This window comes from uncultured Actinomyces sp., assembly GCF_963542285.1.
Taxonomy (GTDB): Bacteria; Actinomycetota; Actinomycetes; order Actinomycetales; family Actinomycetaceae; genus Pauljensenia.
Genome location: NZ_CAUTWQ010000013.1, coordinates 1 through 52,096, shown reverse-complemented (window position 1 = coordinate 52,096; position 52,096 = coordinate 1). Strand labels below are relative to the sequence as shown.

Genomic DNA, 52,096 nt, shown 5'->3' with positions numbered 1-52,096 from the left:
TAGCGCGCTTCCTTCACACGGAAGAGGTCACTGGTTCGATCCCAGTATCGCCCACGGAAAATTTGAAACACTTACGCGAATGTCGATTTGTGACTGACGCTCGTGCGTGTTAAAGTTTCCAAGCCGCAAAGCTTTCGCTTTGTGAGTCACCTGCGCGGGTGGCGGAATAGGCAGACGCGCTAGCTTGAGGTGCTAGTCCTCGTATTAGAGGGTGGGGGTTCAAGTCCCCCTCCGCGCACACTCCCCGGGGATCTTCGGATCCCCGGGATTTTTCTTTGCACTGGTAACTCCTCAATGCGCAACGTAACCTGTGCATAGGCGAACGTGCTTTTATCCCCGAGGAGAAACTTCATGCATGTTGACGTATGGGCAGACTTTGCATGCCCGTGGTGTTACCTCGGTATCCATCATCTGCGCGATGCTCTCACGCGTTTTGAACATCGCGACCAGGTCGAGGTTCGTTTCCACTCCTATTTGCTTGATCCTGAGCAGTCCAGTGTCCTTGAAATGTCCCAGGCGGATTTCCTTCTCCACACGCATCCAGGTATGAGCGCAGAGGAAGCTGCTGACGCCCTCGTTCATGTCGGCGAGCTCGCTCGAGCCGATGGGATTTCTCTCGATTTCGATTCCTTGGTCATTGCACCGACGTCGTTTGCACATAAAGCAATGTCGGCTGCGCGGGAAATGGACGAAAAATCCGGGGTGACAAGCGGGGCAGGAACCTATCAATTTGCATATGCTGAAGCCTTGTTCCGTGCTCGTTTTGAGGTCGGTTTGAACCTAGCGGACCCAGATGTCCTGATTGGCTGTGCACAGGATGTCCGGATCCCCGAAATGCTGGTTGTTGACGCTCTGAGCGACCCCGTCGCCTCGTCCGAAGTTTTCTCGGACTATCAGATCGCGGTACAGATGGGAATTGATACTATCCCGACGTATCTCTTTGACCGGAGTTTTGTTGTTCAGGGAATGCACGATACCGAAGCGATGGGGCGAATTCTGGAGACTGCGTGGGGACAGGTCCACTCGAATGTATCAATACAGGAGGAAACACACTGATGGAACCCTTTGACGTTCGCGGTGAAAATATTGTTTTAGTCCCGCTGTCTGCCAGCGATGCGGTGGATCTTACTGATGCATTGCAGGATCCAATTTTTCACGAAACAACTTCGATTCCCTATCCCTACACTCTGTCAATGGCTGAAGAGAATCTTGCAAAGGTACCTTCGAAGTGGGAGCAGGGGAGTGCGGATTGGGCGATCCGCAGTGCCCATGATGGACGTTTCCTTGGGCGTTTCGAGCTCATCCGTAATACTCATTTTTCTGACCGTTATGAAGTCTCGTACTTTGTCTGCCATGACGAGTGGGGCGAAGGTATAGCAACAGAGGCTGTGTCCCTTGCTCTTGATACAGCATTCGAGAGATTAGGTGCTTCTCGCGTTGAGTGGGCGGCGCACGTAGGAAATTGGGGCTCGTGGAAGGCTGTGTGGAAGAACGGTTTCCGCAAGGAAGGCGTTGCGCGCCTTCCCGGATACGAGGCCTGGGTAGGAGGCATCCTTGCCTCTGACCCGCGCACACCCGCAAGTCCGTGGGACGGCCCTAGCTCTGGCGCCCCCGAAGTTCTTGACTCATCGCGTCCGCAAGCTCTTGTCCAGCAGTTCCATCGTACGTACTTCATGCCTGATCGCGTGCGAGATGGGCAGGAACCAACCCTTGATTATGAGCGCCTCCATATGCGCGTGAGCTTGATTCGAGAAGAGTTCGCTGAGCTGCTCGGCGCCTTGTACGGAAAGGAAGCACGTGCAATCGTCGAAGAAGCGACACAACGTGCAACGGAAGCAGATGATGGAACGCGAGACATCATCGAAACAGCTGATGCTTTAGGCGATCTGGTCTACGTCATCTACGGTATGGCCCTGGAATCTGGAATCGATTTGAATCGTGTCCTTGCAGAAATTCAGGCGTCTAATCTGTCGAAGCTCATGCCCGATGGCAGTGTGAAACTCCGTGAGGACGGCAAGGTATTGAAGGGGCCAAACTTCTTCACACCGAATATTGCTCGAGCCCTTGGTCAGGAATAACACACTTTTTGCACTCGTTGCTCTCTAGGTTTTCAGGGACAATGGGTGGTAGTCAACGAGAGAAGGAGAGCACTGTGGCCCGAGTCGTCGTTGTTGGTGGCGGGTACGGTGGTGTCACCGTCGCCAAGGGACTTGATCCTCTTGCCGAAGTCATTCTGGTTGAGCAAAAAGATCAGTTTGTTCACCATGCTGCGGCTCTGCGTGCCGCAGTCGATGAGGCTTGGCAGCATTCAATTTTCATGCCCTATTCGAATCTTCTGAGCAATGGGCGGGTCGTTCATGGAACGGTTTCTCAGGTTGAAGGGACTCGAGTTCATATTTTCGGTCAGGACCCGATCGATGCTGACTACGTTGTTCTGGCAACCGGTTCAACCTACCCATTCCCTGCAAAGTACTCGGCTTCGCGTTCTGATGTTGCAAAAGCGCGCCTCAAACAGTTGCATTCCTACCTTCATGGTGCCCGCTCCGTTCTTTTGGTAGGTGCCGGAACTGTTGGTATTGAGTTCGCAGGGGAACTGCGCAATGCCTTCCCTGACTTGGAAATTACCTTGGTTGAAAAGGAATCTGAGCTCCTTCCGACTCAGGGCTTTGCTGATGAGTTGCGCGATCAGGTTCGCGAGCAACTGAAGGAGCTGAATATCCGCCTCATTGAGGGCTCGGAGCTTGCCTACCTTCCGCCATTCAATGTCGGTGAGCTTGGCCGTTTTGTTGTTGAAACAAAGGATGGTCATCGTATCGAAGCCGATATGTGGTTCCAGTGCTACGGCGCTCGTCCGAATACCGGTTATGTTGCTGGTACCGAGCTTCAGTCTGCAGTTCGTCCAGACGGTGCTCTCAAGGTGGAACCGACGCTTCAAGTCGTTGGCCAAACCAATATCTACGCGATCGGTGACGTTACGGATGTGCGCGAATCAAAGCGTGCTGATGCCGCTCGAGCACAGGCACGCATCGTGATCTCGAATATTTCTTCACAGCTGTCTGGCAAAGAGCCGCAGGCGACTTACAACCCCAGTGACGAATGGGTGATCTTGCCGTTGGGACCTGAGCACGGCGCTTCTCAACTTCTTGATTCTCAGGGTAATTCGCGCATTTTAGGTCCCGACCAAACGGCGGAGATTAAGGGCGCTGATCTGATGGTTTCTGTCATTAGGTCCCAGCTGAACTTGCCGTAGACATCGTGTAGGATGTGTGACTATGACCACGAAACCTCGTCTTGTCCTAGATCAGCTGATTGCCGCTTTCGAGAATCACTACGAGGTGGCTTCCTCCGATCAAGTCGATGAACAGGCACTCATTGATGCCGAAGAAGCCCTGCGTGATGCCTTCTTCACCTACGATGATGTGCTTTTCACGCAGTTCGAAGTCGAGCTTCCTTTCGACCTCATCGTTTCTGATGAGGAAGACGAGGACGAAGATTTTGACGACGACGATGAAGATGATCAAGAAGTCGATGAAGATGACGATGAATTCATCGATCTTGATGAGGACGAAGACGAAGACTAGTCGGTTCAGTTGTCTTTAAGGTGTGCGGGCAGTATCAACTGCCCGCACACCTTTATTTCGCTCCCGCTTCTATTCAGCGCTCACTTCGCTTAATACCTGGCGAATCGGGAGTGGAAGCTCAATGTGCCCATTGAGTATCTGCTCGAGTTGTACAAGGTTTCGCGGCCCGATGATTGCGCTTGTCACTCCCGGCGTGCCTTCCACCCATGCTAAAGCAACGTCGGTGATAGAACATTCCAGCCCATGTGCTGCCTGTGATAAAGCTTCGGCAATCGGAAGACTGCTCTCCAGGTATGGCGCAACGCTTGAACGCAGATGTGCAGATGCGGCTCGTGAATCAGGTGGAGTCGTGTGACGATATTTTCCAGTAAGCACACCCCCAGCAAGCGGTGAATGAGCGAGGAACCCAAATCCGTTGTACCGAGCGCGGTCGAGTAGGGGAGAAGAGCATAGAAGTGAGTATTCTTCTTCGACGGCGGCCAGAGGAACTTGATCTGACTGTGCCCACATGAGTGCGCAATCCCAGGTATCGCGGTGACTGAGTCCAAGGTAGTGAGCGCGTCCGCTGGAATAGGCCCATTCGAGGGCCGACAAAGTTTCCTCGAGCGGAATACCTGTAGGGGATGGAGTTGCTAACCAGAGGTCAACGAAATCTGTTTCGAGAATCGCAAGTGTTGTATCTAGGCAGCGCAGCATATCTCCGCGAGAAGCAGAAAGCTCATTGGCTCCTTGAGAGAAACGCATTGCACCACGCAAAGCAATCGTGACTCGGTGTCTACCAACGGCGCGTAAGGCCTCGGCAAGCACGCTAAGAGCGCGCCCGGAACCGTGGAGAGGGCTCACTTCTACAAGAGTCCCTCCAGCATCGACGAAGGATTTGAGCATTGCACAGGCCTGATCCTCATCCGTGTCGCGTCCCCAAGTCAGTGTTCCCAAACCCAGACTGGACACAGAAAGTCCGTGTGTTCCACATTGGCGAATCTCCATATGCTAAGCCTAGAACGCGTGAGCTATGACGGCATACACATGCCCATCTTTGGCTAGCGTGAGGCCAAGCGCCGTAGAGTTGGTGATATGAGCTGGCTTGATGCAATCATCCTTGGACTTGTTCAGGGGCTGACGGAGTTCCTTCCCGTTTCCTCCTCCGCACATATTCGTATCGTCGGTGAGCTTACGGGCTCAACCGATCCGGGTGCTGCTTTCACCGCAATCACGCAAATCGGTACGGAGCTTGCGGTTGTCATCGTCTTCTGGAAGGACATTGTCCGCATCCTGAGTGCATGGTTCCGATCTTTACCGCTGGGCGCAAAGGAAAATCGAGTACCCTCAAGTGATCCTGATGCGCGAATGGGATGGATGATCATCGTCGGTTCGCTTCCGATTTGTATTCTGGGTCTTCTTTTCCAAGATGCGATCGACACGGGCCTGCGTAACTTGTGGATTACTTCAGCAATGCTGATTGTTTTTGGCCTGCTTTTGGGTTTTGTTGATCGCTATGCACCCCAAGAGCGTGACCTGAAATCGATGACGTGGAAGGACGCTCTCCTGTACGGCCTCGCGCAGGCAATGGCGCTCATCCCAGGTGTCTCTCGTTCGGGTGGAACAATTACTATGGGTCGTTTCTTGGGCTACACCCGTGAAGCTGCCGCCCGCTATTCCTTCCTTCTGGCAATGCCGGCCGTGTGGGCTTCAGGGCTTTACAAGGTGGCAAAGGTTTTAACCGGCAGTGAGTCCATTGCTGTTGGCCCGACTATAGCGGCAACAATCATTGCCTTCGTGGTCGGCATCGTTGTGATCTTGTGGTTCCTGAAGATTATTTCCACTCAGTCTTATGCACCCTTCGTTTGGTACCGAATCGCAATTGGTATTCTTGTAGCTCTTGGTCTGTTAAGCGGTCTGCTTTCCCCCTTGGGAACAACGCCCGCTGCGTGAATCTTGTGTGAAGGACGTACGAAAGTATGACTCTGCCTGAGGCAATTCTCTTCGATATGGATGGCACCATCGTCGATACCGAGCCCTTGTGGGAAGGGGCGGAAGGACAGGTGCTCGCCGAGATGGGGACACAAATGACCCCTCAGATGCGCCAAAAAATGTTGGGGTCTACCTTGCCTCGGATGGTGGCAATTTTGCGTTCATTTGCACGTAATCCTCTTGACGAGGCTGTGGTTGCCGATCGTGTCGAACAGGGAGTGATCGATCGCCTCGACGCTGGATTACCCTGGAAAGACGGGCTTGTTGAACTCCTAGGTTGGTGTCATGAGCACTCAATTCCAACAGCGGTCGTCACAGCGACGCGACGGCGAGTGGCATCTAGGGTCCTCGAGCATGTACCTGTCACACCCGGTTTTACGAATGCAATTTACGGAGATGATGTCTCGGAAGGAAAACCCTCACCAGAGGGGTACCTTAAGGCAGCTGAGCTTCTTGGAGTTGATATCCGTCGCTGCATGATTGTCGAGGATTCTCCGGTCGGTCTTGAAGCCGCTTCTGCCAGCGGCGGAGTAGCCGTCGCGATCAAGGGGGCGGCACCTGAAGAGTTCGCTGCTGATTTCCCCTATATTCGCGAGCTTAGTGACCTCAGTGAAAGTGTTATTCAGTCGATTATGGAAGGGCAGCGACCGAACTTCGTTCGCGCTCACTGATCAGATCACTGCGGGCCCATTGCCAGCAAACGTTCTAGGCCACTGGTTGGAATGTCTGGTGTCTTCCCGTCAAACAGCGGACACATCGTGCGCACTCCGCACCAATTGCATAGCGGGTTACGACGAGGAGCGAAATAGCCCTGCAGTGCGTCCCTTCTCATCGATTCCCAGGTCCGGCTCAGTTCTTCACTGAAGCGGCAAATATCAGCTGCATCGGGATCAAAGGTCAGCACCTTCTGAGAAGCAAGATAAACCAGCTGTGTACGCTTTGGCAGACGCTTTGTGAGGGAAAGCAAGAGCGCGTAAAAACGCATTTGAAACAGTGCTTCCTCTTGGAAACGCGGGGAAGGAGCCTTCCCGGTCTTGTAGTCGATGACCCTCAGATCACCGTTGGGCGCTTGGTCGACCCGGTCAATGTACCCAAGGAGGTTGACTCCTTGCGAAGTCGTTGCCTCGACAAGAGCTTCGGTAGAAAGTGGCTCTAGTGCTTGGGGATCTTCGATCGCAAAATAATTACTCACCATCGAGTACATTCGCTCCTGCCAGCGTTCGAAGTCTGCATGGTCTGTAAATAAATTTATGACACTCGGGTCAGCTGCAAGAGTCTTTTCCCATTCGGTACGTAAAAGCTCGAGAGCGAGCGTCTCATTGCGTTCTTCCCTTGGGAGGGCATAGAGGTTTTCCAAAGTACTGTGAACTGTTGTCCCAAGAAGTGTTGCTTGCGTTGGTGGTTCTTTCACGCGGTCAACGACATGCAGGCGAAACTGCAGTGGGCAGCGTTGGTATTCTTTGGTGCGGCTTGCCGAAAGTGCAGGCTGGCTTGGGAGTGAATTCCTCATGCATCTACCGTAACCAGTTCCACCTTTTCGCGCGGGGTTTAAACAGGCAGTTCATCCATGCACCGCGGTAGTGTAGAGGCGATGAGCACACATGAACATGAAGCGCAGGGCCTTGGTCAAGAACGTCACCGTGGTCCTCTCCGAGAAGGAGAGCGCGTCCAAATTCGCGACCCGAAGGGCCGCTTGCACACCGTTATTTTGGTTTCTGGTGGTCGTTTTCAATCCAATCGTGGTTTTATCGATCACGATGATCTAATCGGTCGCCCTGATGGCCAGGTGATCACTACTGAAGAGGGACGTCAGTTCCAAATTCTGCGCCCGCTTCAAGTTGACTATGTCATGTCAATGCCTAGGGGCGCTGCAGTCGTTTACCCGAAAGATGCAGGCACGATCGTTCACTACGCGGACATTTTCCCCGGTGCAGTAGTTGTCGAGGCCGGTGCTGGGTCGGGTGCTCTATCGATGGCTCTTTTGGACGCAGTGGGGGAGCGCGGCACGCTGATTTCTGTCGAAAGACGCGAAGAATTCGCACAGATTGCGCGCGATAACGTGGAGCTGTGGTTTGGCGCTCCACATCCGGCGTGGGATCTTCGGGTTAATGATCTGGCAGATGAACTCAATGCCATGCCTGAGTCGAGTGTTGATCGCGTAGTCCTCGATATGCTCGCTCCCTGGGAGAACTTGGATGCGGTTGCACATGCGCTCGTTCCCGGTGGTGTTCTGTGCTGCTACATTGCGACCGTGACTCAGATGTCCCGATTGATCGAAGACCTTCGTTCCTCCGAGAACTTTACCGATCCCGTCGCCTGGGAGACACTTTCGCGTGAATGGCACGTTGATGGTTTGGCTGTTCGACCCGAGCATCGAATGGTCGCCCATACGGGATTCTTGATAATTGCTCGACGTCTTGCTCCGCAGACTATTCCTCAGGAACGCTCAACTCGTCCAGCCAAAGCGGCTGAAGGCCTCAAAGGAGCGTGGAATGGTGAAGATGATTGGAGCGAGCAGAAAGTCGGTCTTCGCGTCAGCTCGGAGAAGAAAATCCGTAAGGTCAAAAGGGACCTCGACGCTAAAGCGCGGGCGTGGGTAGAAGGGCGTAGTGATGACCAACGGTGACGCTGCACTCTCAATTCTTGAGCAGAAGAATGCCCATCTGAGTGTGGCTCTCACTCAGGCGCGCCAAGAACTTCTCCGCCTGAGGGAACAACTCAAGCATGTGAATCAGCCGCCGCTGACCCTAGGGATTTTGCATCGCTCGCAGCCGTCTACGCGTGTTCTTGAAGTCTATGTTTCAGGTCGTCTCATGCGTCTTGCGGCAGATACTTCCCTTGACATCACATCAATCTCACCGGGGCAACAGGTACTTATTGACGACAAGATGATTGTTGTCGGGATCGGCGAGTATTCGCGAACCGGTGAGCTCGCACAGGTTGCGGAACTTATTGGGGTCGATCGTGCCGTTGTCTCTGCCGAGGCCGGAAGCCATCGCATTGTTGAACTTGCCGGTCCGCTACGCCACGGTACTCTTCGCCCCGGGGAGAGCGTCTTGGTCGACCCTCGTACGTCCTTTGCCTATGAACGTATTATTCGCCAGGACGTCGAGCAGCTTCTCACTCCTGAAATTCCAGATGTGACTTTCGATGACATCGGTGGACTAGACACTCAGATTGAGACAATTCGACAGGCGATTGAACTTCCCCTACGTCACCCCGAGCTATATCGGCAATACGGTTTGCGGCCGACAAAGGGAATTTTGCTATATGGGCCCCCGGGTTCAGGCAAGACGCTGATCGCCCAAGCGCTAGCACGATCATTGCGCGAGTTTAGCTCTTCAGGTGAAGGCTATTTCCTCTCAATTAAGGGCCCCGAACTTCTCACGAAGTTCGTTGGTGAGACAGAACGACAGATTCGTGCAATTTTCGCTCGGGCTCGCGCATTGGCTTCATCGAAGGTCCCAGTCGTGATCTTTTTCGATGAGATGGAAGCTCTTTTCAGAACACGCGGTACAGGAATTTCTTCCGATGTTGAAACGATGGTGGTTCCTCAGCTGCTCGCTGAAATGGACGGTGTCGAAAGTCTTGACAACGTAGTGATTGTTGGTGCCTCAAACCGTGCTGACATGATCGATCCAGCTGTCCTTCGCCCCGGAAGGCTTGATGTCCGTATCCGTATTGAACGCCCAGATGAACGTGCAGCGAAGGATATTTTTAGAAAGCATCTCGACCGCTCTGTACCTCTTGCGCAAAGCGGTCAGCAGTTGAGCCATGAAGAGATGATCGATCGGGCAGTTGCCAGCCTTTATCGACGTGATGACAATTCGGCTTTACTGTCTGCGCGCAGTCATTCCGGTCAGGAACGCATCATCTACCTTGCCGATATTGTTTCGGGCGCGATGATTGCAGGAATTGTGGAGCGAGCAAAGAAATACGCGATCCTTGATGCAATCGAGAACGGTACGCAGGGGATGGCGCTCGACCACGTCATGCGCGGCCTCGGTGATGAAATTCGCGAATCAATGGAACTGGCAACCCGACAGGCTCCAGCGGATTGGGCGCGCACGATCGGTCTGGATCAAGATATCGCTGATATCCATCCCCTGAAGGAGAACCAGCAATGAGCTCTCATATGGTGATGAGTACCGAGACTGAGTTCGGTATTTATACTCCCGAGAATCCTAGAGCTGATCCTGTTGACCTATCCTGCCGGATAGTTGATGCTTACTCGGCTCTCTCGCGCAGCGGTACACCCACGGAGGGTAGTCAGCCCGTTCGCTGGGACTATACAGCTGAAGATCCTTTGAATGACCTGCGCGGTATGAGACTTTCTCGTGCAGCTGCAGACCCTTCGATGCTTACCGATGACCCATACCACCTTGCTCCTTCGGGCGGAAGTGAAAGGCTTCCTTTGCCTCGACAGTCAAGTGGATATTTGCCCGCGGCGGTCTCATCTGTGCTCACAAACGGAGCTCGCCTCTACGTTGATCATGCTCACCCTGAATATTCTGCGCCTGAAACGCTCAGCGCACGCGATGCTGTGCTGTGGGATCGTGCCGGCGAAGTCATTGCTCGACGAATGATGTCAGCAGCTCGTGAGCGCGGAGACGAGATCGTGTTGGTGAAGAACAACACGGATGGTAAGGGCGCGGCTTACGGTACGCACGAAAACTATCAGATCAGCCGTCGCATTGATCTTGACGATCTCATCCGAGGGCTCACGCCCTTCTTCGTCACCCGCCCGGTTATTTGTGGCGCAGGACGCGTCGGAATCGGTCAGCGCAGTGAGTTTGCTGGTTTTCAGATCTCGCAGCGAGCTGACTTTGTCGAAAATGAAGTTGGCTTAGAGACAACCTTCAACCGCCCGATTATTAATACTCGCGACGAAGCTCATGCGAACCCAGCCTACTTCCGTCGCCTTCACGTGATCGGCGGAGATGCCAATCAATTCGATTCTTCGCTCTATCTTCGCCTGGGAACAACCGGCTTAGTGCTCAAAGCAATTGAGGCTGGCCTCGGGATGGAGTGGGATGCTCTTGCGATGGATGATCCGGTTCAAGAAACCTGGAATATCAGCCATGATCCGACGCTGACTTACAAGGCTGGGCTTGCCGGAGGTGCGCGAAGCGCCCTTGACGTTCAAAAGATTTATGTCGATTTGGTCTGCGAGACATTCACGCGCGCGGGTATCGAACTGAGTGCGGACGAAGAGCTAGTCCTGAAGTACTGGGATGATGTCCTCACGCGGATGTCTGAGGAGCTTTTTAGCGTTGCCACCGAGGTTGAATGGGTGGGGAAGTATCAGCTTCTTGAACGTCAACGTCAGCGTCTTTCAACAACCTGGGATGACCCTAAACTTGCTGCGATGGATCTGCAGTGGGCGGATTTGCGTGTGGATCGTTCGCTGGTCGCTGCACTTGATCGAGCGGGGCGTGTGAAGCGGATGTTCACTCCTGAGGAAGTTGAGAATGCTGCAGACTGGGCTCCTGGAAATACTCGTGCTTACCTGCGCGGATTTGCAGTACGGAACCTTCCAGGGCTGATCGCCGCATCGTGGACTTCTCTGTGTGAAGCGCAGGGTGATCAGATGATTCGCCGTCCTATTGTTGAGGCTGCCGGTGTTGATCCGTCGGTCCTTTCCGATCTTGAACATGGAACTTTAATCCGTGTAGAAGAGGAGTAGATATGAGTCTTTCACAATTGTTCGCAGGTGGCGCTGGCCATGAGGACGACGACGCAGCGGGTCAGGTTCAAGCCCAGGCTTCCTCCCAAAGTGATTCTCTAGACGAACTTCTTGATCAGATTGATACCGTCCTTGAAACGAATGCTGAGTCTTTCGTCCAGGGCTTTGTTCAAAAGGGAGGCCAGTGAGGTGAAGCGACGGGTCATCGGAATCGAAACAGAGTACGGGCTAACCTGCGCAACACGCTCTGGGGCTCGTGCGACTCACGATGCCGATGCTGCTGCGCACCTGCTTTTTGAGCCCTTCGCACAAGGCGGTCGTGCTCCCAACCTGTATCTGCGCAACGGTGGGCGGCTCTATCTTGATGTTGGAGCGCACCCCGAATATGCAACTGCAGAGTGCGACACTCTTCTTGACCTTCTCGCGCAGCATCGCTGCGGTGACGAGCTGCTGAATCGGCTTAATGATGCAGCGCGTAGCTCGCTGAGCCAGCTGCCGGATCCAGAAGAAATTTACCTTTTTCGAAATAACGTTGATTCGGAGGGCAATAGTTTTGGCTGCCACGAAAACTATCTTCTGCATCGTCGTCGAGATTTCCGACAAGTTGCGGACGGACTTGTCGCTTTCTTTGTCACGCGCCTGATCCTTGTCGGCGCAGGACATCTACGTAGGCAGGGGACTCAACTCAACTACTGCTTCTCCCAACGTGCGGAACAGATGTGGGAAGCCGTCTCCTCTGCGACAACGCGTACGCGGCCCATTATTAACACCCGCGATGAGCCACTGGCTGATGCGGGTCAGTACCGGCGTCTTCACGTAATTAGCGGAGACACGAATGTTTGTGAGGCAACCACTTTTCTCAAGGTCGGCATGACCGCTTTGGTTCTCGATGCCGTTGAGGAGGGCATGGACCTTAAAGATCTGGAACTTACTGACCCCATGATGGCAATTCGTCAGATCAATCATGATCTTTCCGGACAGACCAAGATCGCAATGGTGAGTGGACCAGATTTAAGTGCTGTGGAGATCCAAGAGCGCATTTTGCAGCGTGTCATCCACGTGTTGAAGATCGATGACTCGTCGAACTCGCTAGAACCTACAACTCGCGCGATTATCGATCTGTGGCAACGGGGGATTCGTGCACTCCGCAGCCAAGACTGGTCGGAGATTGATCACGAACTCGATTTCGCGATTAAGTACCGTTTGATCCGCGAGTACCTCAAACGGAAGCAAACTACGCTTGATGATCCCCGTGTTGCACGGCTTTTGCTCTCGTACCATGACATCGGTCCTCATGGTTTGCGACAAGGCTTGGAACGCACCGGAGCAATGCGTCGCTTGACCACTGATGAACAGGTTAACAATGCATGCGTGAGCGCTCCTCAGACAACGCGTGCCCACCTTCGCTCGAAGGTGATCAATGCTGCTGAGGAAGCTGGCGTTGAACTTGCTCTCGATTGGGTTCGTGCCTCACGGATTGACGATCCGAATCGCTATGTTCTGATGAATGATCCTTTTGCGACCTCGTCTTCGGCGGTCGATGAGTTTATCTCTGGCCTTGGTTCAACACACGAGGTTTTTCCTGCATGAGTGGAAAACATCTTTCTTCGCGACTCCGCCCAGTCGCTCAGGAACATGGAGAAGAAACCGGGCAGGCGAGAAAACCTTTGCGCCGCAGAGGTCGTCGAATTCTTGTTGCGTTTGCTGTAGTGATCCTGATCTGCGCACTTATTCTTGGATGTATCTGGTTTCTTCGCCCTTCTTCAGAGGAAGCCGTGGAAGGGCAATCGCCTCGTTCTGTGTTGAGTGCAGTCGAGGTGTCTGGACGTGTTGGTGCAACGCCCACACTTAAACTGAGCCAGCCCCTTCAAATTGTCAGTACAAAACACCAGATCTTGTCGCAGGGCGATGGTCGCGCCATTACAGCAGGGTCACCGGTCTTACTCTCAGTAACAGTATTTGACTCAATCACGGGTGAGATTCTGTCTCCTAACGGGCGCCCGCGTCTCATCGTCGGACGTGCCGATGACGACTCCCTCGGTGCTGAAATGGCACACGAAGTCAATGGGCGAGCCGAAGGAAGCCGTCTGCTCGTTGCACGCCCACTTCCCTCAGCCTCCGATAGCGCAGCATCTCCCACACCGACTGCCCGCTCAACCAAAGGTGAAATCGTCGTCATTGATATTCTCCCGACTTTGGCCTCGGGGCAGGCATCTGCCCAAGCCAGCGACTCAGGACCACTTGAAGTGACAATGCGAGATGAGGGCCCCGTCATTAAACATGGGGACCAACTTCCCACCGGCCCGACAACGCAGCCGCTTCTCACGGGGGCCGGTGCTCAGGTACGTTCTGATGACGACATTGTCGTTCAATACTTTGTCAGTGGGTGGAGTGATGGAATCGAGCGGCAATCAACATGGCGTACTGGCGTGCCAGAGCGGGTTCGACTGAGTGAGCTTATGCCTGGTCTTCGTCCACTTCTTATTGATCAGAAAGTCGGCTCTCGGCTAGCGATTACTTTGCCTCCTGATCAGGCGACCGGTGACGACACCTTGTGCATCGTGATTGATATTTTGGCAACCACCCCATCCTCATAATGTGGTTGCTCTCGAAGCGCTCGTGCTGGTTATGAGAGACTACAAACATGCTCAGATGGCTTACTGCTGGTGAATCACACGGTCCTGCGTTGGTTGCTACCCTTGAGGGCCTTCCTTCGGGTATCGAGCTTACGACCCAGACTATTCGCGATGCCCTCGCGCGTCGGCGCTTAGGAGCCGGTCGTGGTGCTCGCCAAAAGTTTGAGGCCGATGAGGTCCGTATCCTCGGCGGAGTACGTCATGGTAGGACCACCGGTGCTCCTATCGTCATTGAGATTGCGAATAGCGAGTGGCCTAAGTGGGAGAAGGTCATGTCCGCCGACCCTGTGAGGCGTGAAGATCTATTGATCGACGCCGGCAAGGGAGACGAACGTGAGGTTGCGCGTAATAAGCCCCTGACGAAGCCTCGCCCGGGTCATGCCGATCTGCCCGGGGTACTTTCCTATGACCTCGCGGAAATTCGTCCTGTACTTGAGCGGGCAAGCGCGCGAGAAACTGCAGCTCGGGTTGCCCTTGGTGCCTGCGCCGAGGCCTATCTTCGTCAACTCGCAGGAATTCAGTTAGTTTCCCACGTGGTAGCCGTTGGCCCTGTTCAGGGACAGTCACGTGCCCTCCCATTACCTGAAGACGAGGCTGCGCTCAACGCTTCGCCTATGCGCTGCCTAGATGCTCAGGATGAGGCGCGATTCCTCGAATGCGTTGAGGAAACCCATTCCTTGGGAGATACCGTTGGTGGTGTTGTTGAGGTTGTTGCATGGGGCGTTCCGATCGGTGTTGGTACGCATGTTCAGGCGGATCGCCGGCTTGACAGTCAATTAGCCGCAGCATTGATGTCGATCCAGTCTGTGAAGGGCGTCGAAATTGGTGATGGCTTTGCGCAGTCGCGTCTTCGCGGTTCACAGGCTCATGACGAGATTGAGCGTGTCGACGGACGCGTTCAACGTAGCTCGAACCATGCCGGCGGTATCGAAGGCGGGACATCCAATGGTGAGCCGATTGTTGTCCGTGCTGCTTTCAAGCCAATCTCAACGGTTCCTCACGCCTTGAAAACAATTGATCTGGCCAATGGAGAGGAGGCTCGAGCGCTCCACCAACGCTCTGATACCTGCCAGGTAGTTCCCGGCGCTGTTATTGCCGAGGCCGAGGTTGCCTTGGTTCTCGCGCGCGCGATAGCTGACCATGCCGGAGGGTACTCACTCTCAGAGTGTGCGCGCAATCTCTCCGCTTATATCTCTCGTATTGATGAACGTCTGGGGAATGTACAGTGACCAGACAGCAGATCGTTCTTGTCGGCATGCCTGCTAGTGGAAAGAGCAGAGTAGGACGGGAACTTGCCTTGGCTCTGGGGCTTGAACATCGTGATTCAGATGCCTTGATCGAAGAATCTACCGGCCGTAAAATTCCGGAGATTTTCTCAACCGATGGTGAGGATTACTTCCGACAGCTCGAAGAAGAGGTTATTAAGCAAGCTCTGGCGTATCCGGGGGTCCTCTCCTTAGGCGGTGGAGCCCTTACTCGAAAAGCGACCCGTGAACGCCTGCGCGGCTGCTTCGTGGTCTATATCAAGGCGGAGCTCCCTGAATTACTTCGCCGATCGCAGGGGTCGGATCGCCCTCTGCTCGCGGGGGATGCGCAAGCGCGTCTTGAGGAGCTATGGGAAGCGCGTAAGGAATATTTTCCGGAGGTTGCCTCGATAGAGGTTCAAACCAGTTCTGAACCTGTTATTCGTGTTGTTGAGCAAATTCTTCGAGAAGTTGGTGAAGACGATGAGCGTGACGATTCCAGTCAACGTTGATACTCCCTACGACGTCGTTATTGGAAGGAATCTGTCGAAGGAAGTCCTTGAGCAGGTCTTACGCGAGAATACGACGAAGATTCTCATCGTTTGCGCACCACACGTGAGTAACTACGCTCTTGAATGTGCATCTCAGCTTGAAGGCTTAGGTTACGAGGTTTCTACACAGATTCTTCCAGATGGGGAAGAAGCGAAAACTATTGAGGCGATGGCCTCCCTGTGGGATTGTGCCGGGAGATTGAGACTCGGTCGCGCGGATGCTGTGATTGCCATTGGCGGGGGAGCTACAACAGATGTTGGGGGATTCCTTGCTGCTTCGTGGCTGCGTGGCATCGATTTCATTGCAGTGCCCACCACCTTGCTCGGGATGGTTGATGCCTCGGTTGGAGGGAAGACCGGTATCAATACCCCCGTAGGTAAGAACCTAGTTGGCGCCTTCCATTCTCCGAGACGCGTTGTTGTTGATCTCGATCGCCTTGAAACGTTGAACCACGATGACTATCGCGCGGGGCTTGGGGAAGTGGTTAAATGCGGTTTTATTTCAGATCCCGCGATCCTCTCGATCGTCGAAAGTAATCCCGAGGCGGTTTTTGATCCGCGTTCTGAGGAGATCACTGAACTCATAGAACGATCCATTGCCGTCAAAGCTCGAGTAGTGAGTGCTGATCTTCATGAGAGCGGTCCCCGTGAATTCTTGAACTATGGACATACGCTGGCCCATGCGATCGAAAAAATTGAGAACTTCCACTATCGCCACGGTGAGGCAGTAGCTATCGGTTGTGTGTTTGCAGCTCATCTTGCTCAGCGTCGAGGGATGCTGAGTGAAGCCGAGGTTCAGCGTCATATTGAGGATTTCTCGGCCCTTGGACTTCCAACATTCTATAAAGGGGCGCCGATCGGTGCATTGCTTGAGGTGATGCTTTCGGACAAGAAGGTACGTGCCGGAGTTTTACGCTTCGTCCTTCTTGACGGAGTAAATCATCCTGTTACGGTAAAGGTTAATCCACAGGAAGTTATTGATTGCGCTCTCTCGATGGGAATGCAACAGTGAATGCGCGTGAGCATCCGACTTTGGTTCTTGTCGGGACCTCTGGAAGTGGAAAGTCGTGCGTTGCACAGGAAATTGCAAAGAGCTGTGGCCTAAGAGTGCAAGAAGATCACGAACTTCTTGCTTCCTCATATTCGCGATCATTTGATGAATTAGTTTTGGATGAGCGTTTTCCTTTGCAAGAGGCATTAGAGAACGTTGGATTCCAGCTTTTGTCCAGTGGCTGCGATATTGCTGTGCTGTCACCCTCGCAGGCTAATAGTTCTCGGATTCTTTCCAAGCTTTCAGAGCTGATCGATGAAGGCACTTCAGTTGTCCTTCTGAAGACTTCTATCGATGAAGCTGCGCGTCGCGTGGGACTCAATGCTCCGCGTTCTGTTGGATTGGGGACGCCAAGAGCGTTATTTGCTGCGATGAGTCGGCAATTGGATCGCACTTATCAAGATCTGGCCACTTTCTCATGTGATACTGGCGAAAATACGGCGCGTGAGGTAGCGGATACCATCATTGCGGCGTGTAAGATAGCCACGGTTTAAGCTCACCCGATTTGGGAGGATTTTATAGTGGCAACGACAAATGATCTGAAGAACGGCACCGTCATGGTGATCGACGGCCAGCTCTGGCAGGTTGTCGAGTTCCAGCATGTCAAGCCGGGTAAGGGCCCCGCTTTCGTTCGCACTAAGATCAAGAATGTCCTGTCTGGCAAGATCGTTGACCGCACTTTCAATGCGGGCATGAAGATCGAGACCGCAACGGTTGACCGTCGTGATATGACGTACCTCTACCAAGATGGTACTGACTACGTTTTCATGGATTCCTCTACCTACGAGCAGATCAATGTTCCCGCAGAAGTTGTTGGCGACTCTGCTCATTTCATGGTTGAGAATCAGGATGTGATTGTTTCTCAGCACGATGGTCAGGTTCTCTTCATTGAACTTCCCGCCACGGTGATTTTGACGATTGCGCACACCGAACCCGGTTTGCAGGGTGACCGTTCTTCGGCTGGTACTAAGCCCGCTACGCTCGAAACCGGTTATGAAATCCAGGTTCCGCTGTTCATGGAAGAGGGGACCCGCGTGAAGGTTGACACTCGCGATGGTTCCTACTCCGGACGTGTGACTGACTGATAATGTCTCACAAACATCATCAGTTCACTTCTCGTACCAAGGCACGTAAGCGTGCCGCTGATGTCGTCTACGAGGCAGACCAGCGCGGCATGGGACGTAATGCTACTGTCTTGCGTGATCTCCTTCGTGAACGCAAGGTCATTACAGCAGCACTGACACCGCTGCCCGATTATTCGATTCGTATGATCGAGGGCGTCGCTGACGAGCTGTATCGGATTGATCGTTTGATTGATACTCATGCTCGTACCGGCCTTGATCGTATTCCCGCAGTTGATCGTGCGGTCCTGCGGGTCGCGGTCTGGGAAATGCTGTCTAACTCCGAAGAGGTTCCTCCGGTTATTGCGATCGATGAAGCGATCTCAATTGTTAAGTCGATTTCAACGGAAGAATCCGCAGGCTTTGTGAATGCGATTCTTGACGCAATACGTCAAGATATTGAGTCTCCTTCATGGTCTCGGCGCTCAAGTGAGGTCGGCAGCGGCCATGAGTCTGATGAAGAACTCAGTGCTGACGAGCTGACAGAGCTGGATGATCTTCTCAACGAATACTGAAAATGTGTGAGTCATAAACGGGGATGCCGACAGGCACCCCCGTTTATGACACTCCGACCGCATCAGTCGACGTGTGATGTTTGACACAAATGATTATGGGAAAGTTGTTTCAACTTTTCACACTCGCGCTTCTCTTAAATACCTGCTATAGCCGCCTACTCGGATTCCAGTTTGTTTTCATGATGCTCTGATAGTTTCCCGCCCTGCAGGTCACAGGCAGTTTCTACTTCAAAATTGATGGCAACAGTTTTACTGCAGTGAAAGGGCAGCTGAAACAAAGCAGTCTTAAACGCACATCTGTATTGAGGTTTTTTGAACGACTTTTCACTCACTTTTTGCCTGTGTTGCGCGCATCGTCGGTTGCAGTTGCACCAAAAACTATCAAAATAGTGCGATGCTTATTCCTGTCAGGGGAATCTAGAAAAAGGAGCGTAGTGAGATGGCACTGCCAGATCTGACTCCGCAACAGCGAGCCCAGGCTCTTGAGAAGGCGACGCGCGCTCGTCGTCGGCGCGCTGAGGTGAAGGATGCGCTCAAATCGCGAAAGATTACTCTGTCTGAAGTCATCGACATGGCTGCAACAGATGATGCAATCGCGAAGATGAAAGTGCGTTCTTTACTGGAAGCCCTGCCTCGAGTCGGTGTAAGTACTGCGGGAGCCTTGATGAACGAGATTAAGATTGCGCCTTCAAGGCGTGTTCGAGGTCTAGGTCAGGTGCAGCGAGAAGAATTAATTCGTCGCTTCGGCTGAACTTTTAAGCCACCTGTGGCAGCATACAGGCATGTCTTCATCTACGGTTACTGTCGTTGCAGGTCCCACGGCTGTTGGTAAGGGGACTGTGATCGCGCGCTTGCGTGAACTATTTCCTGAAGTTGAGCTCTCGGTTTCGATGACAACGCGTTCTCCGCGACCGGGAGAAATCGACGGAGTGCACTACCACTTTGTGAGTGAGGATCAGTTCGCCCAGCTCATTGATTCCAAGCAGATGCTGGAGTGGGCACTTGTTCACGGAAAATATCATTACGGAACACCGCGTGGTCCAGTAGATGATGCAGTTCGACGGGGTGTGCCTTTCCTACTTGAAATTGATGTTGCTGGTGTGCGTCAAGTTCGTGACTCGCTTCCTGACGCTCGCTTTGTTTTTATTGCGCCGCCCTCATGGGAAGTGCTTGTCTCTCGCTTGGTCGGTCGTGCTACCGAAGACCCTGCTGAGCAAGAGCGTCGTTTGCGTACTGCAAAGGTAGAGCTTGCGGCTGCAGATGAGTTTGATGTCACCATCGTTAATGATGATTTGGAGCTTGCTGTCCATGAACTAGCCCATGTGATGGGGCTAGAATAGAAGCCGGTTCTTGCCCGTTACATCAGGAGAGATTTGCATGTCCGGAATTGTTGCGCAGCCCGAAGGCATCACCTACCCGCCGATTGACGACCTGCTGGAGCATGTCGATTCAAAGTATGCCTTGGTGATTTTTGCTGCCCGTCGTGCCCGCCAGATCAACTCCTACAACATCCAGCTTGAGCAGAATATGATCCAGTTCGTCGGACCTGTTGTAGAAACTGAAGTCGACGAGAAGCCCTTGGCCATTGCACTACGCGAAATCGATGAAGGCCTGTTGACCCTTGAGTCAGCACCTCAAGCCTGATCAGCAGCCCGCTCACATCGTTCTCGGTGTGTCAGCGGGCATTGCTGCATATAAAGCCGTTTTCCTTTTGAGAATCCTTCAAAAAGACGGCTACCGTGTCCGAGTTGTTCCAACACCTTCTTCACTTGAGTTCGTTGGGCGAGCAACCTGGGAAGGGCTCACCCTCGAGAGCGTGAACGTTGATGTTTTTCACGGTGGGGGAGCAGACCACGTCGAGTTAGCGCGCAATTGTGCCGCTATTGTTATTGCACCCGCTACCGCTGATGTCATTGCTCGGATAGCGAATGGTCAGGCCGATGACCTTTTGACAACCACTGTTCTTGCCAGCGATTGCCCTGTAGTTATTGCACCTGCGATGCACACGCAAATGTGGCGTTCTGCTGCAACGCAGGAGAATATTACCCGCCTTCGAAATCGCGGATTTGTCATAGTTGGCCCGGAAGATGGTGATCTTGCTTCCGGTGACCACGGGGCTGGTCGGATGAGCGAACCTGAGGTTATTGCGGCCCAAGTGCGCAGAGCGTTTGGCGTATCAGGTGACCTTGCGGGAAAGAAAATTCTGATAACCGCTGGCGGTACCCGTGAAGCAATTGATCCAGTCCGCTTTCTCGGTAACCGCTCGACTGGCCGACAGGGAATCGCGATTGCCCGCGAGGCCCTCCGTCGCGGTGCCGAGGTTACTTTAATAGCTTCCAATATCGAGGCTTCCCTTATTCCTCAGGGCTGCAGCGTGATCGATGCCCCTTCCGCTCAAGACGTCTACGATTCTGTGATGTCTCATCTTGGGCACAGTGATGGATTGGTCATGGCGGCGGCGGTTGCTGACTACCGCCCACTGGCCGCCTCGGCCTCGAAAATCAAAAAAGAAGAAAATGAATCAGCGCCGCCTCGGATTGAACTCACGGAAACGACTGATGTTCTGCGCAGCGTGAGTTCGGCTCCTAACCGCCCTCATGTGGTCCTTGGGTTTGCTGCTGAGACCGGCGATCAAGATACCGTGCTCTCCTATGGGGCGGCGAAGGCTAAGCGTAAAGGTGTGGACTATCTTGCTGTGAATGCAGTGGGTGACGATATCGGATTCGGAGATGTCCCCAACTATGTATACGTGCTAAACCAAGAGGGGTCCGTAGTGACCCAAGGTGGGGGGACGAAGGCGGATGTTGCTCGAATCCTCGTTGATCTTATTTCACAGCGGTTCGATACGATGGAGGCGTGAGCGAAATGCGTAAGTACTTTACTTCTGAATCTGTAACGGAAGGTCATCCCGATAAGGTCTGTGACCGAATTTCTGACTCGATTTTGGACGCACTACTTGAGGCTGATCCGCATTCGCGTGTCGCTGTGGAAACAATGGTGACAACCGGCTTGGTGCATGTCGCCGGCGAGGTTTCAACCAATGCTTATGTGGAGATTCCACAGATTGTCCGCGAACAGATCCTCGAGATTGGTTACGACTCATCCCGTAAGGGATTTGACGGTGCTTCCTGTGGCGTTTCCGTCTCCATTGGTGCCCAAAGTAGCGATATCGCAGATGGCGTTGATCATTCTTTGGAGACGCGTTACGGTTCAAATGACGATCGACGTGAGGCTCAAGGTGCGGGCGACCAAGGCATGATGTTTGGTTACGCCTCGGATGAAACTCCTGATCTCATGCCTGCTCCAATTTGGCTTGCACACAAGCTTGCAGAGCGTCTTGCTGCTGTTCGCCATCAAGGACTCGCTCACGGTCTTCGCCCTGATGGAAAGACACAGGTCACTCTTGCTTATGATGAGCAGGGCATTCCTCGCGAGATCGATACCCTTGTCATTTCGACTCAGCACGACCCTGAGCTTGGCATGAGTGAACTCGAAGAGCAATTGCGCGAGTTGGTTGTTTCTCCTGTGCTCGAAGAGACGGGCTTGGGGCTTTCAACCGAAACAATGAAGCTTCTTGTTAATCCTTCTGGGCGCTTTGTGATCGGCGGTCCTGCTGGTGATGCCGGTTTGACCGGACGCAAGATTATTGTTGACACCTACGGTGGTATGGCCCGCCACGGAGGCGGTGCCTTCTCTGGTAAAGATCCGTCAAAGGTTGATCGTTCGGCCGCATATGCAGCGCGTTGGATTGCAAAAAATATCGTTGCGGCGGGCTATGCGAAACGCTGTGAAATTCAATTGGCCTATGCAATCGGTCGCGCGCATCCAGTCGGGCTTTATGTTGAGACCTTTGGTACCGGAACCGTGAGCGATGACGTTCTTACCGATGCCATCACCCAGTGCTTTGATCTTCGCCCTGCGGGAATCATCGAAGACCTAGATCTTCTTCGCCCGATTTACGCGAAAACCGCTGCTTATGGCCACTTCGGCCGTCCGATTTTCCCCTGGGAGCAGACGGATCGTGTGGCTCGACTCCAGGAAACTCTTCAATGAGCGCTGCCAGCAGCGCCGCCCGCCCGACAAATCGCGGAACCGCCATCGAAATGGCAGTTTCGGGGATCATCGGTCTGTGCGCGTCCTTTGTTCTCTCGATCGAGGCATGGCAGTTGGCGGCAGATCAGGGACGAACATTTAGCTGCGACGTCTCTTCGGTTCTATCGTGTTCTGCGGTTGCCGCCACTCCGCAGGCTCGAGTACTTGGATTCCCGAATGCCTTTTTGGGAATTTTTTTCGAGGCCGTTGTTTTGACCGTTTCCTTCGCCCTCATCGCAGGGGTACGTTTTCCGAAATGGTATTTCCTGGGTGTTGAAGCTCTGTATACCATCGGCCTGATTTTTGCATATTGGCTGTTCACACAGTCGTATTTCGTTATTCACGTGTTGTGTCCGTGGTGTTTGCTCATCACAATAACGACGACACTTGTGTGGTTTGGGCTTACACGAGTATGCATTTCTCAGGGAGTGCTCCCCGCACCTGCGTGGTGGAGGTCCGTGATGAAGGCCGGTGGAGATTGGCTGGTCGTCGTCCTCGTTATTGCAGCTATTCTTGCGATGATCGTTGTGCGATACGGTTCGGTACTTTTCGGTAATTGATCACTTGGTGCTCAATCGGTCTTCAAATGCCGGTTCAATGTGTTGAACTAGGTCTATGGTGATGGATGCGTTGCCCCTTCCGGGTTTTGAATCAGACCGTGATGTACCACGGTTGATTGCGCATGTCTATGTTGATTCTGACCTTCCGCACCTCGATTACCCGCTGGACTATCTTGTTCCCGCCCAATGGGAATCGATAGATCTTGCCGGATTTATCGTGCAGGTCCCACTTGCGGGGCGAAAACGGATTGGATGGGTCATCTCGTGTGAAAAACGCAGTGACATCAGTGCAGCCATCCGTGAAATTATCGATGTTGTTTCGACTATTTCAGTCGTTTCACCGAAGACTTTTGAATTAGCTGCATACGTAGGCAAGCGTTTTCTCTCAACTGCTTCTACGGTCTTAGGAATCGCCGTTCCTCCACGGCGCGCACGGGTCGAGGAAGAAGCAATGCCCCCGGGTCCTACGGAGTTGAAGATCAGCCAGGCTGATCCCTGGGGAGCTTTTGAACTTGGCAATGCATTTCTTGGGCACGTGAGTCAGGGTGAGTACCCGCGTGCCGTATGGACATCCATTCCAGGACGATCAGAATCTGAGATCGCCCATCTTATTTCTTCTGTCCAGAAAGCTGGAAAGACGGCTCTTATCGTTGTGCCGACTTCTCGAGTTGCCGGTGAGCTATCTTCCTCGTTGTCTGCGATTTTTGACGTCTCGATCCCTGTCTACAGCGCTGAGCAGACGGCAAGTGAGCGCTACCGTCTGTACCTTCAAGCAAAGATGGGGGTGCATAGCGTGATCGTTGGAACGCGTTCGGCTGTGTGGCTTCCCATGAAGGATCTCGGATTGATTGTTATCTGGGGCGATGGAGATGATCACCTTCGTGAAGCGCACGCTCCGCGCACTGATGCATTGGACGTAGCGGTTGCACGTTCACATCTTGAACATGTTGCTCTTGCTGTTGGAGGTTATTCTCGCTCGGTGAAAGCGCAGTATCTTGTCGAACGCTCCTGGGCGATTTCTCTAACTCCGAAACGCGAGGTATTGCGTGCATCGACGGGACGTTTTGTTGTCGCTGATTCTTTCGATCAAGAGCGGCAAGGAAAGTCAGCTTTTACTTATCTGCCACCGGATGCATTCTCCTGCATTCGTGCGGGATTGAAAGAAGGACCCGTTCTCGTTCTTTCTGCACATTCGGGATATATCCCGGTTGTCGGTTGTTCTCGCTGCGGAAGGCCTGCCCGTTGCGAATACTGCTCAGGACCGCTCCATTTAGAGGCTGACCATTCGATAGTGTGTTCATGGTGCGAGCGCAAGACCGAGAATTGGTCGTGCCTTAAATGCCAGGGGACAACCCTTAAATGGTGGCGCCTTGGCTCTGAGCGCATCGGTGAAGAAATCGGTCGTTCTTTCCCCCAAATCCCCTTAACTGTCGCTCGGGCAGATGATGAATCGCGCCAGCGTGTTGGTCCCGAAGCTCGAATAGTTGTCTCAACTCCTGGTGTAGAGCCCAAAGCACAGGATGGCTACGCGGCGGTGATTATCCCCTCGGCCGCAGCGCTTGCCTCGAGGCCTGAGATGTGGGCACCGGAAGAAGCTCTGCGCCGGTGGTTGAATGCCGGCGCACTTGCCCGTCCTCACGGTCGAATATGGGTCTCTGCCGGGGTTGAAAACGCGCTCGCACAGGCGCTCATTAAATGGAGTCCCGAATACTACATTCAGCAGCTTCTTGATGAGCGTAAGGTTCTTCATTTTCCACCAACCGCCTCAATCGTTGCAATCGACGGTCCTCTTGACCAGGTGAATGCTTTTTGTCAGGATCTCCCTGCAGAGTTGATCGGTATTGTCGATGCGCCTTCGGTTGGAAAAATTGGTCATCGTCCGGATGACCGGCGCGCACTTATTCGCTGTGCGACAGCTGATTATCCTCAGCTCGCACAAGTACTTCGGGAACGCAATGGTGTGCGTTCGGCACGTAAACGCTATCCACTACGCCTCACCTTGAATCCTCCTGAGCTGTTCTAGACAAGTCGATACACTATGAGCGTGCGTATTGTTTTTGCAGGTACCCCTGAGCCGGCGTTACCGACCCTTGAAGCCCTGATCTCGTCGCCACATGATGTCGTTGGTGTTATTACTCGTCCTCCAGCGAAGAGTGGTCGCGGACGTCGTCTCGTCCCATCGCCCATTGCGCTGCGTGCAAGTGAAGCTGGAATCGATCTCTTTGAAACTTCCTCTCTTAGAGGTGACGAGGCCTTGGACCGCATTCGTGCGTGGAATGCCGATATCGCCGTTGTCGTCGCCTATGGCGCTTTGATTCCCCTGCGTGTGCTTGAAGCTCTTCCACATGGTTGGCTCAATCTTCACTTCTCTGATCTTCCTTTCTTCCGCGGTGCAGCTCCCGTGCAGTGGGCAATCCTTTCGGGACTGAGTGAAACTGCATCTAGCGTTTTCCAGCTAGAAGAGGGATTGGATACGGGTCCCGTTTTCTCCCGCCGGAAGGTTGAGATTGCCGATCACACCAGTGGTGAACTCCTCGATGAAATGGCGCGTTTAGGCGCTCAGCAAGTTGTCGATGTGGTGAACGCGATTGAGGCTGGACACGCTCTTGCACAACCACAAGTCGTTCCTGAGGGTGTGGAGCTCAGCTATGCTCGGCGCTTGGAGCCCAGTGATGGTGCCGTCTCCTTTGATGAGAGTGCCCACCAGACGTGGTTGAGAATCCGCGCAGTGATTCCCAGCCCAGGTGCATATACAGAGTTTCGCGGGCAACGACTCAAACTAGGTAAGGTTTCTTTGACCGATATTCCCACCCCCGGCCCCGGTCGTCTCATCGTTTCGAAGAAGAGCGTCCTTGTTGGTTGTACGGACTTCTGTCTTGAGCTTGGTCAAGTTGCTCCCGCAGGTAAAAAATGGATGGATGCAGCTGCGTGGGCACGCGGTGCGCGATTGGACAGTGATGCCCGACTCGGTGAAGGGATAGTGCTCTGATGGCGACTCACCGTTATTCCGATGGATATCGTTCCTTCCGCGAAGCAGATCCCGCCCGTCAGGTTGCCTTCGAGGTCCTAACATTGGTGCGCAATGAGGATGCCTACGCGAATCTGGTTCTTCCAAAAGTTCTGAAATCCTTTGAAGAACGGACGCATCTCGATCAACGTGATCGAGCTTTCGCTGTCGAACTCACTTACGGCACCCTACGCGAACAGGGATTCCTTGATTGGGTGATCTTTCGAAACTCTTCACGTCCGCTTTCCGATATTGAAGGTGGCATCGTTGATATCTTGCGTCTTGGCGTTTATCAGCTGCTTCGCATGCGAGTTCCCGACCATGCCGCGGTTTCTCAAACCGTCGATCTTGCGCGGCAGTATCTCAGTGCCGGTCCAGCTAAGTTCATTAATGCTGTTTTGCGTTCTGTGATTCGTGAAGGTGATGAGGCAAGGCAGGAAGCTTTGAATGAACTTCCGGATTCGCAGCGCCTGGCGATCGAATACTCGCATCCACAGTGGATGGTTGAAGAATATAGTCGTGCGCTCGTTGCTAACGGTTGTTCGACTGAAGAGATTACGGAGCTTCTGGCCGCTAACAACCAGGCACCCTACGTTTCTCTTGTCGCGCGCCCAAGCCTCATCGAGGTTGATGAACTTGCTGATCAATGTCTTGATTACCTGCGAACTCGCATCGCTGATGGAGAGGTATCTCCCTACGCTGTTCTTCTTGAGTCCGGGGATCCAGCGCGTATCCCTGCAATCAGGCAGAGACGAGCAGCTGTTCAGGATGAGGGGTCTCAACTAGCGGGGATTCTGGCAGCTGAAGTCCCTGTCACGGGGAAAGATCAGAACTGGCTCGACCTTTGTGCAGGTCCCGGAGGTAAAGCGGCGCTGGTCGCTTCACTAGGCGTTGAACGAGGCGCTCACCTCGTCGCCAACGAGGTGCACTCTCATCGAGCTCGCCTCGTCGAAAAGACCCTTGAACACCTTGATAACACTGAAGTGGTGTGCTCTGATGGAAGACGCTTTGGCGGTGAGGGTACACGTTGGGCGTTAGAATCTTTTGACCGGGTGATTATTGACGCGCCGTGCTCTGGCCTTGGATCGATGCGTCGTCGGCCGGAATCACGTTGGCGCAGAAATCAGGATGACGTCTCGCAATTGGTTTCCCTTCAGGCGGAACTACTCGATCGAGGAATCGAATTGACCAGGCCTGGGGGAGTGACGGTTTACATCACCTGCTCGCCGGTCGTTCAGGAAACTCTTGATCAGATTTCACGTGTTCTCGCCTCGGGAGGTGTTGAGCTAGTGGACTTGCGTCCTGTGGCCGCGCAAATTACTCCGAAGCCCCTTAACATTCCGCAAGCAAAAGGAATTGCTGCTCGAACAATTCAGTTATGGGAACACCGTAACGAAACTGATCTTATGTTTATTGCTGCTCTCAGAAAACTTCCAGTAGCTCAGGAGCTCTCATGACCACACCGCTCATTTCGCCTTCGATCCTTAATTGCGATATAGCCAGGCTTGAGGACGAACTGAGAAAGATTTCCAGTGCTGATATCGCTCATGTCGATGTCATGGATAATCACTTTGTCCCCAACCTCACGTGGGGTCTTCCCGTCGTTGAAGCTTGTGTGAACACTGGCATCTTGCCCATTGATGCTCACCTGATGATTGAAGATCCAGATCGGTGGGCACCTGCGTACGCAGAAGCCGGTTGTGCGTCGGTCACCTTCCATGCCGAGGCTGCCTCCGCTCCGATCCGCACTGCCCGGGAGATCCGACGTCTGGGTGCCCGTGCTGCTCTTGCGCTTAAGCCTTCGACAGACATCGCGCCCTACGTCGATATTTTGCCGGAGGTCGACATGATCTTGATTATGACGGTTGAACCAGGCTTTGGCGGTCAAAGTTTCCTTGAATCTATGCTTCCAAAGATCCAACGAACGCGGGACGCGATCGCCTCTGCATCTTTGGATATCTCGATTCAAGTCGATGGGGGAGTCTCGCGTAAGACTATTGAGCGCGCAGCTGACGCGGGCGCAACAAATTTTGTTGCAGGGTCGGCGATCTTCCGTGCCGACGATGCGTTTGAAGAAATCGCAACACTGCGATCTCTTGCGCAATTACACATGCACTGAAGATGACACTGGCCTCTGCGCGTGCCAGAATAACTATGTACTTCGGGGTCGGTGTAAGTCCGAGCCGGCGGTGAAAGTCCGCGACCCGCATCATTCGATGCGGTTGAACTGGTGTAATTCCAGTACCGACAGTTAAAGCCTGGATGGGAGAAGTAGTTGAGTGGGCCTAGTGTCTGCTGAGCGGCTGCATAGCTCGAAGTGCGGGAAGGATTACCGTGAGCCGTCGGGCACCTCGCCGCTTCACTGTTATCGCCCCGTTTGTTGTCATCGTCTGCTTGGTCTTCTTGTGGTGGGCGATCGCCGCATTCAGTGGGATTCAAGCGTGGCGTCTTCCTTCGCCGTACGCCGTCCTCGCCCGAGGATACTCCCTTGTTCAACAGTCTTCGCTTTGGCTCGCTTTCGCGCGAACCGGAGTCGAGGCCCTAGTTGGTGGATTCATTGGTGTGTGCGTTGCACTTCCATTGAGCTACCTTATTTTCCGTTTCCGTACCATCGCCGAGGCTATTGAGCCCCTTCTAGGTGCCTCGCAGGCTTTACCCGCGGTTGCCTTGGCACCATTTTTGGTTCTCTGGTTCGGCTACGGATTGGTTCCAATTTCGATGCTCTGTGCATTGATTGCTTTCTTCCCAATTCTTATCTCCTCCCTGGTTGGCTTACGCTCCTTGGATCGCCAAGTATGCGAGGCCGCACAGCTTGACGGGGCAGCAGGGATCACGATGGCAGTCAAGATCGAGATTCCACTTGCATCACCAGCGATTCTTGCCGGCATTCGCAATGGCTTTACTTTGTCCATTACCGGTGCTGTTGTCGGGGAAATGGTGATGGGAGGAAAGGGCCTGGGAATGCTCCTTTCCCAGATGCGCACGAATGTCGATACGGCAGGAATGTTTGTTGTGATTCTCTTCCTGTGTATACAGGCAGTTGTCATCTACTCACTTATGTCCGTATGGGAAAAGCGCGCACGCGTGATGGTTGAAACCGACTAGGTGCGACATACTATTGGAGAGCATTATGCGTCCTATTGTTCGTGGAATTGCCGGTCTACTTACGGCAGTATTTGTGATGAGCGGTTGCTCCAGCACCTCGTCATCATCTGACACGACCGTTATTGGTTTGACCTATGTGCCAAATGTTCAATTCTCCGGTGTTTACCTTGCTGAGGATAATGGCTATTACTCCACGGAAGGAGTAAAGGTCGATATTCGTCATCACGGGAATGATGAAGGAGTATTCACAGCTCTTGTTAGCGGACAAGAACAACTTGTCCTCGCGACGGGTGACGAGGTAGTCCAGGCCAGATCACAAGGTATGGATGTCATTTCGGTGGGCCAATACTACCGCGAGCAGCCCAATGTGATCTTGACGCGGGCCGATACCGGAATCAATAGCGTCAGTGACTTAAAAGGGAAGAAAGTAGGAATTCCTGGGGAATACGGATCTTCGTGGCTTGCCCTTCAAGCGTACTTAGCTAGCGCTCATATGACGACATCTGATATCAGTGTCGTATCCATTGGCTATACCCAAGTTTCTGCATTGAACAATAAAGACGTTGATGCAGTTGTCGGCTTTGCAAACAACGATGCTGTTCAGCTTTCAGCCGCTGGCGTCGACACTCGTGTTGTTGACTGTGATTGCACCATTCCTTTGGTTTCGGCTTCGCTGGTTACGACATCGGCATGGGCGAAGCAAAATCCTGAAAAGCTGAAGAAAATTCTTCATGCAACACAACAGGGGATGACCGCTGCGGTTGAGCATCCAGATCAAGCATTTGCTGCCACCGAGAAGCGTGATACTACCCTGACTGATGATAAGACGCGCTCTACAGCCACCCAGATCCTTAACGCGACGAATCTATTGATTTTGGGAGCGAATTCGAAGGTTTCATTGGAACAAGATCAAAACCGTTGGCAAGAGATGCTCAACTTCATGTCATCAAATTCGGGGCTTCTTGAGCACGAAGTCACTCTTGATCAAGTGATGACAAACGATTACATCCCGCACTCATAGTTTTGCGCCTCCAAGATAGTGATTCCCTCGCCTTGCTGATATTCGGGCTGAGGGAATCACTATTTTCGATATTTCGTAAGAGTTTGCAGAAGAAGGCCCTCAATCGCATCAATGCTGTGCGTTATATCCAAACTGTGTGCAAGTAAGTTGTATCTACTGGAAAGTTGAGATCTCTGAAGGGGATGTTCAAGCCAATAATCGATGAGAGCAGCCAATCTTCTGGGATTACGGGCATCAAATACGTTGCGTGAATCTAAGGAATAACGCCATGTCGATGACTGTGCAGAGCGAGCAATAATGGGCATACAACCCCGAGCCATCGCTTCAAGCGCGGCCAAGCCTTCAATTTCGACCAGCGCACAATGAACGTAGATATCAGCGCAATCCAACAAGGCGATCAGCTCGTTATGGGGGATAAAACCAATATGAATTTGAGCTGCAAGGGGAGTGGCCAGTTTCTGTAGATCGTGCTCCAGCGGTCCACTACCGGCAAGATAAAGATCAATGTTGCGAGAGTTACGTGAATAGGCCAAAGCTTGAAGAAGTACCTGATGATTCTTTTCCGAAACCAAACGCCCAGTCGATACCAAAGTAAAACGATTGTTTGCGTCGCTGGTATTTCGCGATCTGCTATCAGCGACATTCAAAAGCTGACGAGCTATCGATTCTTCAGAACGAATCGAGGTCGATGGAAGGCCATTGGAAAAAGCTGAAATAGGAGTTTGATATCCGACGGCTTCTAAGCGTTCCTTTACAGCTTCTGTTGGTGCGTGAATCGCATCGCAGTACGAGTACACCGAGTAATCGAATAGGAAATACAGAATTCGGTTGACTATAGGTGTATCGAGAGCAGGAAATGGAGCGAGGAAGTTTTCTGGATAGACATGAAAACTCCCGACGATTGGCACTGAGAAACGCCGTGCTACACGAACAAGTTGAGCATTTGCAGGAAGGGGATCTTCAACGTAGAGGATCTGTGCCCATCTCACAGCGGCTTCAAAAAACGAGCGGTCGGGACGAGCGATACTGAAGTCCTCGGCACTGATATACCTGTCAAGGAAAGGAATGCTGAGGCGCTCTAGTGGGTAGTCAACATGTGAAGAATCCCCATAAGAAATGACACGTACCTCGTGTCCGCGAGCGCGAAGACCAGCGCAAAAGTCGCGGGCTGAACGAGCCAGCCCGTTAGTGGCATTCGTAATATCGCTTGCCGATACAAGAATTCGCATCGTGCTCTCCGCGTGTATTGGTGAACAGTGTGTTTAGTAGCTGCAAGGTCTTTCGCGCACTAGGCTAAATCGTGCATCAATTTTGTCACAAGGAGGGGGCATTGTGGAGAGCAACGATACCAGCGTGCGTATCCTTGACCTGCTCTTTGAACTGACTTATGCGGAACGCGGACGTTCGCGTTCCCAGATTCGTAGACTGACGCATTACCGAAAACTCAGCGACACTGCGTTTGATTCAGCTTTCACTCGCGATAAAGAGACTCTTAAAAAAATCGGTGTTGACATAGAGGTTGAACCGCGTGGAGATGAGCTCATTTACCGCTTACGCCGGTCAGATTCCGAGCTGCTTAAGCTTTCACCCGAAGAAGTTTCGCTGCTCGACCTCGCCTCGACAGCATGGAATGATCCATCAACAACCGAGCTTGCCTCTACTAAGTTACGCGCAAATTCCGTAGCAAATCGCAAGTCTTCGATTGATTTTCATCTTTCAGGCGCTGAGCATGTCCTTCCATTATTCCAAGCGATCACCTCGGCAAGTGTTGTTTCCTTTGCATATAGAAGCCCGAGGGAAACCGATAATCGCGCTGTAGAGCCATGGAATCTCCTTATTTCTGGTTCAGCAATTTATCTTCAGGGCTATGACCTTGACCGAGGTGATGAACGCAGTTTCAGACTTTCGCGTATTCTGCCTCCGATTGAGGTGCTTGGGGAGCCCGGCGATGCTTATCCCCGCCCTTCTGACCGTCCGACGATCGGTATTTCACGTCCACTTGAGCCGAGCTTCTTTGCCAGAGTAGGAAGTGAGGCGTGGAAGAGTGCACTGCGCGATGATAGAGCTACGGGGGCAGGGACGGAGCAATGGCAACGCTTCCGTGGACACGTTGCTTCTTATAGTTTCTGGACTCATTTCATTTTGTCTCATGCTCACGATATCGTCCCGATCGAGCCGAATGAATTTGCTTCGGATTTACAGAAAAAACTCCAGAGTGCGCTGTTTCTGAACGGGGGCCAAAATGCCTGAAGAAGCTCCAGTTCAGGTCACACGGATACTCGCCATGGCCTCGTGGATTATGGATAATCCTGGACAGAATGTACGTCAGATCGCTCAGCATTTCGGCAGAAGTTCACGCCAAGTTCGCCGCGATTTAGAGTACATGGGGCAAATCGGCGACTCGATGATTGATCGCTCCTACGGGCTGGATTGGGATCTGTATGAGACAGAGGGAGTGGTCGTTCTTCGTGGAAGTCAGACACCCTCTCTTCCCAAGCTCACCCCTGCCGAGGCCGCGTCTCTCCTAGTTGCGCTACGCGCTCTTGCGCCTTACCTCAGTGAATCTGAGGATGAGGTTTTGCTAAGTGCTGCCGCAAAACTTTCCTCTCGTGCAAGCAACGAGGGGGCAGAGATACGAGGCGGCCGAGAGGTCATTCACCTTGAGCAGGAAAGCTCGAACTCTTCTGAGCTACAGCAAGAGATAATCGCTCAACACATTATTAGTCTGCGGTACGCAATCGATGACAAGCGCGAGGTGTCTTTTGAGTACCTCGGTATTGACGGCTCTTATGCTCGTTGCGTCTATCCGCGTGGACTCAAACACTTAAGTACCGGTTGGATTCTTGATGCATGGGATCCGATTCGGGAAACTCACAGGAGCTATCGCGTAGATCGGATGAATAATCTTGTTATCGGCGAGAAGCATTCGAGGGTATCAATTCCTTCTGAGCCCGCTCCCTCAACGTTGACGCTGACTATCTCTTCTCATGCACGATGGATCTGCGAGGACTTCGAATGTACTTTGATTTCTGAAAATGCAGAGAAGATTACCTGTTCCTTGCCTATTTGGAACGAGAAGTGGATCCTTGCGCTGCTGTGTGACATTTCGGCCGATATTATTGAATGTCCATCGGAGTGGATGCAGCGCGTCAGTGATTATGCTCAAAGCGCGATGGAAATTTGGGAAGAGGCCAAGATGATCAGGAGCGAGGCGTGAGTCCAAAGCGAAAGAGACGCCGCGCAAGTATGGAGGCCGCCGAGCCACAAGAATCATCCTGGGCACCAGCAGAGGGAATGGCACAGTTTCGACAGCAGCAAAAGATTGACCGATCTTTCCGAAGCCGCTACGTCGAAGGATTAAGCTTCACTCCTGATCACTTCCAAATCCAAGCAATGGATGCTTTGGAAGCTGGCCACAGTGTGCTAGTAGCAGCACCTACGGGTGCGGGAAAGACAGTTGTAGGCGAATTTGCCGTCGCGCTCTCGCTTTCGACGGGTTCACGTGCCTTCTACACAACGCCAATTAAGGCGTTATCGAATCAGAAGTTTACTGATTTTCAGAAGCGCTACGGCGAAGCACGCGTTGGTCTATTGACTGGGGACACCTCGATTAACCCTGATGCTCCCATTATCGTCATGACTACTGAGGTCCTGCGCAACATGATTTATATGGGGGCAGACCTGAGCAACTTGAGTCACGTTGTGCTGGATGAAGTTCATTATCTAGCCGACCGTTTTCGTGGACCTGTCTGGGAAGAGGTGCTGATCCATCTTCCGCACCATACAAAGGTGATTGCTCTTTCAGCGACAGTGTCGAACGCTGAAGAATTCGGAGAATGGATTGGACAAGTTCGAGGTTCTTGCGATGTCATTATTTCCGAGACCCGACCGGTCCCACTATTCCAACACATGCTTGTCGATGGAGAGCTCTACGATGTCTACGCGCCGTCACGGCGAGGTCCTGGACAATCTCAGCGTTTGAACCCAGAACTGCTGTATGCCTGCTCTCCGCAAGGTCGACGCGCTCATCAACGGCGTTTCCGTTCGCGTCCAGCGACTGTTATTACTCTCGATCGTGCCAACTTGCTTCCCGCAATTGTTTTTATTTTTTCGCGGGCTGGGTGTGAAGATGCTGTTCGTGAAGTGATCGCCTCGGGTGTTACTTTGACAAACCGATCTCAGGCAGAGAAGATTCGGCGTATCGCAGAGGAAGCTACTGCGATGATTCCTCCCGAAGATTATGCAGTTTTAGGTATTGACTTGTGGATTAAAGCTCTGGAACGGGGCATTGCGGCTCACCATGCGGGTTTGCTACCCCTGATGAAAGAAACAGTTGAAAAGCTGTTTTCAATGGGGCTCATTCGTCTTGTCTATGCGACAGAAACACTTGCGCTGGGAATCAATATGCCTGCGCGTTCGGTGGTCATTGAGTCGCTCCAGAAATGGAACGGTTTCGAACACGTACGCCTATCTGCCGGTGAGTTTACACAGTTATCTGGCCGTGCGGGTCGACGCGGTATTGATATTGAAGGGCACGTGGTTGTCAGCGGACGTAGGGATATCGCCCCCGAGGAAGTCGCCGCTTTGGCCTCGAAACGAACATACCCACTGGTGAGCGCTTTCCATCCGACCTACAACATGGTTGTTAATCTTCTTGCGCATTCGACACGTAAGGAGACGCGCAAGGTTTTAGAATCCTCTTTTGCGCAATTCCAAGCCGATTCTTCGGTCGTCCATCTCGCCCAAAGCGCACGCGCTTTAGAACGTGAATTGGATTCCCTTGGAGAGGGAGTCGATTGTTCACGCGGGAACGCTCAAGAGTATTTCTCCATGCGTGATCGGCTCGCACGAATGGAAAAAGAAGCCTCACGAGAGCGTAGCCTCCAGCGAAAGGAACAGGATCAGGAAGCTTTCGCTTCACTGAAACCCGGGCAGGTCTTCGACATCGGTACTCAGCGGAAAGCGCATCGATATCTGCTCTTGGAGCATCAGCGCTCCGCTGGCCTTCGACCGTTGCTTCGCACTCTGGGCGCCGATGCTAGGTTGCATACTCTGAGCGTAGATGACTTTTCAGGTCCACTTGAGCTCGTTGCGCGCCTTCGCGTTCCTCCTTCCGAGGCCTTACGACGTCACCGTGGACGTGAGGAATGGGCACAGCGGATCCGGACCCTTCGATCTGAGCGCAAGGGGGGCAGGAAAGCTCTTGATTCCCTGCCGATCGATGCGGAGATTTCTCAACTTCGCATGGCGATTAAGTCGCATCCCGTACACTCGTGTCCGCATCGCGAGGAACATACACGTGCCGGTCACACCTGGGCGCGAAAGAATGCTGAGTACGAAAAGCTCCTTAAACGAATCGATGGACGCACGAACTCGGTTGCACAACAATTTGATCGAGTATGCGAAGTTCTTGATCGAATGGGGTTCCTGAATAACGATCTTGTGACAGATTCCGGACAACTGCTGCGTCGTATTTTTGGCGATCGTAATCTGATCGTTGTCGAAGCTCTTAGACGTGGTCTGTGGGATCGTCTTTCGGCCCCCGAACTCGCTGCAATTGTTTCGACTTGTGTTTACCAATCTCGAGGTGAAGAATCAGCTGCTGTTGAGCCTTGGACTGCTGCACCAAACGAGTTGGCGCATGCGTGGGAAGAAACCCTTGCGTTGTCACAGGCGGTGATGTCAAAGGAGAAAAGCGTGGGGGTTCCTCAATCTCCAGAGCTCGATCCAGGGCTTGCGCAGGCTGTGATGGCATGGGCGAATGGATCAACTTTGACGACGGCCATCTGGGAGACATCCCTTCTCGCGGGCGATTTTGTTCGTTGGATTCGGCAGGTGGTAGATCTCCTCGATCAGATTGCCCATGTTGCCTCTGCAGAAACTTCAGCGGTCGCTCGTCAGGCACGTCGACTGATTCTGAGAGGAGTTGTCTCTTGGGAAGGAGAGTAAACACGGGTCCTCAGAAAAGGTTAAAACGAGGGCTCAAAGGCACCGCTGTTGACCTTATGCTGTGCTGTATTGCCGGCATTGGTCTGTGGGCAGCCTTTCCCGATATTTCACTTCCTCTTTTGATAATCCCGTCATTTGCTTTGGTTCTTTCTCGTGTTGATCGGGTCGGCGCATGGCGAGCTTTCGTTTATATGCTGGTTTGCGGGATGGCTTTCTGGCTATTGCTCATTCCGTGGACTATTCAGGCGACAGGTGGTAGCAAGCTGCCATGGATTGCTTTGAGCTTTGTGGAAGCGTTTTTCTTCGCTGTGTGGGCGTCACTTGAGAGTGGGCTTATGCGACTTTCGTGGGCGAACTCCGCTGCAGGGCAGGCGTTTGTGACTGCAGTTTCTTGGGTTGGTATAGAACAACTTCGTTCTCATTTTCCGTGGTCGGGCTTCCCATGGGGGAATTTGGCGTACCCGCAGGTCGCGACACCTCTGGGGCGTCTTGCTCCTTGGGGTGGGGAAGTGCTTGTGAGTGCTGTAGTTGTCGTCTGTGCTGTGCTCCTACGACGAAGTTTTGATTTTTCACGCGAGGATCAACATTGGTATTCGCGACCTTTGTGCTTCGCGTCGGCGTGCGCGATAGTCGTTATTCCCATGGCACTTCCTCTGCATGCTTCTCAAGAAGAAGGATCAATCAAAGTTGCTGCAATCCAGGGAAATATTGAGCTTCCTGCCCTAGAGACATACGCTCAGATCGGGAAGGTGACCGGCAATCATGCGCGTTTGACCAGTGAGCTTGCTCAAACGGGGGAGAAGATCGATCTAGTCGTGTGGGGCGAGTCTTCAACTGACCGTGACCCCAAATATAACCGGCTGATAGCAGACCTTATATCTTCCTCGGCAAAGGATATTAATGCGCCGATCCTTGTAGGGATTACACGCGTAGAACAGGATCGCCGATACAACTACATGGGAGTCTGGTACCCCGATTCTGGACTGAGCGAATCTTATTATGGGAAACAGATTCCGGTACCTTTTGGGGAATACATTCCGGCACGATCACTTGTTTCGAGGCTTGCGACCGAGGCAGCCCAGGTAGGAATTGACCTTGAAGCGGTGGATAATTCATCGCGTTTTGATGTTCAGTTAGAGGACGGTCGCACTGTCCCTCTTGCGCTTGGGATCTGCTTCGAAGTGGCTTATGAAGATCTCCTTGCTGAAGGCGTCAACTCTGGTGGTCAAATTATCGTGATCCCCTCCAACAACTATCACTTTGGGACCAGTGCGCAGGGCGCACAACAGGCGCAGATCGCACAATTTCGAGCGATCGAATTTGCTCGTTCGACTGTACAAGCATCAACGACTGGAAACTCCGTCCTTGTGCGACCAAATGGAAGCCTTCTTTCTCAAAGCGGACGGATGCAATCAGCAACTCTTACTGGCGACCTGCCTCTTCGAAGCTCGTTGACATGGGCGGCACATTTCGCGCCGTATTCCGCTAAAATTAGCTGGGTGCTCACTGGAATTCTTCTGGTTGCACTCGCATGTCAGACCATTTCTCGTTCACATAGAAAGCGCCGCTGATGACCGACTCGATGATGTATGAAACCGGCAGGGGAGTGGTGGCGGTTATTCCCACCTATTGCGAGGTTGAGTCTCTGCCCGGCCTTCTCACGCGCATTCAGCAGGTGCTCCCTGAACTCAACATTCTAATCGTTGATGACTCTTCTCCTGATGGAACGGGAGAATGGGTTCAAGAGCGCATGAAAACTGATTCGCGCCTTCATCTGTACACACGGCCTGCAAAGTCCGGTCTCGCAACTGCATACGTCGAGGGACTCGGACGCGCCCTTGAAATGGATTTTGACTTCCTCATCCAAATGGATGCAGATGCATCGCATCGTCCAGAAGATCTACCCAAACTACTTGTACGAATGGCAGGACCTGATCGACCTGATATGGTCATCGGTTCACGGTGGGTTCCGGGTGGAAAAACAAATGGCTGGGCCCCCTGGAGGGTTGCGCTGTCGCGTGCAGGCAATGCGTATATTAATTTCTGGTTGGGAACTCGAATTAAAGATGCGACAGCAGGCCTGCGAGTTCATCGAGCCTCATGGCTACGTGAGACTGGCATTCTCGAGCAGGTTTCAACGGTTGGTTTTGGGTTCCAAGTCGAAATGACGACTCTCGCTGAGTCTATGGAGGCCACGATCGTCGAAGTTCCTATTACTTTCGATGAACGAGAACTCGGGGAATCAAAGCTGTCTGGTGCGATCTTTGTAGAAGAGTTGGTCATGGTGACGAAGAACGGTATTAAGCGCAAATTCTCTTCTCGTCGCTGAAAAATGCAGAAAAATAATGTGTCCCCGCCAAGCAGGCGGGGACACATTATGTCAAGTTGTGAAGCTGTCGATCAACCCTTGCGGTAGTGGCCCTCTAGGCGCAACTTGCCTTCGCGTAGAAGAGTGAGCTGTTCCTGAAGAACCTCGTTAAGTTCTTCAATGGAACGACGCTCAAGAAGCATGTCCCAGTGAGTACGAGCGGGCTTAGCAGGCTTTTGCTCTTCGTCTTCCATTGCTTCGCCAATAAGCTCAGCCATTTGTCCGCATTTGCATTCCCATGTTGCGGGCGGAGTTGCTTCGCTTGCGAAGGGAACTTCAAATTGGTGTCCGTTTGTGCACAAGTACTTTGCTGTGAATCGATCAGCGAAGACGACGCCATCTTCAGATTCCATCGACTTAGCACCGATTTGCATTCCGCGTAACGCGCGATCTGCCACCTTGATCCTCCCGCAGTAATAATCGAATAGTAGAAGTTTAGCTGATAAAGGGATCAGCAGCGTTCTGACTATGCTCTCAGCACATTAGTCCCGATCCGATAATGTACATTATGTCAAGTAGTGGGAATTGAGATGAATGTCCACAATTCGTAGATGGTGAAGCCACTCTCCCATGTATATGCGCATGAGGCGTCGGTGGTTGAGCAAGCCGGGGCGAAGTGATTAAGAAACTGAACGCTTCATTGCGCGACGAGCTGCAAGTTCATCAAAAAGAACATTTTCTTCAGCTCGCTCGCTCGGAAGCTCAGCCAGAGAACCTTCGAGCTCACGCCAAACGCGACCAACAGCGATTCCAAACACGCCTTGACCGCCCTGAAGAAGGTCAATGACTTCATCCGTCGACGTGCACTCGTAGACCGATGCTCCATCACTCATCAAGGTAATGGAGGCAAGGTCATCAACGCCGCGACGGTGAAGTTGAGTGACTGCAGTGCGAACCTGCTGAAGAGATACCCCTGCGTCAAGCAGCTTCTTGACAATCTTGAGGACAAGAATGTCCTTGAACGAATACAGACGCTGAGATCCCGATCCTTTAGCTGCACGGACTGAAGGCTGAAGCAAGCCGGTGCGTGCCCAGTAATCGAGCTGACGGTAGGTAATTCCAACTGCCGCACAGGCAACAGGGCCTCGGTAACCAACATCGTCACCGTCGCGCCCCTCCAAAGGGTCACCAAAGAGCATAGGCTGACGCCCCTGCATGCTACCCAGCGGTTCTGCGCTCACGAATGCTCCTTGGTTTATGGAATGACCGAACTGAAATTAGATTACGAAGTTGAAGCGTGCCGGTCAATCAACGACACGGCGAGCCTTCAAGTTAAAGTTGAAGGTTACACCCCTCCGTCGGTCAATTGCGACAAAGCTACTCGCAACATCTCGTGATGAAGCTGCGCAAACCGCTCCCCTAGCTCGAGACGTCGGCTATTCTGCCGTTCGCGATCAATAGCACGATCACGAGGAGTCTGGGATAAGACTGTCTGATCGATAAGATCAGCGCTTCGCTCGGCGCCGTGACGCACCGAACGCAAGGTGCGAGCGTCAACTCCTAGGGCCTCGAGCTCACGAATCTGCAAAATCACCTGGACACTTCGCGAGGGAAAATACCCAGCAATATCGGGAGTGACCAGACCAAGAGACACATAGCGTTCGATCGCTGCAAGCTCACATCCCGTCAGATCCGCAAGGTCTGCAGCGGGAATCGAGCGACGATTCCCCAGAGACACGACTTTTCCTTCTGAAGCAACGACCTGGGCTGCACGTCGACGGGAGACTTCATGCCCAGCATCAAGCGCTCGAAGTTGATCACGAATGACATCAAGAGGTGAATAGGAATCGCGCTGAGAAGCCAAAACGTAACGGAGACGTTCAAGGTCGGCTTGCGAATACTTACGATACCCAGCAGAAGTACGTGCAGGGACGACAAGCCCTTTATCTTCAAGGAAGCGCACTTTTGACTGCGTGATGGCAGGAAATTCAGCCTTGAGGCGTTCAACCAGCTGACCGATCGAAAGCTCTGGCTCACGACTAATTCCGCGCGGCCAGGGTTCAACAATTTCTTCCGAGGCCTTGCGCTGAGCGCGCGCACTCATTGTGCGTTAGGTGAGGGCTGGTAGGTCAGGCGGTACTTGCCAATCTGGACCTCGTCTCCAGCGTGGAGCTCAACCTGCTCAACACGTTCGCGATTGACATAGGTACCATTGAGCGAGCCGGAATCACGGACGGTATGTCCGCCATCTCGAGACAGGAACTGGCAGTGCTTACGTGAGACAGTGACGTCGTCCAAGAAGATATCTGCACGGGGCGAACGACCTGCGTTTGTCACTTCCGCATCCAAGAGGAATCGTGCACCCGAATTAGGCCCGCGTTGAACAATGAGAAGTGCAGAGCCCGCAGGAAGAGCATTGACTGCGTCCTGATCGCGCGCGGACAAAGGCATCGGCGCGTCAGCGACTTCCTCAACAGTATTCAGGCTGAAGACTGAAGTTGCAGTCGGGTCAAACTCTTGGCTCTGGTTTTCCATTACTCGCTCCAGTTCTGAGGGACAATAGCAACAGTATAGTGTGGCGGCCTAGTGTTCGCGATGGCTTTTAACCGATTTGCTTTGCAAATTCCGGTGACTTCGGCGTCGAAATCGAGGTGATCTTCAGGTCTTTCATCTGCGTGATTGTTACTGAGGCACCTTTTGCGCGCATCTGAGCAGCGCTACCTGCTTGAATCTCTAGTGCCGTAGAAATGGTCTGTGAATCACCGATAACTTTCCATACGTATGGGCTCGTTAGGGCCTGTCCGTCTACGCTGATGACTCCCCCGTCACTGGTGAAACTTGACGACACCGTGACGCGATGGCCGTTAATTTCTATGGCTTCGGAACCAGCATTTCTCAGTTCACCCAGCGCCATCACAAAATGAGTTGCACTCAGAGAATGTGCGGGATCGTTGATCACCATCTCAATTCCAGGACCATGGACGGCGACCTGCCCGGAATTAATTTTCGCCTGCTCCTCAGCTTTCTTCGCAGCATTCGCTGCGGCCTCTTCTTTTTGAGACTCGTCCTCAAGTTGGCTGACTTGGGATTCGAGCTTCCCTCGTTCAACACGAAGGTTTTGTTCCTGGACAGAAAGATTGTCGAGGAGTTCGACCAGTTCTTCCTGACTGAGCGAGGTGAGCGGGTCTGTTCGCTGTGCTCGAACTTGAGTGACCAAGGCAATCCCAAGAATTAAGCAGATAACAAAAAGTAAAAGATGCGTTCCCCGAGGCATTGCCAATATCGCTGCTTTGAGGCGTGTCCCCATGGGTTTTGATGAGGAGTCGTTGAGTGCCTTCTCCCCTGTTTCACTCATCTCATCCTGGCCAGTCGCTTGGCTCTTCTTCGCGTGCTGTCCCATTCTTAGGCCTTAAAAATCAATCGACGGATCGAGGCAGTGTTCGAGAAAATACGAATTCCAAGAACCACAACGACTGCAGTTGTCATAGCCGAGCCCACGCCCAACTGCGTCCCCAAGAACACCAATAGGCAAGCGACCACGACATTCCAGAAAAATGACATCACGAACACACGGTCTTGAAATGTTCCTTCAAGCCAAGCTCTGCCCGCACCGAGAAGAGCATCGAGGCCAGCGACAACAGCCACCGGCAAAAATGGCTGAAGCCACGTGGGGACAGTTGGGTCGATGAGAACGCCAACGACAATTCCAAATATCAGACCAAGAACTGCTAACACCTTAGTGCCCCTCTTCGATGGTCTCACTCCAACGAGTTGACCGGTTATCGCGTGCGCTGAGCGTCATTTCTTTAACAGACTGCGCACTTAGTTTAATTCCTGTGAGGGATTCTGCACTGGACAAGTAATCCCCCGTTGAGCCGCGAACCAACGACAATGACAAGGTATTTGCATCACCAATTGCCTCGATCGTATACGGTGAAGAAACCGGTGTTACGTCAACCAAGATCGCTGAACCTGCCGTTCGGATGAAGGAGCCGGGACCAATCCTTTGGCCGTTGACACTGATTGCTTCAGCACCAGCACCCCATAGAGCATTTACAACCATTCGAATATCTTGGTCACGTACCTGTCCTTGAGTGCTCTGGCGTGAAGACACTGCATTTGCTGCATCAGTAAGCGTTACTCTCAGTCCCGCTCCACTGACTTGAGTATCAGCATTTGCCAGCGCTGTTGCGGCATTTTCGTGAATAGTGCTTTGCCCCTGTTCAGCTGATAGTTCTTTCACATGCGTGCGAAGCTGCGCGACTTCGTCTTCCATTTGAGTGATTTGCTGCGTTTGAGTCTGAGCATGACTCAAAAGAGATGAGTGCACATCTCCTCGAGCTTGAGCGCGTAAACCGCTGATTGCAAAGCCCGCACCAATGCCCAATGCGATCGCGATGAGAATCGTGACTGTCCGATGGAAAACCGAGGTAGCGCCGTAACTGGCTTTCGCGTGATAGGTCCCGTATCCAGCATCCAAAGGGTTGTCAAGGATTGCCTTCAAGAGGGACATTGATGCAGCAGGATCATTACCTGACGACGAAGAGGTGTGCTGACTACTCATTGCCACTGCTTCTGACGAGAATAAGCCCGTTCAAGGTCATCGAGTTTCTCAACGACTAGGCGAGTGAGTGCAGGTGCAGCATCCGAGTGCTCATCAAGCCAAATCTTCGCAGCCTCAATTGGATTCTCATCCGAGCTCTGACGCTCAATATCAACAGACATTGGGAAACCGTCCTCAACAAAACGAAGCCCGAGACCCATTGACGATTTCTTCCAGAATGGGAGCAGTTGAGAGAAATACTGCGTCACGTAGCCGGGGTTACTCCACGTTGAGTCGTTCAGACCTCGCAATGAAGCACTTAAGTCAAGGTTCGACATCGTCGATCCGTGACAAATTTCGTTCCAAACCTGCGAACGAATATCGGCATCCGGAAGCGCCGCACGCGAGCGTATCCAGCGGGTGCGGTTCTCCCCTGTCGGCGAGGCTTCGAGCCAGGATTCCAGTTCTTTCTCGGTCACGAGGCCTCGAGCCGCGCAACCTCTGCGAAGATCCCACGCGCTTTCCTCACCCTCGATGACGGGAAGTCGATTGGTGTGTCGACCGTGTGCGAGGTCAAGCACGGCCTCGGTATAGGTCTCATCTCCACATGCAATCCAGACGTCAACAAAAAGGCGAAGGGCGGCGCGGCCTCGGTCACGGGAAGCATGACGCATGAATTCTGCAAGCGTGTTCAGGATCTCGCGATCGCAACTATCTCGTGAACTGTGAGGAAGGAATGAGCGGGCGACGCGGATTGTCGCTAGCAGACGCTCAAAAATGGCATCTTCGCTTTCCTTGGCCATATGGGCAAGAGCTGAGTGAATGTAGTCGCGCGGATCCAATTCACCGCAGCGAAGCGCACTAAAGAGATTGGACCAAATGACAGCGCGAGTAATAGGACGTTCAATGGTCGACACGTATGCGAGCGCAGTTCGCATCGAATGCTCATCAAAGCGAGAAATCGCATAGGTCAAATCAAGGTCATTGACGACCACCAAATCAATGTCTTGAGCACTACCAGTTTCAGTAAGTTCCAAAGGAACGTCAACGGTCGAATCGGCTTCTTCTACGCGGACGCGCAAATGGCACTTTTCTCTCAAAATACCGTTATTTGCTGTCCAGAATGAGACTTCAAGGCTGTGGGGACGAGCGAGCCCTTCCTGATGTACACGGAGGTCTGTCAGACGGCCTGCATCATCGCTTGTCCAACTGAGCGCAAGAGTGGAGGGGCCAGTCGTGAGGAGCCACGCGTCCTTCCACTTCTCAAGATCTTCACCGCTAGCCTCTTCCAATGCTCCCAAGAGATCCTCTAGGCCGGTTGAAGAGTTAGCAAATCGCTGGAAATACAGTCGTACACCCTCGTAGAAGGTCTCTTCACCAACCCATGCAACAAGCTGTTTGAGGACTGCTGCGCCCTTTGCGTACGTAATACCGTCAAAGTTGTTTTTCGCAGCAGGAATATCAGGGATATCTGCAACGATGGGGTGCGTTGTCGGGTACTGGTCCTGGGCCAATGCCCAGGCTTTACGGCCAATAGCAAATGAGGCCCACTCCCCCGTGTAAATTGTCGCCTCAGCGGCAGTTGTGGTTCCTTGGTTTTCCGCAAAGGACTCTTTGAGCCAAAGATTTTCCCACCATGCCGGAGTAACCAAATCACCGAACCACATGTGGCACATCTCGTGAAGGATTGTGTTCGCACGTTTTTGCCGCAGTGCAAACGACGGTGTATCACGGCTTAGGTAGTTCTCATTGAAGGTGATACATCCAGGATTCTCCATTGCCCCCAGATTGTATTCGGGAACAAAAATCTGGTCGTAGCTTCCCCATGGGAAGGTGTAACCATAATGCTCGTGGTAGTGATCTAAACCGGCACGCGTGACAGCTAGGATGTCATCGCTATCCATTGAACTCGCTAATGCCTGGCGGCAGAGCAAACGAAGTTGCAATGTTGCAGTGTTGCCATCGCCTGCGCTTCCTTCCCAGCTCCCACCCTCAACGAGCGCCCATTGGCCAGCTACAACCGCTGTGATGTAGCTCGACAAAGGCGGGGTGGTGGTGAAGTCCCACAGCGTGATGCCGTTGCCGCAATCCTTAGCGCTGCCAATCCCGTTGGAAGTGACAACCCACTCACGAGGCGCATAGACGTGGAAAGTCCACGTGGGCTTCATATCAGGTTGATCAAAGCAGGGCCAGGCGCGGTGGGCATCTTGAGGTTCAAATTGCGTGTAAAGGTAGTAGCGTCCATCCTCGGGATCGCGATAGCGATGCAGCCCCTCCCCTGTTGTCGAAAAACGACAATTAGCTTCAACGCTAATCGTCACCTCACGGTTGGTCGGAACTGCGCTGATGTCGAGGCGTTCACCGTCGTAGGTGAATTGATCGGATGCTAACGGAACATCGTCAATTGAAACTGCCTGGACTTCGCCAGCGACATCGACAAAGAGCACTGGTTCCTGAGAGACAAGGGTCATGCGCGAGAGAACGCGGTACGAACTTTTCTCACTTGCCGCTTCTTCGAGGTGAAGTGTGACATCAATGTGGCGGACTGTAACAACGGTTGAACGGTGACGTGCATCTTCACGAGTCAGGACATACATGCCCTCATTTTAGAGAAATTTTGTGTTGACGTGTCGATGAAGAAGCTTTTCGTGAAGCAAGCGGATAACCTAAAAGTCATGACACATGCCAACGACATCCGCCCGATAACGTCACCAATTCCGCTCTCTGCGGCACTCGAGGGAGTTGAGGAGGTTGATTGGTCACTGTGCCGCGATACCGACCTCCCCGTTTCTGGTGTGAGCGTTTCGTCGATTGATATTGAAGATCATTGGGTTTTTGTTGCGATTCCTGGACTGGTCCAGCATGGTATTCGCTTCCTCCACGCAGCCGTTGAAGCAGGTGCCTCAGCAGTTGTTACAGATCGCGAAGGATCCGAACGCGCTCGCGAAATGAACCCAGATATTCCGATTGTTGCCGTAGCGGATCCGCGTCGTGCGAGTGCAACTATCGCGGCAAATATCTATCGACATCCGGCCTCGGCACTCAAAACTGCTGCCGTAACGGGGACAAATGGGAAGACCACAACAACCTATCTTCTTCGTTCCATTCTGCGCAGTACCTTTAAGGATCCTGCACTGTGCGGGACTGTTGAGATTCGCGTTGGCGACCTCGTTATCAATTCGGAGAAAACCACTTCCGAGGCCCCTGAAGTTGAGCGAATTCTTGCACTTGCTCGCGAAAAAGATTGCGGCGCGGCGATCGTTGAGGTGTCAGCGCATGCGCTGAGTTTGAACCGTGTTGATGACATTATTTTTGATGTCGCTGCGTTCACGAATCTTCAACATGATCACCTGGATTACTACGGCGACATGGAGCATTACTTCGGGGCGAAGAAGAGTTTGTTCACTCCGGCCCACTCGCGTTGCGGTGTCGTCTGTATTGATGATGAGTGGGGCCTTCGTTTGGCTCAAGAAAGCGAAGTGCCCGTTACTACAGTTTCGGTTTTTTCCCATCGCGAGGCCGATTGGACTGTTCGGCGCATCAACTTCGATCGCGCAATCCCCGCTGTCACCTTTGATCTGGTGACCCCTCAGGGCGATGAACGCCTCATTCGGATGCCGATGCTCGGTGAAGTTAATGTCCAAAACGCCGTCGTTGCACTGGTTGCAGCACTGCAGTTGGGATGTGAGTTCGAAGCTGCAGTTTCGGCTCTCGAAGGTGCGGAACAGATTCCCGGTCGTATGACCTCCGTCAATCCCAATCCAGGAGCACAACCACTTGTCATTGTGGACTTTGCACATACCCCAGAGGGACTCGAATGGACCCTCAAATCGGTCCGTGAGTTAACTCGTGGCAAGCTCGTTTTAGTGTTTGGAACCGATGGCGATCGCGACGCGACGAAACGTGAGCCACTAGCGGAAATCGCTGCTCAACTTGCTGACGTTTTATGGGTGACTGATGAGAATCCGCGTACTGAAAACGCCTCATCTATTCGCCAGCAGCTTCTCAACGGAATTCAGCGTGTTCGTCCTGATTTCCATGACGTGACTGAAGTTACCACATGCCGCCGCGACGCAGTCCGTCAGGCAATTCTCGCGGCAGATGAGGGAGACATCGTCGTCATTTCCGGAAAGGGCGCCGAATGGTATCAAGATATCCAGGGAATCAAGCACGTCTATAACGATGTTCCCGTCGCTCGTGAAGTATTGGAACAAGATATTCGCGCGCGCCTGTAACGCGCTTGTCATCACTGACTACCGATAGGATAAGGACGTGACTGAAGAATACCTCGAGAACACAGAACCCTTCGACGAAGCTCAAGCAGAGCTTCGTGCACGCGCCATGCGTGACTCCCTTGATCAGTTTGAGCTTGATGACGAAGATCTTGCCCTGCTCAACGGAGATTTCGAGAATTCTGATTCTCAGGAGAGCGAATTCGGTCTTCCTGTTCTGGCAGTGATCGGGCGACCCAATGTCGGCAAGTCAACATTGGTGAACCGCATTATCGGCAGGCGTGAAGCGGTTGTTCAAGACACCCCAGGTGTTACGCGAGACCGCGTATCTTATCCTGCCGACTGGGCAGGTCGTCACTTTACTCTTGTTGACACCGGCGGCTGGGAAATTGATGTCAAGGGAATTGATCGATCGGTCGCAGAACAGGCAGAAATCGCGGTTGATCTGGCAGATGCCGTTCTGTTCGTTGTCGACGCCACCGTTGGCATGACAGATACGGATGAACGCATCGTCTCTATGCTTCGCAAGAGCGGTAAGCCCGTCGTTCTAGCGGCGAACAAGGTTGATTCTGCGATGCAAGAAGCTGAAGCGGCCTACCTGTGGTCACTCGGAATGGGTGAACCCTACGCCATTTCTGCACTTCACGGCCGTGGCACCGGTGACCTACTCGATGCAGTGATGGCAGTGCTTCCTGAAGTATCTTCAGTGGCTACGGTGCTGCCTTCGGGTGGTCCCCGTCGAGTTGCTCTGATCGGACGTCCAAACGTTGGTAAATCGTCGCTGCTCAACGCTCTGGCGGGTTCTGAACGTGTTGTCGTTAACGAACTTGCTGGTACGACTCGTGATCCAGTTGATGAGCTGATTGAGCTTGACGGGCAGCAGTGGTGGTTCGTCGATACCGCAGGCATTCGCCGCAAGATGCACCGAACAACGGGTGCTGACTACTATGCGTCAATTCGAACCCAAGCCGCCCTTGAGAAGGCAGAGCTTGCGTTGATTCTTTTCGACGCTTCAGAGCCGCTGACAGAGCAAGATGTTCGAGTTGTGCAGCAGGCAGTTGATGCTGGCCGCGCGGTCGTCATTATCAACAACAAGTGGGACTTGGTCGATGAAGAACGCCAAGCACAGCTTCGTTCAGAGCTCGAACGAGAACTTGTTCAAGTCTCATGGGCACCTCGAATTAACGTGTCAGCGAAGACCACCTGGCATATTAACCGTCTGACACGTGCGATGGAAACTGCACTGGATAGCTGGGAAACACGCATTCCGACCGGTCGTTTGAATGCATTCTTGGGTGAACTGGTTGCGGCGCATCCGCACCCTCTTCGTGGCGGGAAGCAACCTCGAATCCTCTTCGCGACTCAGGTGTCGAACATGCCTCCACGTTTCGTCATCTTCACGACCGGCTTCTTGGATCCCGGTTATCGCCGATTCATCGAACGTCGTCTACGAGAAGACTTTGGATTTGAAGGTTCGCCGATTCAGATCTCGGTACGTGTACGCGAGCGTCGCCGCCGTTAATCTGACGGAGATGAGTAAGTGGTGTGGCCTCCCCGATGGGGAGGCCACACCACTACCATTAACGGCACTCAACCGTCATTGCTCAGTCATCAGTTTCTTTGGAAAGCTTGATTTTATGCCTGAAGATTGTGCTGATATACGTCCCTGTGCGCCGATCAAGAGAAGCCGCGGCTTTGGTTAGCGGCGTCATCTAGTCCAGCTTGTCAGAAATGGAGAAAATCTGTTTCTGAGAGTCTTCTTGCGTGTACGCCGTTATTGCCTCATCTACGCTGCCAAGGCACAGTTACGAGGCAATTCTACCGCCTTCAAAGTACTGAACTCGAGTACCTGCTGACCAGAATTCATCACTGGTGGGATACCCATAGCTGCCACGTTCGTATCCAGCTCGGCCATACGTTGTAAAGATCTGTCCGCGTACAAAGTGTGAGCCGCTTGTTGCACTCCAGTAGGCAGTCCCCTTGTCAAAAACTTGGAACACTCCCTTACCTGAAGGCGTCTCAGCTGTAGTTGCAACGCCTAAGAAGCGTGCACCGCCAAGATCTCGATATGCGTTTGCAATACCGGTGCCGTAGCGCAAGACATAGGTTCCCGCACTCGCGCTCCATGTGATGACGCCACCTTCAAACTCCTGCGCACGCCCAGATCCAGCGGAGTATTCATCGCTCAGCGGGTAGCCGAGGAATCCTCGCTCGTATCCGGATGCGCCATAGGCACCAAAGATTCCATTACGCACAAAGTGCGCCCCTCCGTCAGCGGTCCAATACGCAGTTCCATACTCGAACACTTGGAAAACGCCCTTTCCGGAAGACGTTTCGGCGCTAGTTGGTAAGCCGACGACTTGTGCACCTCCGAGCTCTCGGTAGGCGTTTGCAATCCCGGTGCCGTAGCGCAGAATGTACTTTCCAGAATTCGAGGTCGTAATGACTCCGCCTTCGAATTCTTGCACGCTTCCCGAGGCAACTGCGTATTCGTCGCTGGTGGGGTACCCCAACTTTCCACGTTCGTACCCAGCCGAACCGAATTTCTCGAAGATACGGCCTCGCACGAAGTGCGTTCCACCCGCTGCCGTCCAGTAAGCGGTCCCCTTTTCGAAGACTTGGAAAACACCGTTACCAGAACGCGTCTCATCCGATGTAGCTGCACCTAAAACCTTCGCGCCACCTAATTTACTGAAAGCGTTAGCAATACCTGTGCCATAGCGAAGCGTATGACTACCGGCATTTTGAGTCCACGTAATTGTTCCACCTTGGAACTCTTGCGCGCGTCCAGAACCAGCAGCATACTCATCACTCGTTGGAAATCCTAAGAACCCGCGTTCGTAACGGTTGTCACCGTATGCGCGGAAAATTGATCCGGATACAAAATGGGCGCCAGTCTTTTCGGTCCAGTAAGCGGTCCCTCGGTCAAACAGCTGGTAGACCCCGGGAGCACTTGCTTCTTCATTCGACTTGGCATTGCCCATGAGTGATTTATTGTCATTCCACAGCCCCCAGATCGCACCTTTCACTGTGTAGGAAGCTGATCGATCATTCGCTGAGTCAGAAACCGAACGGGAAGCCTGTGCTCCGTTTTGCGCAATTTGACGAATTGTTGGAAGCTTCGAGTATCCGGCATCTCCTGGGCAACTCGTCGGATAAGTGTCTCGGTGACCGGAAATACGAGCAAGATTGATGTAAGTGCCTGCCTGATACTTAGGGTTTGATCCCTTGGGCCTAAAGCCTGCAGACTCGGACATATTCGACACTCCTGCACGCCTTAACTGCCATCCTGCAAGAGCACCGACAGTATTAAGGGTTGCCTGAGATGGCGCTTCGGATTGATAGGTTCCCATCATCGAGATCCCCATCGTGCCGGAGTTAAAGCCTTGATCGTGGGCGCCAGCAACCATCTTGCCAGCCGGTGAAGAAAGGGTCCCTTTTCGGCCTTCAAAGGCACGTCCCCACTTGTCGACGAGGAAGTTATACCCGATGTCCCCCCAATCTAGGGTGACTGCATGATAGTGATAGATTCCGCGAACAATCGATGCTGATTGGTCCATTGTGTAGTTGTTCGTGCCCGCGGTGTGGTGAACAACAACATGGCTCGCTGCAAAGTACTCCGGATCCCAGTCAAGGTAGGATTCATCCGCTCCCCAACCGCTCCTGCTGGTTACGGCAACAGGTAGTCCGTTGGGCTGAACAGTTGCGGGGAAAACGCGACTGAGCTGTGCGCCGCTGCGACCGATTGCGCTTCCACTACCGACTCCTGGATAGCCAGTCTCTGTTGTTTCCTCGTAACTGTCACCGCTAGAAGTAGAGGATGGTGATTCAGCTTCAGGCTCCGCGCTATTACTGTCAGCCTCAGCGTTCTGTTCGGGCTGAATAAGCGAAGTGAAATGTTTTTCTTCGGCCTGGACGGACTCTAGATTAATATCTGTGCCTTCTGCAGCCGTTGTCACAACATCGTCTTCTGCCAGTGTTGTTTCACCCTGCGGGTTATCGGGAATCATTGCGACTTCAAGATCAGCTGGAAGGTCGTTTTCGTCTCCAGTTACGCGAATCTGGATCGCGTCGGCTCCCGCGGTAATGAAAGGATCAGTACCACCGCGCGCTTGTGTACCATCAGCGTGATCTTTTCCCGCCCCCCCATCATTATCAGTGAGGTACCACTGGCTCCACTGGCCATTCTCGCGTACCCGAATAAACATCTGGGTATTAGCAGAAAGCGTGGATTGCCCACTCCAGGACAAACCAGTGACCATGAAAGGATCGACAGAGATGGGCTCGGTCAAGATTGCCGCATTATCACTAGGATCAAATGAAGATGTGCCCTGTGACTGCAGTGCGGCGCGCGAGAAGCGTTTTAAAGAATGCCCGTTTCCAATTCCGACATTCTCGAGGCCTGCTTGAGCGACACGAGTAGGTTCACCTTGCGAACGCGTGAGAGTGATCTTTTGTACGGGGCGCTCTTCGCTACTTGTTGTCGTCCCTGCGAGGGCGATCTGCTGATCGCCAGTAGGCGCATTCGCCAAGGCTGTTCCTTGTGGGAACACAAGGCTTAAGAATGCAGCACTTGCTGTCAGGGAAACTACTCGCATAGATAAACTCCGTCAGTGATGATGGTTAGTCACTTTCGTAACACTATACACATTCGCCACTTTCATAACACTATAAAGTGCACTCATTCACAGGATTTCTTCAGTCATTTTCATTGAATTTGAGCGAGAGCCTGACAGTTTGCAGGAATTGCGCAGCAGTTTTACTTTAGATGAGAGTAATAGCTATAGCCGTCAATTGGGCGCAAAACTTCACTGAAAAGGTCCCTAGAGATGAAAAAATCAGGATCGATTTTCCGATCCTGATTAACTGTCGGGCTGGCGGGATTTGAACCCACGACCCCTTGACCCCCAGTCAAGTGCGCTA

At 52.8% G+C, this 52,096-nt stretch carries 49 protein-coding genes, 1 tRNA gene and 1 riboswitch; of the genes, 38 read left to right on the top strand and 12 right to left on the bottom strand.

Annotated features, from left to right (window positions below; translation table 11 throughout):
- Window positions 1-152: 152 nt before the first annotated feature.
- The 5 genes from RW023_RS06460 (at window position 153) to RW023_RS06440 (ending at window position 3,581) form a co-directional block, all read left to right on the top strand.
- A tRNA-Leu gene (locus tag RW023_RS06460) sits at window positions 153-238 on the top strand.
- A 113-nt stretch (window positions 239-351) separates the two neighbouring features.
- Window positions 352-1,056 carry a DsbA family protein gene (locus tag RW023_RS06455; RefSeq protein WP_315580417.1) on the top strand — a complete coding sequence of 235 codons (705 nt, stop codon included), beginning with the start codon at window positions 352-354 and terminating at the stop codon, window positions 1,054-1,056.
- Window positions 1,056-2,078, top strand: a complete 1,023-nt coding sequence (locus tag RW023_RS06450) for a GNAT family N-acetyltransferase (protein WP_315580416.1) — start codon at window positions 1,056-1,058, stop codon at window positions 2,076-2,078. Before RW023_RS06455 ends, RW023_RS06450 begins: the two co-directional genes overlap by 1 nt.
- A gap of 74 nt (window positions 2,079-2,152) precedes the next feature.
- Window positions 2,153-3,250 carry an FAD-dependent oxidoreductase gene (locus tag RW023_RS06445; RefSeq protein WP_315580415.1) on the top strand — a complete coding sequence of 366 codons (1,098 nt, stop codon included), beginning with the start codon at window positions 2,153-2,155 and terminating at the stop codon, window positions 3,248-3,250.
- 22 nt (window positions 3,251-3,272) lie between these two features.
- A complete protein-coding gene (locus RW023_RS06440) occupies window positions 3,273-3,581 on the top strand; it encodes a DNA primase (protein ID WP_315580414.1) in 309 nt (102 codons plus the stop codon).
- 69 nt (window positions 3,582-3,650) lie between these two features.
- Here the strand turns inward: RW023_RS06440 and RW023_RS06435 are convergent, their stop codons facing one another.
- Window positions 3,651-4,568 (bottom strand): aldo/keto reductase, encoded by a 918-nt coding sequence (locus RW023_RS06435; RefSeq protein WP_315580413.1) that lies wholly within the window; start codon window positions 4,566-4,568, stop codon window positions 3,651-3,653.
- An 87-nt stretch (window positions 4,569-4,655) separates the two neighbouring features.
- Here RW023_RS06435 and RW023_RS06430 point away from each other — a divergent pair, with 87 nt between their 5' ends.
- Window positions 4,656-5,513 carry an undecaprenyl-diphosphate phosphatase gene (locus RW023_RS06430; protein WP_315580412.1) on the top strand — a complete coding sequence of 286 codons (858 nt, stop codon included), beginning with the start codon at window positions 4,656-4,658 and terminating at the stop codon, window positions 5,511-5,513.
- A 26-nt stretch (window positions 5,514-5,539) separates the two neighbouring features.
- Entirely contained in the window at window positions 5,540-6,223 is a 684-nt protein-coding gene (locus RW023_RS06425) for an HAD family phosphatase (protein WP_315580411.1), read from the top strand.
- Window positions 6,224-6,228: 5 nt separating this feature from the next.
- Here the strand turns inward: RW023_RS06425 and RW023_RS06420 are convergent, their stop codons facing one another.
- Window positions 6,229-7,062, bottom strand: a complete 834-nt coding sequence (locus RW023_RS06420; protein WP_315580410.1) for a PD-(D/E)XK nuclease family protein — start codon at window positions 7,060-7,062, stop codon at window positions 6,229-6,231.
- Window positions 7,063-7,143: 81 nt separating this feature from the next.
- Here RW023_RS06420 and RW023_RS06415 point away from each other — a divergent pair, with 81 nt between their 5' ends.
- The 24 genes from RW023_RS06415 (at window position 7,144) to RW023_RS06300 (ending at window position 30,141) form a co-directional block, all read left to right on the top strand.
- Window positions 7,144-8,178, top strand: a complete 1,035-nt coding sequence (locus tag RW023_RS06415; protein WP_315580409.1) for a tRNA (adenine-N1)-methyltransferase — start codon at window positions 7,144-7,146, stop codon at window positions 8,176-8,178.
- Entirely contained in the window at window positions 8,165-9,679 is a 1,515-nt protein-coding gene (gene arc / locus RW023_RS06410; protein WP_315580408.1) for a proteasome ATPase, read from the top strand. Before RW023_RS06415 ends, arc begins: the two co-directional genes overlap by 14 nt.
- Window positions 9,676-11,238, top strand: a complete 1,563-nt coding sequence (gene dop / locus RW023_RS06405) for a depupylase/deamidase Dop (RefSeq protein WP_315580407.1) — start codon at window positions 9,676-9,678, stop codon at window positions 11,236-11,238. The genes arc and dop overlap by 4 nt, the downstream gene beginning before the upstream one ends.
- 2 nt (window positions 11,239-11,240) lie before the next feature.
- On the top strand, window positions 11,241-11,426 hold the full coding sequence (locus RW023_RS06400) for a ubiquitin-like protein Pup (RefSeq protein WP_314501508.1): 186 nt from the start codon (window positions 11,241-11,243) through the stop codon (window positions 11,424-11,426).
- 1 nt (window position 11,427) lies between these two features.
- Window positions 11,428-12,828 carry a proteasome accessory factor PafA2 family protein gene (locus tag RW023_RS06395; RefSeq protein WP_315580406.1) on the top strand — a complete coding sequence of 467 codons (1,401 nt, stop codon included), beginning with the start codon at window positions 11,428-11,430 and terminating at the stop codon, window positions 12,826-12,828.
- On the top strand, window positions 12,825-13,835 hold the full coding sequence (locus RW023_RS06390; RefSeq protein WP_315580405.1) for a hypothetical protein: 1,011 nt from the start codon (window positions 12,825-12,827) through the stop codon (window positions 13,833-13,835). Before RW023_RS06395 ends, RW023_RS06390 begins: the two co-directional genes overlap by 4 nt.
- A 47-nt stretch (window positions 13,836-13,882) precedes the next feature.
- Window positions 13,883-15,103: a chorismate synthase gene (gene aroC, locus RW023_RS06385; RefSeq protein WP_315580404.1), complete on the top strand. Its 1,221-nt coding sequence runs from the start codon at window positions 13,883-13,885 to the stop codon at window positions 15,101-15,103.
- A complete protein-coding gene (locus RW023_RS06380; RefSeq protein WP_315580403.1) occupies window positions 15,100-15,630 on the top strand; it encodes a shikimate kinase in 531 nt (176 codons plus the stop codon). The genes aroC and RW023_RS06380 overlap by 4 nt, the downstream gene beginning before the upstream one ends.
- Window positions 15,602-16,681, top strand: a complete 1,080-nt coding sequence (aroB, locus tag RW023_RS06375; RefSeq protein ID WP_315580402.1) for a 3-dehydroquinate synthase — start codon at window positions 15,602-15,604, stop codon at window positions 16,679-16,681. The genes RW023_RS06380 and aroB overlap by 29 nt, the downstream gene beginning before the upstream one ends.
- Window positions 16,651-17,214, top strand: coding sequence for a shikimate kinase (locus tag RW023_RS06370; RefSeq protein WP_315580401.1), 564 nt, complete (start codon window positions 16,651-16,653; stop codon window positions 17,212-17,214). Before aroB ends, RW023_RS06370 begins: the two co-directional genes overlap by 31 nt.
- Window positions 17,215-17,241: 27 nt before the next feature.
- Window positions 17,242-17,805 (top strand): elongation factor P, encoded by a 564-nt coding sequence (gene efp / locus RW023_RS06365; RefSeq protein WP_315580400.1) that lies wholly within the window; start codon window positions 17,242-17,244, stop codon window positions 17,803-17,805.
- Between the two features lie 2 nt (window positions 17,806-17,807).
- Window positions 17,808-18,356, top strand: coding sequence for a transcription antitermination factor NusB (gene nusB / locus RW023_RS06360; RefSeq protein ID WP_315580399.1), 549 nt, complete (start codon window positions 17,808-17,810; stop codon window positions 18,354-18,356).
- 439 nt (window positions 18,357-18,795) lie between these two features.
- Window positions 18,796-19,107, top strand: a complete 312-nt coding sequence (gene mihF, locus RW023_RS06355) for an integration host factor, actinobacterial type (protein WP_315580398.1) — start codon at window positions 18,796-18,798, stop codon at window positions 19,105-19,107.
- 31 nt (window positions 19,108-19,138) lie between these two features.
- The gene (gene gmk, locus RW023_RS06350) at window positions 19,139-19,696 is read left to right on the top strand and encodes a guanylate kinase (protein WP_315580397.1); all 558 of its coding nucleotides are present in this window, start codon (window positions 19,139-19,141) and stop codon (window positions 19,694-19,696) included.
- Between the two features lie 37 nt (window positions 19,697-19,733).
- Entirely contained in the window at window positions 19,734-20,000 is a 267-nt protein-coding gene (rpoZ, locus tag RW023_RS06345) for a DNA-directed RNA polymerase subunit omega (RefSeq protein WP_009409401.1), read from the top strand.
- Window positions 19,978-21,216 (top strand): bifunctional phosphopantothenoylcysteine decarboxylase/phosphopantothenate--cysteine ligase CoaBC, encoded by a 1,239-nt coding sequence (gene coaBC, locus RW023_RS06340; protein WP_315580396.1) that lies wholly within the window; start codon window positions 19,978-19,980, stop codon window positions 21,214-21,216. The genes rpoZ and coaBC overlap by 23 nt, the downstream gene beginning before the upstream one ends.
- Window positions 21,217-21,221: 5 nt before the next feature.
- Window positions 21,222-22,409: a methionine adenosyltransferase gene (gene metK / locus RW023_RS06335; protein ID WP_315580421.1), complete on the top strand. Its 1,188-nt coding sequence runs from the start codon at window positions 21,222-21,224 to the stop codon at window positions 22,407-22,409.
- On the top strand, window positions 22,406-23,008 hold the full coding sequence (locus RW023_RS06330) for a vitamin K epoxide reductase family protein (protein ID WP_315580395.1): 603 nt from the start codon (window positions 22,406-22,408) through the stop codon (window positions 23,006-23,008). The genes metK and RW023_RS06330 overlap by 4 nt, the downstream gene beginning before the upstream one ends.
- Before the next feature lie 61 nt (window positions 23,009-23,069).
- Entirely contained in the window at window positions 23,070-25,031 is a 1,962-nt protein-coding gene (locus RW023_RS06325) for a primosomal protein (protein WP_315580394.1), read from the top strand.
- 21 nt (window positions 25,032-25,052) lie between these two features.
- On the top strand, window positions 25,053-25,997 hold the full coding sequence (fmt, locus tag RW023_RS06320) for a methionyl-tRNA formyltransferase (RefSeq protein WP_315580420.1): 945 nt from the start codon (window positions 25,053-25,055) through the stop codon (window positions 25,995-25,997).
- Window positions 25,997-27,472, top strand: coding sequence for a transcription antitermination factor NusB (locus tag RW023_RS06315; protein ID WP_315580393.1), 1,476 nt, complete (start codon window positions 25,997-25,999; stop codon window positions 27,470-27,472). The genes fmt and RW023_RS06315 overlap by 1 nt, the downstream gene beginning before the upstream one ends.
- Window positions 27,469-28,134: a ribulose-phosphate 3-epimerase gene (rpe, locus tag RW023_RS06310; RefSeq protein WP_315580392.1), complete on the top strand. Its 666-nt coding sequence runs from the start codon at window positions 27,469-27,471 to the stop codon at window positions 28,132-28,134. The genes RW023_RS06315 and rpe overlap by 4 nt, the downstream gene beginning before the upstream one ends.
- A 34-nt stretch (window positions 28,135-28,168) precedes the next feature.
- A riboswitch (FMN riboswitch) is annotated at window positions 28,169-28,293 on the top strand.
- Between the two features lie 56 nt (window positions 28,294-28,349).
- Window positions 28,350-29,120 (top strand): ABC transporter permease, encoded by a 771-nt coding sequence (locus RW023_RS06305; RefSeq protein WP_315580391.1) that lies wholly within the window; start codon window positions 28,350-28,352, stop codon window positions 29,118-29,120.
- A 25-nt stretch (window positions 29,121-29,145) separates the two neighbouring features.
- A complete protein-coding gene (locus RW023_RS06300; protein WP_315580390.1) occupies window positions 29,146-30,141 on the top strand; it encodes an ABC transporter substrate-binding protein in 996 nt (331 codons plus the stop codon).
- Between the two features lie 59 nt (window positions 30,142-30,200).
- Here the strand turns inward: RW023_RS06300 and RW023_RS06295 are convergent, their stop codons facing one another.
- Window positions 30,201-31,370, bottom strand: a complete 1,170-nt coding sequence (locus tag RW023_RS06295) for a glycosyltransferase (RefSeq protein ID WP_315580389.1) — start codon at window positions 31,368-31,370, stop codon at window positions 30,201-30,203.
- 103 nt (window positions 31,371-31,473) lie between these two features.
- Here RW023_RS06295 and RW023_RS06290 point away from each other — a divergent pair, with 103 nt between their 5' ends.
- Genes RW023_RS06290 through RW023_RS06270 form a run of 5 tightly spaced genes read left to right on the top strand, consistent with a single transcriptional unit; the run spans window position 31,474 to window position 38,419 of the window.
- Window positions 31,474-32,391, top strand: a complete 918-nt coding sequence (locus RW023_RS06290; protein WP_315580388.1) for a WYL domain-containing protein — start codon at window positions 31,474-31,476, stop codon at window positions 32,389-32,391.
- On the top strand, window positions 32,384-33,358 hold the full coding sequence (locus RW023_RS06285) for a WYL domain-containing protein (protein WP_315580387.1): 975 nt from the start codon (window positions 32,384-32,386) through the stop codon (window positions 33,356-33,358). The genes RW023_RS06290 and RW023_RS06285 overlap by 8 nt, the downstream gene beginning before the upstream one ends.
- 29 nt (window positions 33,359-33,387) lie before the next feature.
- Entirely contained in the window at window positions 33,388-36,090 is a 2,703-nt protein-coding gene (locus RW023_RS06280) for a DEAD/DEAH box helicase (protein ID WP_399499451.1), read from the top strand.
- 56 nt (window positions 36,091-36,146) lie between these two features.
- Window positions 36,147-37,661: an apolipoprotein N-acyltransferase gene (lnt, locus tag RW023_RS06275; protein WP_315580385.1), complete on the top strand. Its 1,515-nt coding sequence runs from the start codon at window positions 36,147-36,149 to the stop codon at window positions 37,659-37,661.
- Window positions 37,661-38,419, top strand: a complete 759-nt coding sequence (locus tag RW023_RS06270; RefSeq protein ID WP_315580384.1) for a polyprenol monophosphomannose synthase — start codon at window positions 37,661-37,663, stop codon at window positions 38,417-38,419. Before lnt ends, RW023_RS06270 begins: the two co-directional genes overlap by 1 nt.
- A gap of 71 nt (window positions 38,420-38,490) precedes the next feature.
- Here RW023_RS06270 and RW023_RS06265 read toward each other — a convergent pair whose 3' ends face one another.
- The 8 genes from RW023_RS06265 to pepN form a co-directional block, all read right to left on the bottom strand.
- The gene (locus tag RW023_RS06265) at window positions 38,491-38,856 is read right to left on the bottom strand and encodes an RNA polymerase-binding protein RbpA (protein ID WP_178706512.1); all 366 of its coding nucleotides are present in this window, start codon (window positions 38,854-38,856) and stop codon (window positions 38,491-38,493) included.
- A gap of 222 nt (window positions 38,857-39,078) precedes the next feature.
- Window positions 39,079-39,615 carry a MerR family transcriptional regulator gene (locus RW023_RS06260; RefSeq protein ID WP_315580419.1) on the bottom strand — a complete coding sequence of 179 codons (537 nt, stop codon included), beginning with the start codon at window positions 39,613-39,615 and terminating at the stop codon, window positions 39,079-39,081.
- 128 nt (window positions 39,616-39,743) lie between these two features.
- Entirely contained in the window at window positions 39,744-40,502 is a 759-nt protein-coding gene (locus tag RW023_RS06255) for a MerR family transcriptional regulator (protein WP_009409420.1), read from the bottom strand.
- Window positions 40,499-40,933, bottom strand: a complete 435-nt coding sequence (locus tag RW023_RS06250) for an FHA domain-containing protein (protein WP_009409421.1) — start codon at window positions 40,931-40,933, stop codon at window positions 40,499-40,501. Before RW023_RS06250 ends, RW023_RS06255 begins: the two co-directional genes overlap by 4 nt.
- A 67-nt stretch (window positions 40,934-41,000) precedes the next feature.
- The gene (locus RW023_RS06245; RefSeq protein ID WP_315580383.1) at window positions 41,001-41,798 is read right to left on the bottom strand and encodes a DUF881 domain-containing protein; all 798 of its coding nucleotides are present in this window, start codon (window positions 41,796-41,798) and stop codon (window positions 41,001-41,003) included.
- A 2-nt stretch (window positions 41,799-41,800) separates the two neighbouring features.
- A complete protein-coding gene (locus RW023_RS06240) occupies window positions 41,801-42,133 on the bottom strand; it encodes a small basic family protein (protein WP_009409423.1) in 333 nt (110 codons plus the stop codon).
- A 1-nt stretch (window position 42,134) separates the two neighbouring features.
- Window positions 42,135-42,962, bottom strand: a complete 828-nt coding sequence (locus tag RW023_RS06235) for a DUF881 domain-containing protein (RefSeq protein ID WP_315580382.1) — start codon at window positions 42,960-42,962, stop codon at window positions 42,135-42,137.
- Window positions 42,959-45,538, bottom strand: coding sequence for an aminopeptidase N (pepN, locus tag RW023_RS06230; RefSeq protein WP_315580381.1), 2,580 nt, complete (start codon window positions 45,536-45,538; stop codon window positions 42,959-42,961). Before pepN ends, RW023_RS06235 begins: the two co-directional genes overlap by 4 nt.
- A 78-nt stretch (window positions 45,539-45,616) precedes the next feature.
- Here pepN and RW023_RS06225 point away from each other — a divergent pair, with 78 nt between their 5' ends.
- On the top strand, window positions 45,617-47,176 hold the full coding sequence (locus RW023_RS06225; protein ID WP_315580418.1) for a UDP-N-acetylmuramoyl-L-alanyl-D-glutamate--2,6-diaminopimelate ligase: 1,560 nt from the start codon (window positions 45,617-45,619) through the stop codon (window positions 47,174-47,176).
- A 37-nt stretch (window positions 47,177-47,213) separates the two neighbouring features.
- Entirely contained in the window at window positions 47,214-48,695 is a 1,482-nt protein-coding gene (gene der / locus RW023_RS06220) for a ribosome biogenesis GTPase Der (protein ID WP_315580380.1), read from the top strand.
- Between the two features lie 283 nt (window positions 48,696-48,978).
- Here der and RW023_RS06215 read toward each other — a convergent pair whose 3' ends face one another.
- Window positions 48,979-51,705: an N-acetylmuramoyl-L-alanine amidase gene (locus tag RW023_RS06215; protein WP_315580379.1), complete on the bottom strand. Its 2,727-nt coding sequence runs from the start codon at window positions 51,703-51,705 to the stop codon at window positions 48,979-48,981.
- Window positions 51,706-52,096 lie beyond the last annotated feature (391 nt).

Bases quoted from the DNA above. Each gene is read 5' to 3' on its own strand.
- lnt (WP_315580385.1), top strand. From the start codon at position 36,147: ATGCTGTGCTGTATTGCCGGCATTGGTCTGTGGGCAGCCTTTCCCGAT.
- aroB (WP_315580402.1), top strand. From the start codon at position 15,602: ATGAGCGTGACGATTCCAGTCAACGTTGATACTCCCTACGACGTCGTT.
- RW023_RS06295 (WP_315580389.1), bottom strand. From the start codon at position 31,370: ATGCGAATTCTTGTATCGGCAAGCGATATTACGAATGCCACTAACGGG.
- nusB (WP_315580399.1), top strand. From the start codon at position 17,808: ATGTCTCACAAACATCATCAGTTCACTTCTCGTACCAAGGCACGTAAG.
- RW023_RS06270 (WP_315580384.1), top strand. From the start codon at position 37,661: ATGACCGACTCGATGATGTATGAAACCGGCAGGGGAGTGGTGGCGGTT.
- pepN (WP_315580381.1), bottom strand. From the start codon at position 45,538: ATGTATGTCCTGACTCGTGAAGATGCACGTCACCGTTCAACCGTTGTT.
- RW023_RS06325 (WP_315580394.1), top strand. From the start codon at position 23,070: ATGGATGCGTTGCCCCTTCCGGGTTTTGAATCAGACCGTGATGTACCA.
- RW023_RS06450 (WP_315580416.1), top strand. From the start codon at position 1,056: ATGGAACCCTTTGACGTTCGCGGTGAAAATATTGTTTTAGTCCCGCTG.
- rpe (WP_315580392.1), top strand. From the start codon at position 27,469: ATGACCACACCGCTCATTTCGCCTTCGATCCTTAATTGCGATATAGCC.
- RW023_RS06440 (WP_315580414.1), top strand. From the start codon at position 3,273: ATGACCACGAAACCTCGTCTTGTCCTAGATCAGCTGATTGCCGCTTTC.
- RW023_RS06425 (WP_315580411.1), top strand. From the start codon at position 5,540: ATGACTCTGCCTGAGGCAATTCTCTTCGATATGGATGGCACCATCGTC.
- RW023_RS06235 (WP_315580382.1), bottom strand. From the start codon at position 42,962: ATGAGTAGTCAGCACACCTCTTCGTCGTCAGGTAATGATCCTGCTGCA.
- RW023_RS06245 (WP_315580383.1), bottom strand. From the start codon at position 41,798: ATGGGACAGCACGCGAAGAAGAGCCAAGCGACTGGCCAGGATGAGATG.
- RW023_RS06400 (WP_314501508.1), top strand. From the start codon at position 11,241: ATGAGTCTTTCACAATTGTTCGCAGGTGGCGCTGGCCATGAGGACGAC.
- RW023_RS06415 (WP_315580409.1), top strand. From the start codon at position 7,144: ATGAGCACACATGAACATGAAGCGCAGGGCCTTGGTCAAGAACGTCAC.
- RW023_RS06430 (WP_315580412.1), top strand. From the start codon at position 4,656: ATGAGCTGGCTTGATGCAATCATCCTTGGACTTGTTCAGGGGCTGACG.
- gmk (WP_315580397.1), top strand. From the start codon at position 19,139: ATGTCTTCATCTACGGTTACTGTCGTTGCAGGTCCCACGGCTGTTGGT.
- RW023_RS06420 (WP_315580410.1), bottom strand. From the start codon at position 7,062: ATGAGGAATTCACTCCCAAGCCAGCCTGCACTTTCGGCAAGCCGCACC.
- RW023_RS06255 (WP_009409420.1), bottom strand. From the start codon at position 40,502: ATGAGTGCGCGCGCTCAGCGCAAGGCCTCGGAAGAAATTGTTGAACCC.
- RW023_RS06280 (WP_399499451.1), top strand. From the start codon at position 33,388: ATGGAGGCCGCCGAGCCACAAGAATCATCCTGGGCACCAGCAGAGGGA.
- RW023_RS06225 (WP_315580418.1), top strand. From the start codon at position 45,617: ATGACACATGCCAACGACATCCGCCCGATAACGTCACCAATTCCGCTC.
- RW023_RS06390 (WP_315580405.1), top strand. From the start codon at position 12,825: ATGAGTGGAAAACATCTTTCTTCGCGACTCCGCCCAGTCGCTCAGGAA.
- rpoZ (WP_009409401.1), top strand. From the start codon at position 19,734: ATGTCCGGAATTGTTGCGCAGCCCGAAGGCATCACCTACCCGCCGATT.
- RW023_RS06300 (WP_315580390.1), top strand. From the start codon at position 29,146: ATGCGTCCTATTGTTCGTGGAATTGCCGGTCTACTTACGGCAGTATTT.
- aroC (WP_315580404.1), top strand. From the start codon at position 13,883: ATGCTCAGATGGCTTACTGCTGGTGAATCACACGGTCCTGCGTTGGTT.
- dop (WP_315580407.1), top strand. From the start codon at position 9,676: ATGAGCTCTCATATGGTGATGAGTACCGAGACTGAGTTCGGTATTTAT.
- arc (WP_315580408.1), top strand. From the start codon at position 8,165: ATGACCAACGGTGACGCTGCACTCTCAATTCTTGAGCAGAAGAATGCC.
- mihF (WP_315580398.1), top strand. From the start codon at position 18,796: ATGGCACTGCCAGATCTGACTCCGCAACAGCGAGCCCAGGCTCTTGAG.
- RW023_RS06455 (WP_315580417.1), top strand. From the start codon at position 352: ATGCATGTTGACGTATGGGCAGACTTTGCATGCCCGTGGTGTTACCTC.
- RW023_RS06330 (WP_315580395.1), top strand. From the start codon at position 22,406: ATGAGCGCTGCCAGCAGCGCCGCCCGCCCGACAAATCGCGGAACCGCC.
- RW023_RS06435 (WP_315580413.1), bottom strand. From the start codon at position 4,568: ATGGAGATTCGCCAATGTGGAACACACGGACTTTCTGTGTCCAGTCTG.
- RW023_RS06315 (WP_315580393.1), top strand. From the start codon at position 25,997: ATGGCGACTCACCGTTATTCCGATGGATATCGTTCCTTCCGCGAAGCA.
- RW023_RS06285 (WP_315580387.1), top strand. From the start codon at position 32,384: ATGCCTGAAGAAGCTCCAGTTCAGGTCACACGGATACTCGCCATGGCC.
- RW023_RS06260 (WP_315580419.1), bottom strand. From the start codon at position 39,615: ATGCAGGGGCGTCAGCCTATGCTCTTTGGTGACCCTTTGGAGGGGCGC.
- metK (WP_315580421.1), top strand. From the start codon at position 21,222: ATGCGTAAGTACTTTACTTCTGAATCTGTAACGGAAGGTCATCCCGAT.
- RW023_RS06250 (WP_009409421.1), bottom strand. From the start codon at position 40,933: ATGGAAAACCAGAGCCAAGAGTTTGACCCGACTGCAACTTCAGTCTTC.